The organism is Vibrio fluminensis (assembly GCF_015278125.1).
In the GTDB taxonomy this organism is placed as follows: Bacteria; Pseudomonadota; Gammaproteobacteria; order Enterobacterales; family Vibrionaceae; genus Vibrio; species Vibrio fluminensis.
In genome coordinates, this window is sequence record NZ_JADILO010000005.1 from 115,344 (window position 1) to 173,014 (window position 57,671).

Consider the following 57,671-nt stretch of genomic DNA (forward strand, 5'->3'; position numbering starts at 1 on the left):
AAGAGACCGCCATCACCATTTTGGCGCCGTGTTTGGCAATCCCTTCGGCTTCATACTTTTGTCCCACCATAAAGCCAGTGATGTTCTGCAAAAACAGCAAAGGTATTTTTCGTTGCGCGCAAAGCTCAATAAAGTGAGCCCCTTTTTGTGCGGATTCGGAAAATAGAATGCCATTGTTGGCGACAATGCCAATAGGCATGCCGTGGATATGTGCAAAACCACAGACCAGCGTTTCACCAAATTGGGCTTTAAACTCATCGAATTGAGAGTCATCGACGATACGAGCAATCACTTCTTTGACGTCAAACGGCTTTTTGAGATCGCTACCCACAATGCCGTAAAGCTCTTCGGCGGGGTAACGTGGAGAGAGTACGGGCTTGTGTTTAAGCTGAGTGGGTTTGAGGACGTTGAGTTGCCCAACGGCCCGACGCGCCAGCTCCAAGGCGTGATGATCGTTATCTGCGCTGTAGTCCGCGACCCCTGAGGTTTTGCAGTGGACATCGGCGCCGCCAAGCTCTTCGGCGCTCACTTCTTCACCGGTCGCCGCTTTAACCAAAGGAGGCCCCGCGAGGAATATGGTGCCTTGCTGTTTAACAATGATTGAAACGTCACACATCGCGGGAACATACGCACCGCCCGCAGTACATAGCCCCATAACAACAGCGATTTGCCCAATACCTTGCGCAGACATGCGAGCTTGGTTATAGAAAATACGACCAAAGTGCTCTTTGTCGGGGAAGACTTCATCTTGCCTTGGTAGGTTAGCGCCGCCAGAGTCGACTAAGTAGACGCAAGGCAATCGACATTTAAGCGCGATTTCTTGTGCTCTAAGGTGTTTTTTAACGGTTAGCGGGTAGTAACTGCCACCTTTTACTGTGACGTCATTGGCGACGATCATGCATTCGGTACCATTGATCACGCCTATGCCTGCCACGACACCGCCACAGGGTACATAGTCTGGGTAGACATCCCAGGCGGCAAATTGACCTATTTCGAGGAAAGATGAGCCCGAGTCGAGGAGGGCAAGAATACGCTCGCGAACTGCAATTTTGCCTTTTTTACGTTGATGTTCGCGCGCCGTTTCACCACCGCCATCTTCAATTTGGTTGACTACGGTGTAGAGCTCATCGACTAAGTGTGCCATTGAATGGTAGTTTTGCTGATATTGCTCGGATTGCGGATTTATTTTGCTAATAATCTGTGCCATGAACTGCTTCTCCATTAAGTGAACAAGCTTTTCTGCACTGGTTGATGCAGAAAAGCTGCGTATTAAAGGTGTGCACTAGGCACTTTCGTTAAACAATTCTCGGCCGATAAGCATGCGGCGTATTTCCGAGGTGCCTGCGCCAATTTCATACAGCTTGGCATCACGGAGTAGGCGACCGGTATCAAACTCGTTGATATAGCCGTTGCCGCCAAGTAACTGAATCGCATCTAGTGCCATTTTTGTAGCAAGTTCTGCGCTAAATAGGATCGCGCCTGCGGCATCTTTTCGGCTGGTTTCGCCACGATCACAGGCAGAAGCTACCGCATAAACATAGGCTTTGGCTGCATTCATTTGAGTATACATATCGGCGACTTTGGCTTGAACCAGTTGGAATTCACCAATGGATTTGCCAAATTGCTTACGGTCATGGATATATGGCACCACAATATCCATACACGCCTGCATGATACCAAGTGGACCACCTGCGAGTACGACACGTTCATAATCCAAACCGCTCATCAACACTTTGACGCCGTGGTTTTCTTCTCCGAGGATGTTATCTACCGGTACTTCGCAATTCTCAAACACCAGTTCGCAAGTGTTCGAGCCGCGCATGCCTAATTTGTCGAGCTTCTGGGCTTGAGAAAAACCGGGGAAGCCACGCTCAATAATGAATGCGGTGATGCCTTTAGCGCCCGCTGTAAGATCGGTCTTTGCATAAACTACATAAGTGTGGGCATCAGGACCATTGGTGATCCACATTTTATTGCCATTGAGAATGAAATGATCGCCTTTGCGCTCAGCTTTGAGTTGCATCGCGACAACGTCTGAACCTGCGCCCGGCTCACTCATGGCGAGTGCACCAACATGCTCACCAGAAACCAGCTTTGGTAGATACTTCTCTTTTTGTGCTTGTGTGCCGTTGCGGTGGATTTGATTGACACAGAGGTTTGAGTGGGCACCATAACTTAAGCCCACAGAGGCAGATGCTCGGCTAATTTCTTCCATGGCGATGACGTGCGCTAGGTAGCCCATGCCTGCACCACCGAACTGTTCGTCGATGGTCACGCCTAGTAAGCCCATATCACCCAGCTTAGACCAAAGATGGCTAGGGAATTCGTTAGATTGGTCTATAGATTGTGCAAGCGGTGCGATTTCGCTGGCTGCAAAGCTATTAATCTGCTCGCGGAGCAAATTCGTATTTTCGTCGTAGACGAAATTTAGGGAAGAGTAGGTCGATTTCATTGCTTATCCTTGCCAATTGCGCCACCTACATCCCCAAGTTCTGTGGTTAGATGACGCTATCACCTTTCATCGATTTAAGTGTGTTTTCACATCGCAACTTCGCCGCATTGAGCTCCATCATTACCGCGTTGATGTCATTTGCTTGTTGTTGCAATGTCGCCTTTTTCTCTTCGATAAGCCTGATCATGTAAGTTAACTGCTCAGTACTTTGATCGGTATCGTAGAGTTCAAATAACTCTTTGATGTCCGCGAGTGAAAAGCCTAAGCGTTTTCCACGCAGAATCAGTTTTAGTCTGATTCGGTCGCGACCATTGTAGATTCGCGTACTGCCTTTACGTTGAGGAGTAATCAAACCCAAATCTTCGTAAAAACGAATACTGCGGGTTGTAATATCAAACTCTTTAGCAAGCTCACTGATCTTAAATGTATTCATCCCTTAACCCTTGCGACTTTCGTATAACCTTTCATAAGAATATACAACTCGTTAACGTTAAAGTAAATAAATTGCAGTATCTCGGGAGCCTTGAAATTACAGCCTTTTATTGAAATCTACATCGTCAAACGAATAGACAATTACCTCATAACTTGACGTTAACGTAAATGTTAGTATAGTTATTACGTGAACGTCAACAAAAGGTTAATGAAATGAATCATCAAACATGGATTGTTGGAGCGAAGAGAACGCCAATCGGCGCATTCCAAGGTCAGTTTGCTCATACTGATGTTACCGAGCTAGGCGCTAACGCCATCCGTGCTGCTCTGGTGCAAAGTCGAGTTCCAGCCGATGCTATCGATGAAGTTTATATGGGGTGCGTACTGCCAGCTGGAGTAGGACAAGCGCCGGCGCGTCAAGCGAGTTTGAAAGCTGAGATACCGCAAAGTGTGGGATGTACAACGTTAAACAAGGTCTGTGGTTCAGGGATGAAAACCGTCATGTTGGCGCATGATTTGATTCAAGCGGGCAGTGCTAATGCTGTCGTGGCTGGCGGTATGGAGAATATGTCGGCTTCTCCTTATTTATTACCAAATGCACGAGATGGCTTTCGTCTCGGGCATGATCAGGTTATCGATCATATGTTTTACGATGGATTACAAGATGCTTATCAAGGGGAGTTGATGGGTGTCTTTGCTGAGCAAACAGCGCAGCGTTATCAATTTAGCCGTGAAAGTATGGATGCGTGGGCAACGCAGTCGTTACATCGAGCTAAGCAAGCGATCGAACAAGGCTTATTTAAAGCAGAAATTACACCCGTCACCATCAAACAAAAACGAACAAACGTGACTTGTGAAGATGACCAGCAACCCCATCAGTTAGATGAGACAAAAATTCCTACCTTAAGACCCGCGTTTGCCAAAGACGGGTCGGTCACCGCGGCGAATTCCAGTTCCATTTCCGATGGTGCATCGGCAATGGTTTTGGTGAGCAGTGAATATGGGAAACAGCACAATCTGCAACCATTAGCTAGAGTTTTAGCCCACGCGACTCATGCAAGAGTGCCAGAAGAATTCACGATTGCCCCTGTATTTGCGATTGAAAAGCTACTAGATAAGCTTAATTGGACTAAATCAGATGTGGATCTTTGGGAGATTAACGAGGCATTTGCCGTGGTTACTCAATACGCCGTGAAAACGCTTGAGCTTGACGATGCGAAAGTAAACATTCGCGGTGGTGCGTGTGCGTTGGGGCACCCTATTGGTGCAAGTGGCAACCGAATTTTGGTCAGCTTAATACATGCTCTCAAGCAGACCGGTGGTAAGCGAGGCATCGCTTCTTTATGTATTGGTGGCGGTGAAGCAACGGCAATTGCCATTGAGATCTGCTAATCGGCTTTTACTAAACAGGAAAACTGCACGTGTAAGCCACGATGTTTATGCCTTTGTGCAAAAGCCAATAGGTATAAGCCATAGTGTGCAAGCAGGTCAGTTTCCAGTGATAACTTGAAAGATACAAGGACGTCAGCATGACAGAAAAAGTGAAACAGTATATCGGCGGTGAGTTTGCAAACTCGCAAACAGAGCAGTGGGTTGATGTAACCAACCCTGCTAACAATGAAGTGATTGCTCAAGTGCCGTGTGCAACGGAAGCTGAGATGAATGCCGCGATTGCCAGTGCTGAGGAAGTATTTAGAACGTGGAAAGAAGTTGCAGCACCTGAGCGCGCACGCTTGATGCTGCGCTATCAGCATATCCTTAAGGAGAATCATGACAATATCGCGATTCTGTTATCCAGTGAAACGGGTAAAACATTACCTGACGCGAAAGGGGATGTGTGGCGCGGAATTGAAGTTGTTGAACAAGCGGCGAATATCTGCAGCTCTATGATGGGAGAAACGGTCGAAAATGTGGCAACGGGTATTGATGGTTACTCTTATGTGCAACCACTTGGGGTTTGTGCTGGGATTACACCATTTAACTTTCCGGCCATGATACCGTTATGGATGTTCCCAATGGCGATTGCCTGCGGTAACACCTTTGTTTTGAAACCTTCAGAGCAGGTGCCTTTAACCGCAATGTTGCTGGCTGAACTATTTGAAAAAGCGGGCGCGCCTAAAGGTGTGTTGCAAATTGTTCATGGCAAGAAAGAGCAAGTTGATCATATTCTTACTGACCCTCGAGTTCGTACGATTTCATTTGTTGGCTCGGTTGCTGTTGGTGAGTACATCTATAAAACCGGCACTGACAATCTCAAGCGCGTTCAGTCATTTGCTGGGGCAAAAAATCATATGGTGATCATGCCTGATGCCAACAAGCAGCAAGTGATTAATAATTTGGTCGGAGCCTCTGTTGGCGCTGCGGGTCAACGTTGTATGGCGATCTCTGTGGCGGTGTTTGTTGGTGAAACGAAAGAGTGGATTCCAGATCTTAAGGAGGCGTTAGCGCAAGTGCAGCCGGGCGCGTGGGATGATGAACTCGCCGGCTACGGACCACTTATCAGTCCACAAGCGAAGCAACGAGTCGTTAATTTGATTAATGAGGGTAAAGCAGCCGGAGCCAACTGTGTGCTGGATGGTTCAAACTGCCAGGTCGCTGGACATCCTAATGGCAACTGGGTAGGCCCGACTCTGTTCACCAATGTGACCACCGATATGTCTATTTACACGGAAGAGATTTTTGGTCCGGTACTACTGACGATGGAAGTGGAAGATCTTGATGAGGCAATCAGCCTGATTAATGCCAGCCCATTTGGTAACGGTACATCAATCTTTACTGCCAATGGTGCAGCCGCGCGTAAGTATCAACATAATATCGAAGTGGGCAATGTTGGGATTAACGTTCCTATTCCAGTACCGCTACCATTCTTTTCATTTACTGGCTGGAAAGGCAGTTTCTACGGCGACCTCCATGCCTATGGTAAACAGGCGGTACGCTTCTTTACCGAAACCAAAACTGTCACGGCACGCTGGTTTGATGATGACATCCCAAGCGGTCCAAACATGACGATTCAACTTAAATAGTGTTCTTAAGGTAAGTCAGGCGAGCAGAGAAATGTCTGGCTTACCATGCAATAGCGACAACTAAGTCGAGGTTTCAAGATGGATTTTGAGTTAAACGAAGACCAGGTGGCATTTGCCGAAGCGGCGAAGCAGTTCGCAGAGCAAATGCTGGCGCCAAACGCAGCTGAGTGGGATGAGACCGCCTATTTTCCTAAAGAAATTCTGCGCCAAGCTGGAGAGTTAGGTTTTCTTAGTATTTATACCGCGGAAGAACACGGTGGTTTAGGCCTTTCTCGATTAGACGCTGCGATTATTTTTGAGCAACTTGCGATGGGGTGCACCGCGACGACGGCCTTTATGACCATACACAACATGGCGACTTGGATGATTACCTCATTTGCTAAGCCGGACGTTGCCGCGAAGTTTAGCGAGCAGCTTGTGACGGGCGAGCAGTTGGCATCGTATTGCCTAACTGAGCCAAACGCAGGTTCTGATGCCGCTTCATTAACCACGAGTGCCGTTCGAGAGGGTGATGAGTTTGTTTTAAACGGCTCGAAAGTGTTCATCTCTGGTGCAGGGGATACCGACGTGCTGGTAGTGATGGCGCGCTCATGTGGGGAAGGAGCGGGTGGCATTTCTGCGTTTATTGTTCCGGCCAATAGTGCTGGGGTTAGCTACGGTAAGAAAGAAGCTAAGATGGGTTGGAATTGCCAACCAACGCGCATGATCACGTTTGAAAATGTCCGTATTCCAGCGGATTACTTGTTAGGTGAAGAAGGTGAAGGCTTTAAATTTGCCATGCAAGGGTTAGATGGTGGGCGGATCAATATCGCGACCTGCTCGGTAGGTACAGCGCAGCAAGCGCTGAATGAAGCCAAACAATATATGAATGAACGCAAGCAATTTGGTCGAACTCTGGCTCAATTCCAAGCACTGCAATTTAAATTGGCGGATATGGCCACCGATTTGGTTGCGGCGCGTCAAATGGTGCGTTTGGCTGCGGCTAAACTGGATGCTGGGCATGCAGAAAAAGCGGCGTATTGTGCCATGGCGAAGCGTTTTGCCACTGATGTGGGTTTTCAGGTTTGTGACCAAGCATTGCAGATTCACGGCGGTTACGGCTACATCAAAGAGTATCCGGTTGAGAGGCATTTTCGAGATGTTCGCGTTCATCAGATCCTCGAAGGCACCAATGAAATCATGCGCTTAATAATAGCAAGGCGCCTGCTCGCAGAAGGGGTTGAGTTGCTATAAATCATCATAAGGATCCGATCATGACAGAACAGTTAAAGCTAGAAAGAGTCAACCATATTGCCAAGGTGACGATTTGTAATCCGCCGGCTAATACGTGGACATTGGACTCTCTTAAACAGTTAAAACAATTGGCCGTTGAGCTTAGCCTCGATCGGTCTATCTATGCGCTAGTGATCACCGGTGAAGGGGAGAAGTTTTTTTCTGCGGGCGCAGATTTAAACACCTTTGCTTCGGGAGACAAAGGCGAGGCATTAGATATGGCGTATGCATTTGGTGAAGCATTTGAAGCGCTGTCGGCGTTTGATGGTGTGACGATAGCCGCCATTAATGGTTATGCAATGGGCGGCGGTTTAGAAGTGGCCTTGGCGTGTGATATCCGCATCGCTGAGCAACAAGCGCAGATGGCCTTGCCGGAAGCATCCGTTGGTTTGCTGCCATGCGCAGGGGGGACACAAAATCTGACTGCGCTCGTCGGTGAAGGCTGGGCAAAACGTATGATTTTATGTGGTGAGCGAGTCAGTGCTGAAAGAGCGGAACGGATTGGTTTAGTTGAAGAAGTGGTGGAATCTGGAGAGGCGTTAAATAAAGCGATGACTTTAGCTGAGCGTGTTGCGGGGCAATCGCCAAGCTCTGTCTCTGCGAGCAAAACCCTGATTCAAAATCGCCGCACAGCAACTCACGCCGCAGGATTAGTGTTAGAGCGAGAGCTCTTTATGCAGCTGTTTAATACCAATGATCAGCGAGAGGGCGTCAACGCATTCTTGCAAAAACGCTCAGCAAATTGGACAAACAGTTAAAGGAGATACTATGACAGGTAAGGTCAACTTCTCTCATCAAACTTGTAGTGATGGTTCGATCATTGCGATCGCGGAGCTGGATAATCCCACTTCGCTGAATGCGCTCAATCATCATATGATAGAGCAGCTTTATCATCAATTGTTGTTATGGCAAGAGGACGACAATGTCGTGGCAGTAATGTTACACGGTCACGGTGAGAGGGCGTTTTGCGCTGGCGGTGATGTTCAGGCGATGTATCGGGTACTGGAAAATAAAGAAAATGATTTTGAGAGTGCATTTCAGACCACTGCTGATTTTTTTCGCCTAGAGTATCGTTGTGACTTTTTAATTCATACTTACCGTAAACCGATCATCGCATGGGGACATGGCTACCTAATGGGTGGTGGCGTTGGATTATTTATGGGGGCAAGCCATCGAGTCGTTGATGCAAATATCCGATTCGCCATGCCTGAGGTTAAGATTGGCTTGTATCCTGATGTTGGCGGAACCTATTTCCTTAGCCAAATTCCGCAGCATTACGCTCTATTTATTGCGCTTACTGCCTGCCAAGTGAATGCCACTGACATGCAAGGCTTAGGTCTGAGTGAATGGGTGGTTAATGCGAGTAATAAACAGGGTGTTCTTGATCAACTTGCGCAAATTGAGTGGCAGAATAACCAAGATGTGGATGTTGCTATCAACCAAGTCTTAAACGCTCATCATCAAAGCCCTAATGAACAAGGGTTGTTATTAGCTCACGCTGATTTAATTGAAACGACCTGCCAAGGATCGTTACCGCAAATTGTTGAGTCTATTGCGCAGTTAGACAGTGATGATAAATGGTTATTAAACGCTAAGAAAACCACCGCTTATGCCAGTCCATTGTCGCTCCATTTATGCTACCAGCAGTTAACGCAATATCACCAACTTACCCTCAAAGAATGTTTTGAAATGGAGTTCGGTCTTACTCTTCGTTGCGGGTTAGAAGGGGACTTCCGTGAAGGCGTTAGAGCACTATTGATCGATAAAACTCATCAACCGCAATGGATGCATAGCGATGTTTATCAAGTAACCACTCAAGAGCTGACACGTTTCTTCTCGCCTTTAGATTCGAGCGAATATCCTCTGGCAGAGGATTCATTGGTCGTCGCGAAAAGTGCTAGCGCAATTTTATAAGGAAATAACATGAGCAAGATTACATTTATCGGCTTAGGAAACATGGGCGCACCGATGGCCAAAAACCTGTTAAGCGCGGGTTTGAGCGTCGAAGTTTTTGATTTAAACCCCAATGCGGTTGCGGAACTGACGGCATTAGGTGCCACCAGCGCAGATTCTTTAACTCAAGCAGTATCGGGTGCCAGTGTTGTTGTTACCATGTTACCAGCAGGTACACATGTGCAAAGTGTCTACCTCGCTGAAGATGGGGTACTAAACAGCGTAAATCCGGGAACACTATTAATTGATTCATCCACGATTGATCCCGAGACTGCGCGTCAAGTCGCCGCTCAAGCCAACGCAAAAGGGTTATCTTTTGTTGATGCGCCCGTATCAGGTGGCGTTACTGGAGCAGCAGCGGGAACGCTAACCTTTATCGTTGGTGGGAGCGAGGAGAGTTTTGCCGAAGCTAAAAACATCTTGCAACACATGGGTAAGAATATCTTCCATGCGGGAGAAGCTGGTGCAGGCCAAGTGGCTAAAATCTGCAATAACATGATGTTAGGTATCTTAATGAGCGGTACGTGTGAAGCGCTCAACTTGGGTATCGATAATGGTTTAGATCCGAAAGTCTTATCTGACATTATGTTGCAAAGCTCAGGTCGTAACTGGGCGTTGGAGCTCTACAACCCTTGTCCGGGAGTGATGGAAAATGCTCCGGCGAGCAAAGGCTATCAAGGCGGCTTTATGAGTCAGCTGATGGCAAAAGATCTCGGCTTGGCGATGGAAGCCGCAGTGGCAAGTCAATCTTCTACCCCAATGGGCAGCGTGGCGCGCAATTTATTTAATCTCCACACCGCACATGGTAATGGACAAAAGGATTTCTCGAGTCTGTTTGAGTTTTATCAGAAGCAATCAAACCGCTAAGGGGCGCTTATGGAGTTAGATAATAAAGTTATCGCAATTACAGGTGCCGGGCAGGGGTTAGGAAGAGAGATCGCGATTTCCTTAGCGAGGAGTGGCGTCAATCTTGCGCTCATCGATTTAAATCAGGAACCGTTGGCTGAAACAAAACAAGAATGTCAGCAGCATGATGTGAAAGTGCATTGTTACCAAGCAAATGTAACAGATGAAGACCAAGTAGTCGGCGTGTTTACTCAAATCGAGACGGATTTTAATCAGCTCAATGGTGTGATCAACAACGCGGGTATTATGCGTGATGGTATGTTTGTGCGGTTAAAAGAGGGTGAGCTGAAGTCTATGTCCCTTGAGCAGTTTCAATCGGTCATGGACGTGAACGTGACGGGTACATTTCTTTGCGGTCGTGAAGCGGTCAAAGTGATGCTCAACACGGATAGTAAAGGTGTTGTGATCAATATATCCAGTGTTGCGCGAGCAGGTAATATGGGACAAACCAATTATTCTGCGTCTAAAGCCGCGGTGGCCACTATGGCAACTGTATGGGCAAAAGAGCTAGGGTGCTATGGTATTCGTTCGGTAGCGATAGCGCCTGGCGTTATTAAGACAGCGATGACCGACCAAATCAAACCGCAAGCGATGGAGCGCTTGGTCTCGATGATTCCCGTTGGGCGTTTGGGGCAAGCTCAAGAGATTGCCTCAACCATTCAATTCGTGCTGGAAAATGAATTTGTTACAGGTCGAGTAATAGAACTCGATGGCGGTATGCGAATGTGATGGTCTGCGCGCTAAACTTAGTTGATGAATTTCGGATAAAGCTACCAATGGTAGCTTTTTTGTTGAATCGCGTTTTATTTGCACGTCACTGGCGATGCAGCGCTCGCACTATCGCCTTATTTGACGTTAATTTGAGTAAGAATAAACCTTTTTACTAGGATCTTTTCACTGTAATAGCGTTTGAGTTAACTCAGACAAAAAGTCCAGATTAAGCGACAAGATGCAACATATTGCATTCGTTTTATACTGATAACTCAATATTTTCCTCTGCTTGACGGAAAGGAAATGCGAAAAGTCTTAGGTATTTTATTGAGATAATTATCACTTTTACAAGTACACCTAGTAAATGCAAGGTTGTCATTATGTGATGTTATTGTTATTTTTTAAAGGGGATTAAGTTTGATTTATAGTAATAAAGTATGAGTTTAATGATTTTATTGTCATTAATAAGGCGCATATTCTTACTGCAACAAAATGATAGGTGGGGCATGTAGGCCACTTATAAAGGTTGGGAAGATGAGAGCATTTTTTGAAGTTCATTTGCGATTAGTTATTACCGTCTGGGTGATACTGGTCTCTGTGCTTGGGCTTTTGTATCTCATGAACTACATGAAGTTTGACAGCTTAATGTCAGGCGTCGTTTCTTCCAAACTCGACGTAATTTCCTCTTCTTTGGATACTTCAATTCAGCGGGTTGAGCGCTTAGGTATCCCATATCATTCCGCTGAAAATCTTAAAGAGCAGTTTATACAAGCTAGACAGCGTGAGGAGAATGTGAGCTCCATTACTTTAATTGATGCTAAGGGCAATGCTTTGCTCCAAGTATCTAAAAATGAGCAACAGTTGCTAGCAATACCAGAGGACGTCATTCGCCGGGCATTAAGTTCTAACGAACCTCGTTGGTTATACAGCGATGACAACCAACTATTTTCTGGACTTCAGACATTTGGCGATTACGGTCGAATTTCCGGCAGTTTAATTATTCAATATGACAAGACGGCGCTATATGGCGTTTATGCAACAGTCCGACTACATCTACTTGAAGCAACAGTGGTTATTTTCTTGCTCACCGCGTTAATCGTTTTTCTGGTTGTGCGTATTGGCTTTAGTGATGTTGCAAATGTGATGACGCTGATTCAGCGTTACTCATCGGGAGATAAACATTTAGACTCACGAGTTGCGGTTGGTTCAATGAGCCAAAGTTTTGCTGAGCAGATTCGACAAAGTGAAGAGATGAAAGCTCAAGTTAATGAGGAGCTGGAGAGACTACAGGCACTGTCGAGACAAATGGATCGAAGTGACGACATAGCTAAACAGGACAATAAGACGGAGGTGATGAAGTGAATCAAGTCAAAACCATCGCTGGTCTGATCAATAAGCGTCTAGTCTACATTACTATTATCAGTGCATTCATTGCCTCTTTTCTCAGTGCGGCGTACACACTGGTCGAGTTCAATTTCTCAATCAAACCTGAACTACTTAAAAAGGCCAATGCAATTGCTCAGGTTATCCATGATGATGTCTCGTTAGCCGTGAGTGTAGGCGTACCCTATCAAGAACTACGCGGCATGGAGAGTTATTTGAGCGATACGCTGAGTAAGTATCCTGAATTAAATTTTGTAGCGTTAACACAAGATGACCAGGTGCTCTATAATGCGGGAGAGCTAGAATCTCTCTCTTCCAACGATGCTGTCAATTTTGAACAAAGCTCCAGTCAGTATCTCAACGCATCATTTTGGCAGCGTATCAGCGTGGTGACGCAAGAGCTGCCGCTATTAATGCCAACTTTATTTAGTGCAAGCTCTGCTCAAAGTGATCTATTCCAATTACCAATTGATGCTGCAAGTCCAGGAGAGGCGCGAGTGTATGTTGGGTTAAGCTCGACTTATGTTCAGTCGCAATTAACCGATATCTTTTTTGACATTGCGATCGTATTAATTGCCGTGCTGTTGGTGTGTTTTGAAGTGGTTATGGTGGTGGTAATGTTTTACATCTCCGGGCCACTGGAAGAGTCAGAGTCGATTCTAAACAGACAAGTCAAAGGGGATTTTTCGGTCAACGAGCGCACAGCATCGCATGGGGTTATTGGCAATTTTTCCAAGCGTTTAAACCAAGATTCTAAGGATTTACAGTCGAGGTTTAAGTCAATATTTACGCGCGTGATTCCTCAAAAACTGGCGGCTAATGACATTGATTCGAAGTTTAAATCTGTTTCTGAACGTTTTAGCTTACAAAGCCACTTAGGTATGCATAAAGGGGACATCGTCGATGCTCGGATCCCGTTATTTGTCTTCTCGTTTGCTGAAGAACTTTCTAAGTCATTTATGCCATTGTTTGTAAATGAGTTCTATCAACCGAACAGTTGGATCTCCAAAGATGTAATGTTGGGGTTACCTATTTCTGTGTTTATGTTGGTTATTGCAGTTTGCACACCATTTGCGGCCAAATGGGTCGATCGCTGGGGGCAAAAGCAACTGTTTATAGTCGGTTTAATTCCGGCCATCGCGGGCTACTTTGGCTGTGCGTTTGCGAGTGATAGCCTCGATATCGTGATTGCACGAGGTGTAACCGCGTTCGGCTATGCGATCATCACCATCAGTTGTCAGAGTTACATTGCTGCTGTGGTAACCGCAGAAAATCGAGCCAAAGGTATGGCGATATTCGTTGGCGTGTTAATGACCGCGACGATGTGTGGTACCGCTTTAGGCGCAATAATCGCAGATCGAATTGGCTATCAACCGGTATTTTTACTCTCGGCATTGCTTGCTGCATTGGCTGGTCTCTTGGCATGGAGAATGTTTATTGGTGAACTCGATGTAGGTAAGCAAACGGCTAAACAGACCGGAAAAGGTAGCGTACTTTTGCTATTGAAAAATGTTCGCTTTATGGCCGTCATTCTATTTTGTGCGATTCCTGCCAAGGTAGTCTTAACGGGCTTTCTCTATTTCTTAGTGCCGCTTTATTTGGTTTCTTTGGATGCTAGCCAATCAGAAATTGGCCGTATCATGATGATCTATTCATTGGTCATTATCCCACTAAGCCCAATTGCTTCGGGTATAGCCGATCGCACGCAAAAGACCAAGCAGCTAGTGGTGTTAGGTACGATTTTGTCTGGCGCTATTTTGATTTCACTTTATGGTGATGATTCCATCTTCAAGCTGCTTTTAGCGGTTACGCTGATGGGAATCGCTCACTCTATCTTAAAAGCGCCGCTGATTGCTTGTGCGCTGGAAGCTTCTGAGGAGACGCCGGATGTTGGTCGAACTGAAACTCTCGGTTTTTTGCGTACTGCCGAGCGCATCGGTAGCGTAATTGGTCCTATCTTAGTCGCGACACTATTAACCATTTACAGCTTTGGTCAAGCAATGAGTATTGTTGGCATTGGCATTATATTGGCCGGTATTGCCATATTGTTGATCCTCAGAAAACCCGCTGCCGTGAAGTGTTCGGAGGAAATATGAGAAAAGTTTTATTATTTCCTTTGCTGATGATGCTTAGCCAACCTATGCAGGCCCAAGAAACCAAAACCGTCTATATGACAGTTTGGAGAGGCTGTGAGGAAGCGTGCCAAGGTTTTCAAGACTATATTGCAATGAACAAGTTACCCGTTGAAGTGGTACTGCGTGATGCTGGTAGAGATCGTTCTAAACTGAATCACTTTCTGCTGGAGGCTAAGCAATTAAAGCCTGACTTGGTTGTCACTTGGGGAACCAGCGTCAGCAAAGCGCTAATCGGTACACGAGAAGAGTATGGTGCAGAAACCAAACTCGGTGATATTCCGGTGCTATTTATGATTGTCGCCGACCCAGTGGGAGCGGGGATCGTAAATAGCACGGAAACTTCAGGGCGTCCGACGGTGACAGGGATTCGCAATCGTATTGAAGAAGAAGTCCAGATCCGAGCGATGCGTGAATATCTCCCGGTAAACAAGATTGGCTTGGTCTACTCTCCTGCAGAACTTAATTCTGCACTTAACACCGAAAAAATTCAGTCGCTTGAAGACAAAATGGACTTTACTACGGTGATCGAAACTTATCAGTTAGGCGCTGATGGTCAGCCACTGCCGAATCAATTTGAAGAAAAAATGCGCCGCTTAGCTGAACAAGAGGTGGATGTTGTCTATGTAGGTTCGAGCTCATATAACTTGTCAAATCGAGAACAATTCACCGCGGCTGCGCTTAAATATCGGCTCCCAGTTGCCTCTGCTTATGACTCGATGGTCACTGAATCAAAGGCGCTGATTTCTGTTTCAAATAAGTACTACCGAGTTGGGCAACTGGCAGCTAATCAGGCGGAAAAGGTTTTGTTTGATAACGCCATACCCGGAGAGCTAGATATTGCAGAACTGGAAAGCTACTCGATAACCATCAATATGGGCGTCGCGAAGCAGATGGCGTTGTATCCACCTATTCAACTACTTCGGTTTGCCGAGTTAGTGAATGTTGAATCCAAGTAAGGAGTTGTAATGCGAGTATGCCAGATAACAACTTGTGAACGGGAGGCGTCGTGAGAGAAATCAATGAACCTCAAGGAAGCCTATTGGTTGTCAGTGATGCAAACAACAAAGAATATGTTGCTACCGATCTGTCGGGTGTCGAAGTAGTAAGCAAAGACTACCAATGGCAAGTGTCCGTCTTGACTAAAACCGCCGTCGCTGCCGACTGGGTGGGCGAGAAAGTCTGCTGCAAGTTGTACCAAGAAACAGGGAGCAGTCGTAACGAGCAAAGGACACTGCAAGGCTACGTGGTCAAAGCTCAATCTCAGTCAGCTCGTATTGATTCTACCTATTCGAGTCTTAAACTAACGATTAAGCCGTGGTTATATCTATTGCAGCATTCGGCGAAATGCCGCGTATTTCAAGAAGCCAGCGTGCAAACTATCGTGAGTACGATTTTCGATGAACTCGGTTTTAAAGGATCTTATGTCGTAAAAAGTATGCCCTCAACGAAACGAGAGTATTGTGTCCAGTTTAATGAAAACGACTTTGATTTTGTGACTCGTTTATTAGCCGAAGAAGGCGTGCATTTCTATTTTGGTAAAGATAAAGAAGCTGACAAGCTTTTCTTACAGCAGGCAAGTAAACCATTCTCTAGCGACCAAATGGTATCACTTGATTACGCTGCGACACCTTCAGGCAGTGAAGAGGTCGTCAATTCATGGCAAAGGGAAAGTCAATTTCACAGTGCCTCGCTCGAGATAACCGGTTTTGATTATAACCAGTCTAAACTCATCACGAGTAAGGTGAAAAAATCCAGCTATCCACTGGCTAATCATTCTAAGCTAACTCAATACCGTTACCCATCAGCCAGTCATGTAGGGAGTTATTCCGATCTTTCGAGGGAGATGATTGAAACTCAAAGAGCCGAGCTTGATTCAGATTACGATAGCGCGTTAGCGACGACGCAAAGCAAAAGCCTTTGTGCTGGCTACTTTTTAAAACTCACAGCCCATCCAGATAGTAACCAACTTGGTCGATACCTTGTGGCAGAAAATCGTTACCAATTTGATGATGAGACTGGCGAACTGCACGTTCAGATTAAAGCGATACCAGAAGATCAAACTTTTTACCCTACGCAACTCGCAAAGCCTGTTTTGCATGGTTTTCAGTCGGCGACTGTTACGGGCACCAAAGAAGGTGAGCCCGCTAATGATACGTTAGGTCGCGTTAGAATTAAATTTCATTGGGATGCAGAAAGTGGTGACAAGACCAGCTGCTGGGTTCGTGTTGCGCAGCCGATGGCTGGCAAGGGTTACGGGGCTCAGTTTTTACCTCGAGCAGGACAAGAGGTATTGGTCAGTTTCATTAATGGCGACCCGGATCAGCCCGTTGTTGTTTCAAGCCTCTATAACAGTACCAATAAGCCTCCTTATCCAACGGCAAATACGACTCAGTCAGGTGTAATGACAAAACTGACAGGGCAAAGTAATGAGCTTCGTTTTGATGACAAAAAAGACAACGAACTATTGTCTCTCCATGCGGCTAAGGACATGAGTTGTGACGTGCTTAACGATTACAGCGAAACGGTTAAAGGTGAGTTGAGATCGACGGTGACGAAAAACGTTACTCAGACGATTGAACAAAAAAATATCCTCAGTGCTAAACAGGGTATTGAGTTAACGACTGACAAAACTTACGGCCTATCCGCGAAAGAGTCGATTTCGCAAACCGCAAAGGAGATAACCATTACGGCCGAGGATACTCTTACTCTGAAAGTGGGTAGCAGCAAAATCGTGGTTACAAGCGACAAGATAGAAATAGCGAGTGGGACAGTTAGTGTTAGCGGAAGCTCTAAAGTCGCTATCGATGGTGGCAGCCTTTCACAATCTGGCAGTTCAGTGAGTATTTCTTCTGACGGTTCATTAAGTGCAAAAGCAGGCACTTCAATGGCTTTAAGTGCCTCTACTAGCTTTGCCGCCAAAGGAAGCACAGGAGCAAAATTACAAGGGTTGAATGCGGAAGTGAAAGGGGATGTGAGCGCTAAGTTATCTGGCGCCGCAAGTTCGGAAGTCAGTTCGTCGGGGCAGACGGCGATTAAAGGCACAATTTTGATGGTGAACTAATGAAAAAAATACCGTATCAAAATTCTCAAAAGATCCTCAGTCGTTTCGAGTTGTCAGACGACGCTAAACCGCTTATTGAGACCAACAGCTCACCAGCAGCGGTGATAGCTACTCTTGAAAAACGCGCTTTGTACATCGATCTAGCCAATTTTTTCGCTCATGCCTTACCTATGCGTGAATCTATCTGGTGGGCAACGCAGTCAGTAGGACTGAGAAAACAGGATTTGTCGTCGCTAGAGAACCAAGTGATTAGCGAGAGCGCAAATTGGGTTAAGCAACCAAATGAGGCGATGCGTAGGACACTGGAAATAAAGATCGAACCGTTACCCAACGAGAGCTGTGCAAAGTGGGTCGGCCGGGCCGTGTTTTGGAGTGGTCATGGAAGCATTGCACCGATTGATAATCCGGTGGTCATGCCTGCTGATCATCTCTATGCCAAAGCGGTTGGTGGTGCGGTGAATACCGCTGCGGCACTGCCAGAATGGTCTGGATACAAAGCGTATTACAAGCGGGTATTTGAAATGGCTATCGACATTGCCAACGGTGGCTCGGGAATGAAGACTCTGGAGGAAAGCGAATGCCTTGTGCCGCGCGATTAACAGACATGCATACGTGCCCGATGCAGACGCCGGGGACGCCACCTATTCCTCACGTTGGTGGGCCAATCGTTGGGCCGGGAGCAGTTAACGTACTTATCTGCGGTTTACCTGCTGCAAAAATGGGCGACTCACTCGTTTGTGTTGGACCGCCAGATACCATCGTTAAAGGCAGTTCAACCGTGTTGATTAATAGTACTCCAGCTGCGCGCATGGGAGACACAACGGCACATGGCGGTAGTATCGTTGTCGGCGCTCCTACAGTGCAGATTGGCGGATAAACGGACTTACATAGTTAGAGTTGATGGGAGGGAACGATGCCAACTTACACTATTGAAAACAAAATATCTCAAACCACGTTTCATGATAACGACCATAAACGTGAGCAAATCGAAGAGTTGGTCGAACAGGCAAAGTTGGCAAACAAGAAACTTCACGACTTTATGAAGCAGTTATCACGGAAAGTAAATAACGAGAGTGGTAAGGCAATTTCTTATAATCGTGGTCCACTCAAAACGCGTGAGCGTATTGCCGCCAAGTGTGGGATCAGTGATTGGGATAACCCACAAAGTGATAAAACCTCAGGTGTTAAAAAACCTTTGGAAGTTAAAGATATTGCGCGCGCTACGATTGTGTTTAGCACCATCGCGCAGATGCTTGCATTTCGAAATTATATATTTACTACGCAAGAGTATTTAGCACTCGACGGCAAAGAGAATGATGCCGTGAAAGACTTGTGGGCGCTGGGTATTGAAGATGAATATAAGGATGTGAAGTTTTTCCTCCAAGTCGAGATTGATTTTTCGACAAAGGTAAACAATACCCAGACGGCTAAGCAGAAAATTCCCCATATTGTTGAGTTGCAGCTAAACGTTAGCCAGATGGCTTGGGGTAAAACTTATGGTCATGCTTTCTATAACTTGTCGAGACTTGCTCGCTTGGATGGTGAAAACACCTTTAAATGGAATGACCCAAAGTGTGTGATTACCGTTCCTGGTGCTATCAAGGGTAAGGTTGGCAATAAGCTCAGAACAGCGGTTACCCATTGCCGAAGCATTGCCTGTGGCGATCAAGAAATTTTGTTGGCAACCAACATCATTTCCAAGCTCATTTCAAGCAAACTCAAACTTCCTACCGCAAAAGAGTGTGAGAAACTCCCCAGTTCGGAGCATTACAACTACAAAAATGGGGTAAAGCCACTAGTTATACAATGTGGCGCATACGATTTTAAGAAACAAGGTAATCAGGACTCTGGGCCTGCACAAGCTTGGGCAATCCACCGTTTAGCCGGGTTTATTTGGGAAAACTTTACCAAATCACAAAACAAACCTGGAGTAACAGGCACCGCTGCCAATTGGCATGGTGAAAAGCATTTTAGGAGAGGACAAGATGTTTAATGACTTGCTCTCACCTATCTCTGAAGTGTCTCCGAGTGGTGAGTATCTAAAAGATAACCGTTCTTTGTTTCGGGGTTATCGTAATGAGTTCAATATGGCGCAATCTTCCTTTCGTCAATTAGTGGAAGTTCCGGATGCATTAGAAGATGCCGAGTTAGTGAATGCAAATAGCCTAAATTGGAACAAACTATCGGAATCTTGCCATTTATGTTTGGCAACCACGTCTAAAGATCTGGAGATTTTTAGTTGGTTTACCGTGTCTCAGCTATTTACAACGCAACCCTTAACTAATCTCGCCTCTGCTCTGGCGACAATGGAAGCGGTGGTTGATAGATTTTGGGATACGTTGCATCCAACGCTACCTGAGAAAAAGCGCAAAGGTGAGAGTGAACACGCACAGGCAGTTGAGATCATTGAACATCGCGTTAAGCCGTTATTGCAATTGGTTGGCGATACAGCGGAAAGTGGTTTGCTTTATATGCCGCTACAAATGTTGCCGCTGGTGGGTGATATCGATTTTGGACGATTTTATAAAGCGGAAAAAGAAGGAACCCTGAGCAAGCTAAAGGATGAAGCTCTAATTGCGTATGGTCATGAGAAAGAGCAAGTAGAACAACGAATTGTTGCCTTAGGAAGTGCTCGGAATTCGTTAGAAAATCTCGACAATATACTCTCTACAAAGTGCAGAGAAGCGGGTGCCAACACCATTACATTTCGTTTTGTAAAAGAATCATTAGATAGGTTGATCGCCGCGCTACGATATTTAGTTGGAGAGCAGTTTAGTCAGTGGCCATTGGATGCAAAAACAGAAACAGCGTCTTTAGAATCGCAGGACGTGGTGTCCACGAGTGAGCCTCCCCCCGAGGCGAAAATTGAACAACATGTTCAGACCCAGAGCAACGCTATTCCATCTTTATCTGTGGCGGCGAGTTCCAACCATGCGACGGTTTCGCTGGCTTCGACCATTGAAAGCAGAGATCAAGCTCTCGCTAATTTACAGCTCATTGCAGATTACTTTTTACAACATGAACCACATAGCCCGATCTACTTACTGCTGAAACGGGCGATACGTTGGGGAGGGATGTCATTACCAGAGTTACTTGAAGAGTTGGTTGGCGACAATAGCGCTGTCCACCAAAGAATTGAACATCTAGCAGGGCTAGAGAGTGCGGAGCATAAAGCAAATCACGCCAATGTTGTCGCTACTCAAGCTGTAACGCCTTTAGATTTAGTTCAGGAAGAAGTAAAGCAACAGGAAGATACCACAACAAAGGATAGCAATACCGATCCCGGACTATCCAATATTGAGTGGTAATCGTTACAAACAGTCACATATGACTACTGATATAAAAGGGAAAAATCATGGCTTCTATTTTTATGCGAATTGATGGTCTTAACGACATTAAGGGTGCTGCAACGATTGGTGATATTGGCGGTAAGAAAGGCTTTTTCGCGATTGACAATATGAGTTGGGGCGCGAACCGAGGTGTCGCGGTAGATGTTGGTAATGCAAATAATGCAGATAAAGGTATGGTCTCTTTGGATGCAATTACTATTAATCGCACTTCTGATGGCGCATCTCCGCACTTGACGACGTTCCTATTTGCTCCGGGAGCAGAAGGCAAAACTGTCGAGATTCTGCTAACGAAGCCATCACGTGATGGTGCCGGTGCCGATCCTTACCTCGTACTGACTTTAGATAAAGCCCGAATCGCGAGCTACAACATTTCAGGCAGCGATGGCCAATTACCAACTGAGGATTTTTCACTGACCTACACCACGCTAACTAAGGTTTATTACCAAGAGGGTGATGGCGGCAAAATTGAAAAAGGCGACACCGTTAAGTTTGATTGCACAACAGGCAAGCTTGAGTCTAAAGCGGCTTAATGTGATTAACAGGGAGAAGTGACGTGGCTTTAAATTCGCAACACAAACGTGTAAGTAAAAATAGGGTAAGCATTACCTATGACGTAGAGACCAATGGTGCAGTTGAAAACAAAGAACTGCCATTTGTTGTTGGCGTTATCGGTGATTTTTCCGCTCATAAGGAAGATCGTGAAGATCTTGAAGAAAGAACGTTTTATCAAATCGACAAAGACAACTTTGATACGGTTTTAAAGCGTGTAGGTCCAGAGCTGAAATTGAAAGTAGATAATACTTTGCAAGATGACGATAGCCAATTTGAAGCGGCGTTATCTTTTTCTTCAATGAAAGACTTTGAACCTGACTCGCTGGTTGAGCAAATAGAACCATTGAAAAAGTTAGCAGAGACGCGCCAGCAATTGAAAACATTGCTCTCTAAAGCGGATCGTTCTCGTGATTTGGAGAAACTGCTCAAAGAAGTACTGCAGAGTGCTGACCAAATTAACGCTCTATCGAGCGAGCTTGGTGTTGATAGCAAGGGAGGTGAGTAATGAGTTCTGAATTAGAAAGCCAAGTCGGCGCAACCGCTGAAGCTTCTTCAGGTAGCGTCCTTGACCGAGCAATTGCGGCGACGTCTCAAACTCCGGCCGATACGACAAAAGAGCTGTTTTCTGTGTTAGCAGAGCAAGCATTGACCGGAACGGTAACTTGGGACAAGAACGTTTCAAAAACGATCGAGAATGCGATAGCTCAAATCGATCAGCAAATGTCGAAGCAGCTTTCCAAAGTAATGCAAAATGATGAGTTCCAGCGTCTTGAAGGCTCATGGAGAGGGCTGAATAAATTGGTTCGCGAGAGTGAAACCGGACGCTCGCTCAAAATCAAACTGGTTGATTTCAGCAAAGATGAACTAATTGAACAATTTGAGGATGCGCCAGCGGTAGATCGTAGTCCACTTTTTGATGCATTGTATCAAAAAGAATTTGGCACCGCGGGTGGTGAGCCCTACGGCGCATTAATTGGTGACTATTCTTTCTCTCATCGTGATGAAGATGTCGCTCTGCTGCGTTACATGGGCGAAACAGCCGCCGCTAGCCATGCCCCTTTTGTGGCTGCAGCGAGCCCGCAGATGTTTGAATTTGATTCGTTTGAGACCTTTGATGAAGGTAAACCTGTTGCTGCGGGCTTTGATTCTCCGGCATATGCTTCGTGGAATGCTTTCCGTGAGAGTGATGACGCTCGTTACGTCGTTCTGACGATGCCACAAACTCTTGCTCGTTTACCTTATGGAGCAAATGGTCTATCGACCAATGCGTTTAACTATGAAGAGTTAAATACCGACGCAGACGGTAATCCTAAACCAGCAGATAACTCAGAGTTAGTGTGGTCAAATGCCGCGTTTGAGTTTGGCCTGAAGATGACTCAAGCTCATACGGCATTTGGTTGGTGTACGGCCGTTCGCGGTTTAGACAATGGCGGTAAAGTTGAGAACTTACCGAACCTAACATACAAGTCTGAAGCGGGCGATATTCAGCAGCAGTGTCCAATCGAAGTCAATCTGACTGATGAGCGTGAGAAAGAGCTGAGTGATCTTGGGTTCTTGCCGTTGGTGCACTATAAAAACACCAACTATGGCGTGTTTATCGGCAGCCAAACTACGCAAAAGCCGAAGATATACACGGATCCTGACGCTACTAGCAATGCTGCAATCTCTGCGCGTCTACCTTACATCATGGCGAGTAGCCGCATTGCTCATTACTTAAAAGTGATGGGCCGTGACATGCTAGGTTCTAACCTTGAAGCGAATGATGTGCAAAAGCAGTTGCAAACGTGGATTGATCAGTACACAAACTCAGGCGCAGTTGGTAATGCTGAACGCTCGAAGACACCGCTTTGTGAGTCGCAAATTCAGGTTGTTGAGCAACCAGGAAAACCAGGAGCGTACTCCGCAGTTGCGCACTTAAGACCGTGGCTACAACTTGAAGAACTGACTACTTCAGTACGTATGGTGACTAAAATCCCTGGCTAGTAATACTAACGTCAGAGAAAACTGAAATGGGATAATGGATGTTTGACCAGAAGCTGCAAAAGGAATTTTGCCAATTAAACAGCGCAGATGAATCGTTTATTAAAGACGCTTTATCTTTACTGGTACAGTTTGATGAGAATTTGCTTAAAGATGAGGCGCTTCTTATTGCTGGATTGACTCGGTTGATCGTAGAGATCGACCGAAGAATTTCTTCGCAGCTCTCTAATATCATCCATCATCCCAGTTTTAGTCAGCTAGAGTCGACTTGGAGAGGCGTCGAAACTCTGACTAAACTCCCGGTCAACTATCAAAAAGTAAAAGTGAAACTATTGGATGTCTCGTGGGATGATCTTTCTCATGAGCTTAATACCGCGGTATCGTTAAAACGCACCGCACTCTATAACGTAATTGCCAACCGAGAGTTGAATACGTCAGGAGGGCAGCCATTTGGCATGATAGTGGTCGATCATGCTATCTCGATGAGCCTCGATTCTGACTATGATGATTTGTATACGGCGGAACTGTTAGCCAGTTTGGGTGAGCTGTGCTTATGTCCATTTATACTTTCGCCAGATGAGACTTTTTTTGGTGAAACTGGTGCCGATTGGTTGTCCGACATTCGCAGGATTGAAAAAATTCTCAATGGCCCGGATTATACGGACTGGCAAAGATTACGCAGATTAAGCCAAGCAAGATTCATTGGCTTAGCGATGCCTCGCATCCGTTTACGTGATGCCTACGATATTCACTCTTCTCGTTACATAATGTTTTCCGAATCGCCTATCAAACCTAGGGGGCTTTGGGGAAGCGCCGCTACTTTATTTGCGTCTACCGCTATCCGCGAATTTAACCGAATCAATTGGTTTGGTTTTATGAAATCACGCTGGCAAGACAAGTTAATGGGCGCTTTGGTTAATGTGCCCCTCAATGGCGCGGGTACTGCCGCTACCTTCCATCCAGTATGCGAGCTTCATTTGTATACGGAAATGGGAAATTTCTACGCTGAGCAAGGCTTTATTCCTCTGTGTTACAGCGCAACAACGGACAAGTACTTCTTCCGTGGCAACCGTTCAGTGTGGGATAAAGCAAAAAATGATCAAGAGTTGGTTGCCGGACAAGTGCAAACCACATTGATGATTTGTCGCATCGCCCATTTTATTAAGGTGCAGATTAGAAGCATGATTGGCAACTTTCAAAGTGCCGACGAGTGTGAACGGTATCTAAACGATTGGTTACAGAAGTATACCAGCAATCTGTTCAACGCAGACGAAGCAACAATGGCTAAATATCCGCTGAGTAAAAGCCGAGTGGAAGTTAAACAGGTTCAAGGTGAAAACGATCGATATGTCTGCAATGTATTAATTCAACCACAGTATCAATTTGACAACGTGTGTGGGGAAGTCTTGCTTTCAACAGACCTTGGAACGGAAGAATCATTGTTTTCATCGAGGGCGTACGCGTGATGTTTTGGAAGACGTTCATTAACAAACAAACCATTTCTGGAGATGGTGATGACTTGTTGGAGTCGATTCACTATCAACTTACGACATTACTTAACTCAGAAGCACCAATGCGTGCAGTTCCGAATGCGTTCCCAGAAGTACAAAATTCATTGTACTGTTTTGGACTAGATAATTCTCAAAGCTTGAGCAGCCAAATAGACCAAGACCAATTTTCTCGCTCTTTAGAGCGAATGATCAAAGCATTTGAACCACGTCTATCGGATGTCAGCGTGTTTGTTCAAGAGGGTGATTCAACTAAAAATGCTATTTGCTTCTCTATCATGGCCAAAGTGGAAACAAAAAAGGGCGAACATGTTTTCCTTTTTGACTCAAATCTTAATTTGTCTAATCAGTTAGCGACGATGGAGGGACAGGAAGTTGTCTGATCAACTGTTAAGCTATTTCGAGCGTGAGTTAGCCAGTCTTCGAGGTGCGCTAAGCGAGTTTAGCCGCGAATATCCTGAGCATGCGGCTTCTATGCGTTTGAATCAAAATGAGCAAGAAGACCCAAATATTCGCCGCTTTATTGAGGCTGCGGCGTTGTTAAATGCCAAGACAGAAAAGCGCTTGGATGAACAGTTTCCTGAGATTTTGCAAGATCTGATTAATATCGTTTATCCGGGCTATCTGCAGATCATTCCTAGCTATACGCCCTTTAGCCTTGAGCTCGATCTTGAAGCCGCAACCAGTTCAATAGAACTGAAAAAGGGGGCTGAACTGGCCGTTACTCACGACGACGTGGAGTCAATGTTCACCTTTGCCGATGATCTAAATGTAGAGCCTTTCCACATTGCGGATATCTCGGCTTCGACTGCCCCGTTTAACTTTCCTACACCGAGTACATTGCGTCGCTCGGAGTCTGCCATTCAAGTGCGGCTTAAGTGCAATGATCCAGATATCTCTTTTAGTGAGATGGACATTGATCATTTTGATTTTTATGTGCGTGGTTTTGAAAGTAGCTCGAGAGGTCTTATTGATCTGTTGTTGCTGAATACTGATGCGATCGCTCTTGGTAGTGGTGAACAGCAACTGTCTATTTCGCCTAAGCGTTTAAGAAGTCGGATTGCTGATGCTGACTTCAATTGGTTACCTACTTATGACGGTCACCTAACGGGCTTTGATATTTTGAGAGATTATTTCGCGTATTCGGACAAGGCCGCATTTATGCGTATTGATGGATTGGGTGAGGAGCTGAAACAGTTTGACTGTAACGAAGTAACGCTAACACTGTTTGTATACCAGCTTCCGGTAGAGTACCTAAGCCTATTTGATCCTAGTGTACTGTTACTCAACACGGTACCAGCTTTGAACTTATTTCGCCGTCGTGGAGAACCACTCCGTTACGATTTTACCAAGTTATCTATCCCAGTGATTGCTGACGCTCAGGATCATGATTTGTACACGGTGGTATCTGTAGAAACGGTCAGTGAAGTACTATCGACAGGTGAAGTACCATTAACGCCGATATATGAAAGTGGCTACTGGTCTGACAGTGATGCACCGCAATGGCAAAGCAGTCAGCATTGGGATCATAAAGGTCGTCGATGTCTGAGTTTATCGGTGAGTTACCCTCAGTTAACCAATGAACAAGAAGCGGTGGTGTTATCAACGCAATTATTACTTTGCAATGGTCGAAACCCTTGTTTGATACCAACCTCTAGTGAGGCTGAATCAATGGCTTCTGTGGCGTTACCTGGCAAATTTAAGGTGATTAAGACACCAACTGCACCACTATATCCTGCTTTAGATAATCAATTGACTTGGCGTTTTCTCGCAATTCTAAATGCTAATTTTGCCACGTTAGTACAAACAGATGAACCAACACTCGCTTTACAAGATGTGTTGCGTTTAAGTTGTAATGCTATCCAGTGTCCTCAAGCCTATGCGATTAAAACTGTCTCATATCGTCACTTAGTCGCACCTATTACCATCTCTGGTCAAAGTATTTTTGCGTCAGGTACTGAAATAGAAGTGATCATTGATGATGAAGTACTAGGCGTTGATTTTGCTGTGTTTGCCCAAGTTCTGAATGCAGTTTTTACTCAATATTGTAGCTTCGATCGTTTTGTACAACTTTCGGTACAGAGGTTTGGTAGCGATAGTCCAGGCATTGAGTTTGAGAAGGTGCACGGGAGTCAATTATGTATATGATCGACGAGACCGTTCAAAATAGGTTAGTTAATCAACCTAATGCGTTTGATTTTGTTCAGGTAATTAGGTTGTTACAGGCGATGAACATCGTCAATGGTAAGCGAATCTCGCTAACACCAGAAATAATGCCAGAAGGTAGCCCTGCGGATGTGACCAGTGTTCGGTTAGAAGATGACCGAGTGCGCATAAAGCTTGGTCTCGAGGCTCTGGTTGGGGCGAAAGGGGTTATCCCTGACTATTTGTATGCAGAGCTTCTGAATAGCCTTCACCAAGATGACAATGCGCTGCAAAAGTTCATAGATGTGTTTAATCATCGCTATTTTGAACTAAGGGCATTTGTCGAAACGAACCGCAGCTTGATGTTGAAACAAGAACGAGATGAAAACACGAATCAAGCACTAGGGCGATTATCACAACAAGCCGCTATTGCTTGTATGTTCGCTTTGCCGGGTGCCAATAGAGATAAAATAGAGCCATCTATGCTAAGGCATGGGTTGGCTTTAGGAAATAAAAGTCGCAGTTTAAACGGTTTAAAGCGGCTTTTAAGCGATTACTTCTCTCTCGTAGTCACCCCCGTGGTGTCAGCCGCATCTTTTTATCGAATTAACAGCCAGTATCAATCCAAGCTTGGTGAGTTTAAAGGACAGAATCAGCGGCTTGGTCAAGGTTTTTGGCTCGGTTCAACAGGCGTACAAAGATTCAAAGCATTAGAAATCAATATTACACCGCAAACACGTTCTGAATATCTCGGGTTATTAAACAACCCCCATTTCGCACAATCGATGAAGTCATTAGTTCAAGCCTATTTACGCGAGAGTCTAGATATAAAACTCTATATGTACGTGAAGCGAGACTTTATTGATGAACCTAAAATTTCAAATTCTAAAAGCGGCTTAAGACTAGGAGAAGCAAACTGCCTAGCGCCGAAAAAGCGGAAATCGGAATTTCGCAAGATACTCATTCAACAGGAGAAAGTTTGATGTCACAAGTAAAGCTAGGCAATCTAGTTTCCAAGCTAGATGAACCGGTCAGAGCTGCACTAGAGGAAGCCGCTGGAGCAGCAATGGCTCAAACCGTTGTTGCGATAGAAATTGAACATTGGTTTGTACAGTTATTGTCGAGTAATGAAAGTTATCTAAAAGGTTTTATCGACAGCCAGAATGTTGATAGCAACCTTCTATTAAAAGAACTGACGGAGCGAATCACTAGGCTCAGAAATGGTTCAAATGCACAACCGACAATTAGTCGAGCATTGAGCGAACTTATGGAAAGGGCTTGGATGCAAGCTTCAGTCAATTTCGGGCATCAGGAAATTACCAGTCTTCACCTGCTGCTGGCGCTGATTCAATCTGATAACTTGGGAATGAAAGCGTTGTCGCTAGCATCACTCGAACACGTTTCAATTGAAGCGCTGGTCTCGCATATATCAGCAATAAAACAGAGCGTCAAAACGTCAAATGGCGCACAAAATTCAGGGTCTAACGCTCAAATTACCGGTGGTGCATTAGAGAAATACACGATTAATTTAACTCAACAAGCACGCGATGGTGAATTAGACCCGGTACTAGGACGTAGCACCGAAGTCAGAATGGCGATCGATATACTCTGCCGCAAACGCCAAAACAACCCGATTCTAGTTGGTGAACCAGGAGTCGGAAAAACCGCAGTTGTAGAGGGTTTGGCGCATAGCATAGTGTCAGGACAGGTACCTCCTTCAATTCAGGGGGTAGAAATTCATACGTTGGATCTGGGTCTACTTCAAGCAGGTGCGAGTATCAAAGGTGAGTTTGAAAATCGCCTAAAAGACGTGATCAACGAAGTAAAAAATGCTCAGACGCCGATTATAGTGTTTATTGATGAGGCTCATACACTGATTGGTGCTGGTGGCACTGCAGGGCAAAATGACGCGGCGAACTTACTTAAGCCGGCGTTGGCTCGTGGCGAGTTTCGCACCATTGCGGCGACGACTTGGGCGGAATACAAGAAATATTTTGAGAAAGATCCCGCGTTAACCCGTCGTTTTCAAGTGATTAGTGTCGAAGAGCCAAATGCAGAAGACGCCAAACAGATTCTGCGTGGTGTTGGTGAAGCGTTACGCGGTCACCATGGCGTGTTTATTCTCGAGGATGCGATAGACGCGGCCGTTAACTTATCGATTCGTTATTTGCCATCGCGCCAACTTCCCGATAAGGCGATTAGCTTGTTGGATACCGCATGTGCGCGTATCGCCTTAACTCAAGGAGCGAAACCTGAGTCCATAGAGTCTTTGGAGCAGAGTATTGGTTATCTGCAAAACGAATTAAACGCAGTTGACGCGGAAGGCGCGGTATTTGTCGATAAGGCTCAAGATCAAGATAGCTTAAAGCAGAAAATTGAACAGCGACAAAAAGAATTGGCTGCGCTCAATATTCAGTGGGAGCAAGAGCGTGAGCTTGTCAGCGTTGTGACTAACTTGTGTGACGTGATTGAACAGGCACGGCAAGAGAATGCAATAGATACAGAGAGTCAACAGAAGCTGACTCATGCTATGAGTGAGCTGAGAAGTATCCAGGGTGAATCTCCGCTAGTATTCCCCGTTGTGGATGAGCAAGTGATTGCGACTGTCATTGAAAACTGGACCGGTATACCGGCAGGTAACATGGTTCAAGAAGAGGTTGCGAAGCTTCTCTCTCTCGAAGATGCGCTCCATAAGAGGGTTATAGGGCAAGACGTCGCAATCCGCGAGTTGGTAAAAAGTATTCAGATATCCCGCGCTGGTTTAACTGACAGTCGTAAGCCTGTTGGCGTCTTCTTGATGTGTGGTCCTAGCGGTGTGGGGAAAACTGAAACAGCCATGGCATTGGCCGATGAAGTGTTCGGTGGTGGTGACAACCTTACGGTGATCAACATGACAGAATTTAAGGAAGAGCACAAAATTTCAATGCTTTTGGGCTCGCCTGCGGGTTATGTCGGTTTCGGTGAGGGTGGTGTGCTAACAGAAGCCATTCGTCGCAATCCCTATTCAGTATTGTTATTGGACGAGATGGAAAAGGCGCATCAAGGTGTTCATGACCTCTTCTACCAAATCTTTGACAAAGGGCATATCAAAGACAGTGAAGGGCGTACCGTAGACTTTAAAAATACCATCATCATTATGACATCAAACGCAGCCGATCAAGCGATAGTGGATATTTGTGGTGACAATGATCAGCGACTAGAAAACGACACCCTACTGGAGCAGATTAGACCAGCACTGCAGCAATATTTTAAACCTGCGTTTTTAGGAAGAACCACCATCGTGCCTTATTACCCTTTAAATCGCGAAGAGTTGAGTCAGATTGCTGAAATCAGCTTAAACCGTATCGCGAAAAAATTGGCAGAGAAATACAAGGCAGAGTTTGAGTGGGACGAGCAGTTCATCGATTTTGTTGTGAGCCGCAATACCGATCCTACGACGGGCGGACGAGCCATTGAACAAATAATTAATCGTTCGTTAATGCCTAAGCTGGCCGTGAATTGCATACATCGACTCAGTCAAGGTTTAAGTGTCAGTCGAGTGTCCGTGACCACGAATCCGGCTAGCGGTGAGTTGGTCGTAGATATAACTTGATGAGCGAATACGTTGAGGTGTCGGTATGAGTGTGGTGTTCCAAAAATTCAGAGGCAAGGTAAAACAAAGCGTTCGGCATGGTGTGTATGGGGGCGCAATCATGCTGTTTTCTTTGAGCTCGTTTGCTGATGACCGAGTGACGTTAGCCACTCAAATTTGGACGCCATATCAGACCGTCGACAGCAATGGGTCGATTGGCGGCGTTGCTGTTGAACGCGTTAAGTGTGCGTTGAAAAATATCTCACAGCCATACGAAATCAGGGTAATGAGATGGGATAAGGCACAACTCATGGTTGAGACTGGAGAGATGGATGGTTTCTTTTCTGGCTCAGCGAATGGACGTCGAGCTTCGTATGCGACGGCTTCTTATCCAGTGGTGTCAGAAAACCTAGCTTGGTTTATCGCCCCTAACGTCTACGCTGACGTGAATGATGAAACCACAAAGTACAGCCTAAGGTATGGTGCCAAGTTTAATACCAATAAGTGGTTATCTCTAAAGCGAGATGGCTTTAATGTCATTAGAAAACCAAGAGATGCGGATTCTCTACTGCAGATGCTGTGGAAAGGGGATCTCGACGTCGCATACGAATATGAATTGGTATTCGAAGAGTCAATGAAAAAAGCCGATATACCCATGGATTATTTCCAGCGTATTCGGGTGAAAAAGCAAGATTTGATGGTTCACTTTTCCAATGAGTTTTTACGTGAATCACCGGGTTTCCTAGATAAATTTAACGCTTCCTTGCGTAAGTGTTATTGAAGTAAAGGTAAGGGAATACCATGAATATAAGCCTGCAGTTAATTGAATTACCCGACAACGAACAAGTAGTGAGTCGACAGATCACCTTGCCAAATAGTGGCGGCACGATTGGTCGCTCTTATGAATGTACAGTGCAACTGCCTGATCACAGTTGTACTTTATCGCGTGTACACATTGAAATTACGCCTTTAAAAGTAGGCGGTTTTCAAGTGACTGATCGCAGTGTGAATGGCTGTCAGGTTAATGGCGTAGACTTAGGACAGGGTCAATCAGTCAAACTGAATGATGGCGACAATATACGCATTGGTGGTTATCTGATGTTAGTCAGTAACATGGATGAATTATTCAGTTCCGGTTCTAATCACCAGGACAGTTCAAGTCGTTCAACTAACCTAAGAGATAGCTCACAGTCGTTTGATTTCGAAAGTGTAATGGAAGAGCCCACTGAAGCATTTTTTAGCGTGAATGAAATATCAGCGGCAGAGCATGAAAGTGAGCCCGAGGATTTTGCCTTTTCACACGCCAATGCGATGGGAGAGGATCTCTACGCTTATGACCCGTTTGATGATGGTGATGTGCTATCGATGGTCGAGGATGAGCCTACGCCTCAAGGTGATGTCATTATGTTCAGTGAGCGTACAGAGAAAGAGAATGAAAAATCTGATGAGAACGCACTGACATTGGCTAATCGCTCACAAGTCCAGAAACTTGATACGAGTATTGCGAGGTTGACTCAGTTAGTCGAGCATCAGCAAACCGCTTTAGGCGCCGCAATTGATCGTGAAAGACTGTTTTCCTGTATTGAGGTCACGCTCGATAAGTTCTTAGATGAGTTTAATCCTCAAGCACTCGAAGATGAATTCAATGACTATATCTCGGGTTGGGGAAATAAGGACAAAAAATATTGGTCGCTCTATAAGAAACAATTCATGCGTAAGCAGAAGAAAAAGGAGTTTAAACGACAGTTTACGGCTCTGCTAATGGATGAACTGAGGGAGAAGTAGCGATGAAAAACATTGCTTTGCGTGGTTTTTGCTCGGCGTTTTTAGCGGCAGGTTTAATGGCATGTAGCTCTAGCGATGATGTGGTCTTCCAACCTTCGATCCCGGTTACTGTAAATTTATTAGCTCAAGATGAAATCAATAAGTTTGAAGATGAGCTTGCTCGTCCTGTTATTGTTCGGCTCTATCAATTACGAGATGTTGGCACATTTGAACAAGCTGATTTTGTCACTATTTATGAATCGGGTGATAGCGTGTTAGCAAGCTCGATGGTGGACAGCAAAATATTGTCGCCAGTACTACCGGGAGAGAGGCGGTCCTTCACGATAGAAGTGCAGCAAGAGACAAAGTTTCTCGCTGTCTTTGCAGAGTTTGCCAATTATGAAGTTGCGACAACTAAGGCGTCAGTAGCGTTAGTCGAGGAACCGGAAGATAGCCCTGTCGTCATTACCGTTTCTCAAGCAAAGATTGAGATTTCTCAGCCAGTTGATAGTTCATGGTGGTAAGGAGACCCGTATGAAACATCAGAGAAAAGTAGTTTGGAAGGAGGGGATGTTTGTTGCTCCTCAACACTTCCAACAAGCAGAAAGATACACAACCCAATACATCCAAAAGTTTATCGATTTAACCGCTAACGGTGCGAGTTACGGTGTTGCTCAATTAGAGACCGAGTTGACTTATCTGAAATTGGGCAAGTTTAGTGTCGTGCATTGTAGCGGTGTGTTTCAAGATGGGACACTGTTTGATTGCTCGCGAGAATTGATTATCGAAGTGCCGGAAAACACGATTAACAAAGTACTCTATTTAGCACTGCCTTTATCGATGGAAGGTGAGAATGAATACGGAACTCGAGAAGAGTTAAAACGTTACGCACTAGCAGAACATAATTTGTTTGATGCAACTGATGCTGAGCAAAGTGGGATTAAGGCTACTTTAGCTGAGGCCAATGTACGACTGTTGCTTGAAGGAGAAGATTGTAACGGTTTGGTTGTTTTACCTATCGCCAAGGTACTGGAGCGACGAGATGATGGCGAGGTTGTATTGGACAAAGGGTTTATTCCTGCATGTCTGCAATATGGCGCATCTTCACTTTTAAAAGACCGCTTAAAGGAACTTTTGATACTCGTCGAAGCGAGAGCTAAGACTGTTATCGAACGCATTGGTATCGGTGAGCAGACAAAAAGTGATTTGAGTTTAATGCGAGAATTTTTATGGCTGCAAACTCTAAACCGCTGGTTACCACAGCTCATATTGCTCGCTGAGCAACCCTATACAAATGTTGAAGTTTTTTATGAAAAGCTGGTCTGTTTTTCTTCAGAGCTTGATAGTTTCACTCCTGCGTTAGGACGCCTAGAACACGCTGTGTTAAATAAAGATAAATTACATCTAGCATTTGCGCCTTTATTTGCAAGCCTTCGCGATAAGTTGTCCATGGTGCAAAGTGATAAAGTGACGGAGTTTTCTTGGGACACCAATCTGTTTGAAAAACGTCGTTTATTACGCTTGTCGATCCCTGAGTTGAGCCAAATGGAAGATCGACGCCTCGTCTTGTCCGTTAAGTCGTCAATTGGCGCTTCGACGTCAGCAAATATATTCCCAAGCGCTTGTACCTTAGCTGGTATTAGCTTGATTGCCGATCTAGTTCGCAATGGTCAGTCTGGAGTAACAATCAATGCCTTACCTGTTGCGCCGTCAGAACTTAAGGCGCAAGCAGAACTGTCATATTTTGAAATCGATATTGCACATGACTATTGGCAACAGCTAAAAGCGAAACGAGAGCCGATTGCGCTTCATGTTGATAGTCGTATTCCAGATTTGGCACTTAAGCTTTACGCGCTAGGGTAATGCTATGAATGATTTACTTGATGAAGTCACTGTTCCTATCCAAGTTAAAACGCGGTCTGAAGAGGCGCAAGTATCGGGAACGCTGCGTTTAAATAGCCTCAATGCAATAAAAAACCAAGCACGCTATGACCTTGCTCAGCGTGACAACATGTTGTTTGACAACCCTTTGTTACGCGTGAGTTCTGAGTTGCTCTCTCTGGTTATCTCAGTTAAACGCCTAGAGTCCCCCAGCGATATGTTTGCCTTTCGAACCGGGCTTAAAGGACGGCTAACTGACCTAAAATTCAAAGTGACCAAATTAGATTATCCACCTTCTGTTGCCGATAAAGCGTGTTTTCTTTTCGCGGTAATGCTCGACGAACAGATTCTTCACTCAAGTTGGGGGGAAGATGCAGGGTGGCAACATCAAACTTTGGTCAGTGAACTTTTTGGGGTTAAAAATGGTGGAGAACAATTTTATTTAGTCGCTGAGCGTGCGTTGTTGCAACCGGTGTTATTAAAGGATTTGATAGAACTCATTTATTTAATGATCAAGTTGGGCTTCCGTGGTCGATACCGAGTTGATGGTAAAGAATTGTTAGGCGTATTAGTACAACGCTTGGAAGAAGCCATTTTTATAGATAATGATAGCGCTGAGAGCGGTCCTTTGAGTAAGGACAAAAAATTAGTCATAGAGCGCCTGATAGCGGCAGCAACCACCCGTTCTGTTAAGCCACAAAAGCCAATCAAACTGCAGCGTAGCGCGATGTTCTTCGCTGCATTAATCACGGTTTGTTGGGGAGCTGTTGCTTATTGGTATAGCGCTATTGTTCCGCAAAACGCCCAAGCGTTTTCTCAATTACCAGCGTTTACGGAGCAGTATTATCGACAAGCTAACGTACAGGAACAAGAATACGTCTATACCAGCAACGACGATGACTTAAAGCCGGTTAGTAGCAAGGGTATTGGTGCAATTGCAAGCTCGAATTCACAAGGGAACTGGCGAGTTCAACTTGCGACGCTGTCATCTAAATCGTCGGCGCAGCAATTTTTACTTGATAATGGCGGATTATTACCTAATGCAGAGGTTCGACGTCTTGGTAATTTTTACATAGTGACGACTTATGTTTCTAGTTCACGAGAGGCGCAAGAAGTTCTCAATACTGCAAAAAAAGCAGGGATAGATGATGCGTTTGTCATCAAAGCAAAGCAGTAGGTTGTGTTCATGATGAAGAATAAGAAAAAGAGTATATTTTCAGGGCTTTTTGCAGTGCTAGTTTGCTGTTTAATAGCGTTCGGATTTTGGGTATTGGGTTGGTATAGAGTTGAGCCAGCATGGTTAGTGGTTTTGCAAACTTTGGCGATACTATTACTTCTCACAGTATCTTGGTATTTCTGTTTTCGCTTTTTATCTCGTGAAAAAGTGAACGATGAGCAAAAGAAGTTCGACATTTGGCGTCTAGACGAAATAAAGAGAACGTTCAATGTTGTTTGGCGCAAAAGCAGTAAGCTAACGCGTAATCCTTATGCACTGCCTTGGTACGTGCACTTAACAGAAAACCGCGAGTCTGATTTAGCTTTATTACAGCAAATGGGCTTTGAACGCGTTGAACCATCTGATGAGATACCTGACGAGCTCGTAGCGGTTGAATTTTGGACCTCTGAAACGGCAGTGATTGCGACGATTAATGTTTCACTGGCAAAAGAGAGTGTTACGAAAAGTACGCAAATTTTGTTTGAGCAAATGCATAAAAAGCGTGCCAGACAAGTATTTAATGGTGCGATCTGTACCATAGCAATTGGCAGTCTAATTAATCGCACGGAGATATCAGTAGGAGAATTAAGTCAGAAATATCGCTCGATGTTGGAGGAGATCAATAGAGCGACAGGTATGGTGTTACCAATTTATTGTCTCTTTTCGGGCATGTCACAAGTCAAGGACTTGTGTGAGTTGTTTTCACCGCTAGAGGAAAGTGAACGTGATTTGCCATTTGGCGCGCTAAGAGATGTTGATGAGAGTCGTCATTATGAAAAAGTATGGTTTGATCAATCTTACCAACGGCTGGTTAAGGGGCTTGCCAATTCTTTAGGCTCGTCACTAAAACATCAACTAAATAGCGAGTATCGTGATTCGGTGGTCGCGGGGATCTTCCAATTATCCGCACTTCGTTATGATATTGAAGACTTTTTATCGCTTACTTTTAACCAGCATCAGCTCGATGACGTTGAACTATTTTTTCGAGGGTATTTTCTGGTAAATACCGGTGGTGAAGGTAGCTCATTTGATATTGTTTCTGCCATGCATGCTGCGGATTTCGGCTACGAATCTGTGTCTAATTTGGAATGTCAGACCAAGAGTTTGAGTTTGTTTTGTAAGGGATTGTTCTCTCAGTGTATTTCTAAAGAAGCGGCTTTGGTTGGCGTGAATAAGAAGCGTGAATTCAGCTATCGCACTTCTAGGTGGGGGACGGCGGTCTGTCTAGTTGCGTTGCTGCTGGGGTTCCTCGCAACGATGAGAGCAGGCTATCTATACCAACAGCAACTTGATCAAAAAGCACTATTAATGCTTGAGCATTTTAAAGAGAACTTGAGGGTAAACAAAATTCAGCCTGATGATCTCGCATCCCCTGTATTCAGTCTTTTCGAGCTAAGAGAAATTAATCAACTTTACGTTGCAGATAACCATCCATGGTATGCGTCAAGTTGGCTACCTAGTTCGAGTATCAAAAAGGAGGTTGGTCAAGCCTACTACCGAGAACTGAAATCTGAATTACTGACTCTGATGAGAGACTACATCATGAAAGATATGTTCGTTTACAACTCACTGGACGATAAAGTTAAGACACTTGAACTGCTTAACTTACAGCAAATTCTATATAATCCGAATCGTCATTCAACAGAGCCTCTCATAGACTACTATATTAGCGCGTTGAATGAGGAAGGCAGTGGCTATGCGGATCTTATCGATAGATTTAAGTTACTTGCGCAAGATGTGTTAAGCACAAACGCGATTCCACCAGAATTTGACCCTCAGTTACTTGAGCTCGTGAGATCTTCATTATCGACTAACGATGTCAGTGAGTTGCTTTATCAACATATTTTACAACATGACCAGTTTTCGAAACGCGTGGATATTCGCGATAAGCTTAACCCTCGTTTTGAACAACTATTCCAGTTTAGTGATGGTTTCAGTGGTTATTTGATCCCGTTTGCTTTTACGAGTGATGGTTTTGCTGCATTGAGCAACGAAACTGGATTTCAATTAGCATCACAAGCGATTAAAGCTTACGAAGGCGTTATGGGACGAATCAATGGCGATGCGGAAATGAACCGTATCAATCGTCAACTGCGTGAGCGCTATATAAAGGACTATATTCGCTACTGGGATGATGTGACGACAAATATTTCTTTAACTGAAGTGAATAGTTGGGGCGGCAGTGAGTTGCAACTATCATTGGCAACTGATGCGAATTTCTCACCTTTGCTCGAGTTTTATCAACTCGTTTCTGACAATACCAATTTGGTCGGAAAGATAAAACATCACCAAGATCAAAGCAGCAGTGATGCCGATAGTTCTGAGACTCCAGCTGCCAAAACTGACAAGGTCAATAGCAGTGGTGCTATGGACCAAGTCGCTCAATCTATTACTTATCCATTTCGTCATATTCATGCGGTAATTAAAGCAAATGACACTGGAAAAAGTCGTTACGACATTGCGACAAGTTATTTAATGGCTTTGCGAGACTGGGTTGCGAAGTCAAAAGAAATCCAATTTAAAGGGCACTATTTCTTGGAGCAATTGCAAAACGCGGATGTGAGCAATCCTATCGCCCAACTCAATAGTGCAGCAGATGATTACAACGTGCCAGTGCTACCTGAGTTAATGCAACACCAAGCAAGTCTCGTAAACGGATTGGCATTAGATGCCGTAAGAGAAGTGATCAACCATGACTGGGCTAAAGTGAATCAATTTTATCGTAGTCGTTTGGTCGATCATTACCCATTTGATCCATTGTCAACGACAGATGCGGCTCTCACGGATGTGGAGGCATTCTTTAAGCCTAATGGTGAGTTTGATAGCTTTGCAAAAAAGTACGCCAACCAGCTCGATATTACCATTGACAGAGAACTGTTTATCAATGGGTTTATTCCACATCAGTATTTGTCATTATCATGGCAGTATCAGCCCTTTAATGACGCTGTTGCACGCATTCAACAACAACTTTTTAGAGGCGATAAACTCGGTTTTCAGTTTGCGATTAAAGCGGTAAAAATGTCACCGGTAGTGACTCGTTTTTCTTTGATGAGTAGTGAGAAATTATTTGAGTATCGAAACGGACCAAAGCTTTGGCGCCAGCAATCTTGGCCAATTCCGAGCAATCAGGTTCAAGACATCGCAATTTTGCTCGAGGATAGTTCAGGTTCAATCGAAAGAGACAAGCAACAAGGGGTATGGAGTTGGTTCCGTGTCGCTGACCAAATGCACGGCTCGGATCAAGTCGGAAGGTCAGAGATGATCTGGCGTTATCAGGTCGGTGATAATGAGGTAAATCTTGTTGTTAAATCGGATGGTGTGGGTCAGCCGTTTGATAGTAGTTTCTTTAATAAGTTAAGAATTCCAGAATGGCTGTAGATAATCGCGCTCCCGATTGGCTTAATGACTTTGTTGATACGCAAGGCTTGGAACCAATCGCTGATAGGTATGTGCTGAAAAATGATGCTTTGGGTACTCGGGTCAAATATTCAGACAGATTAGTTGATTCAGTATTGCTGCAAAGGGAAGCGCTGTGGCTGTCAAAAGTCGCTCTGTTAGATATTGATACCCATCGCTGTATCCGTTTCGAAAAAGATGGCAATCGAGCTGCACTTGTCACTGACTACATTTCTGGACAGTCGCTTTCCGAGATAATTCGTAGCTTTAAAGGTGGACTCTCATCGAACAGTCGGTTTGAACATCTGGTATTACTTCTAATCGAGCAAGTAGCGGCTATTCATCGTGTTGGTATTATTCATGGAGACATTAAGCCGAGTAACGTATTAATGAAGCGAGATGGCGGGGTTTGCTTAATCGATTTTTCTAATGCGAGAAAGGTGGGAGAGCCTTGGGTTGAACGCGAAGTGTCGCAAAGTACTCAGAGCTTTATGTATCCCCGACACAGAGAACAAGCGAGTCAGTTACATGACTACTACGCATTAATGATGACAATGTCATTAATGATTGGAGACCTTACTCCATGTCATTTCGACAGTTGTAATGAGTGGATGCAACAGCTAGTTAGCCGTTGCGATCAACTTAACTTCGGGCTCAATTTACAACATCAGTTGCGCAATATTATCGCGCAACTGAGTGAAGATATACTTTAGCGAACTGGAACATCAATTAAGAAAAAACAGTGAGATGCCCGCAATCGCCATAAGTGTGCCTAGTACACTTTTTACTGTTGGCTTCTCACCTTTGACGGCACTTATCACCAGCATAAATAGGGGGCTGGTGGCGATAATGGTTTGCGCTATCGCTGGGTTTGCATATTTCAACGCAGCTTGTTGCAGCCAGAGCGCTAGGAAGGTGCCAACGAAGATGGCTAAAAGTAGCGTTAAGAAGGCTTTTTGAGTCAGTTGCTTGAAGTTCTCTTTAATTTTGGCGAACGGACGCTTCTCGACAAAAATGATGATGGACGTTACCGCAAGTACACCGACCGTTAAGCGAATAAGTGCACCGAGTAGTGGTGGTAAGTCACCAGCGACTAACGCATAGTGAGATATCACCACACCGGAAGCCTGACAGGTACTGGCTAGTAAACCAAATCCGATGCCAGACCAATTGATCGCTTTGTCTTCACTTCCACTTGGCTGCATGATCACAAAGGTTACGGCTACGGTTGTAATGATAACGCCAAGCCAACTTTGCATCGGCAATATGCTTCCCAATAGTACAAGCGCCAATATGCCCGAAAGTGGTGGTGCAAGTGATTCAAGCAATAAGGTTTTGTTCGCGCCAATTCGCTTAAGTGAAGCGAAATAGGCACTGTCGCCAATCGCAATTCCAATCACACCGGAAATGGCGAGAATAAATAGGTGGGTGTTATCGATGCTATCCGGAAAAGTAACCGCAACAGGCATCACTAAAACCATCATCACTGAGGCAATGACACCTTTAACAATGTTGAGCTGAAGCGCTGAGAAATGGTGGCTAAACTGTCCGTAAATCCAAGTAGCAATAGCCCATACCGCTGCCGCAGATAATGCGGAAATTTCGCCAATGTATAGCAATGTTTTTACTCCAAGATTATTTGGGTTATACCCAAGCACCTTGAGGTTACTTTGGTATAGGTGTGCGCTGGGCAATTTGCGCACTATATTCCAATTAATATCAGAGCATAGTGTTTATAGTGAGTTTTGTGATTAGCGTTACTTAAGTAGGTTAGCAGGCAACGAATGACAGTAGCGCTGCAGTGATGATGCAATCGAAAAAGGATCTGGCGTTGTTTTAGCGACATCCACCTATGCCGGAAATATAGGTGACTAAAACAAAGCCAGATCAAAGACTTGCTATATTATGAAAAAGACTTCACTCATCTGGCTGGTAGCCAGCAGTAAAGCAGCCTAACTTGACGTTGTACGCAAAATTTATGTACCAAACGTCGGCTATGCAGCGACGGCCTGTTTGGTGAGGCAATGATTGTTCAAATGGTGTTTTTTTGCGACTTATATCGCATTACATATGGTGTAATTAGGGCTTACATTGTTTTAATCCTGCAAGGTGTCATTTTTATAAATCCGATTAAGCAGTAATTTTGTGTGTTAATAAGCTTATGAAAAGCAAAACGTTTTCACGAAAAGTAACTATAAAAAGTGGACCGTACTGATCAGCCGATAAGGCCAAACAAAAAAATAATCTAGGAAAGGGAAATTCAATTATAATCTCGCCCACATTTTCAGATGATGTAGGCACATAAATGGATAAAATCATTGATAAACTCGCTTGGATTACTATCCGCGATGGAAAGTTTCTTGGTGTACGCTCAAAAGGAAAGGAACTTTTTTACCTTCCAGGCGGTAAACGCGAGCAAGGTGAAAGTGATGAACAAGCTTTAGTTCGTGAAATCAAAGAAGAGCTATCGGTTGACTTAGAGTTAGACTCTATCAAGTATGCGGGCACATATAGTGCTCAAGCAGATGGCAAAGCAAGTGGTGTAACTGTTCAATTGACTTGTTACTTTGCTGATTTTAGTGGTGAGTTAGCCGCCGATGCCGAAATTGAAGAGCTTCGCTTTATTGATAGCCAAGACAAGGCTGTATGTTCTTTAGCGGCACTGGTTGTTTTAGATTCTCTTGTTGAACAGCAACTGGTTAACTAGCCAATTTTATTACGATAATGCCTCGTCGTTTAACTAGTGTCCAAACAGATTGTGATGACAGCATTGCAGTTAGACAGGGCTTGAGTTGATGATAAAATAGTGGCAAGAATTGTTAATCGTATTCAAAGGTATTTAGATGAACCCTATTATCGCGTTACTTAAAGAAAACAATATCAGTGACGAGCAAATCAGCGCAATTTTTGAAACGCTGACACAAAATCCATTAGCGGCGATGGCGACAATCGCACAGCTTGGTTTGCCACAAGACAAACTACAAATGCTGATGGCGCAAGTAATGCAAAATCCAGCATTAATCAAAGAAGCAGTTGATGAGCTTGGTCTTGATTTCGCAAAAGTAGAAGCGGCTAAAGAGCAACTACAAAAATAAGCTATCAGATTTAACTAGTAAAAGGTCGTTGCATGAGGCTCTAGAGTTTCATACAACGGCCTTTTTGTATCGTCTAGAACCAAATCACATCCAATTCGCGCTAAGCGGACGAAATTAGATTGTTCTGACAAAACGAACCATAAGTTCAGCGTATAATGCGCATATTATTCGATATAGGCGAAGGAGTAGGAAGTCATAATGTCGAGCAAATTCAGTCAAGCAGTGACTAAGTTTCGAGCGTTACCACGTGCGGTTCGTTGGGCAACGTATTCCGCTGGTGGTTATCTAACGTATGCGGCTCTCGTTGGTGCTTTAGTTCCTTACGTTGCGCAGCAGCAGGTACCTAAACAGCTTTCAAACTTAATTGAGCGACCAGTTCAATTGGGTAAAGTGACGATTAACCCTTTTACATTGCAAGTGAGTCTCGATCAGTTTGCGATCTTGGAAGGGGATAAGCCTTTTGTTAAATTCAATCAAGCAGCCTTGCAAGTTAACTTTTGGCAGTCGATTCTAAACGGACACCTTGAGTTAGAGTACATTAAGCTCGACCAGCCTTTTGTTAATATTGAAAGGCTAACTGATTCTCCGCAAACCACTTTTAATTTTAGCGACATTCTTGCTGCGGTAGAAAAAAACAGTTCTGCGGTTGAAGAAAGTGAGCCGCAGAGTGAAGAGGTCGTCGACCGAAATGCGCCGCTTTTCCCTGTATATATCAAGCAAACTGCGCTAACTGGTGGTGAAGTCTATTTTCGCGATGCAGTAACCGATACAGAACTGGCGTATCCAGACATTAATGTCACTTTAAGTGAGTTCGCAACTCAAAATCTATTAGATGCGGACAGTAAAGTGAACCACTATAGCGTGGCGATTACTGATAGCGATTCCGCGCGCTTAGCACTTAGCGGTCAAGTTCAGTTAAAGCCACTACGAGTATCGGGTGATGTTGAGATTGAACACATTCAATTACCAAGGCTTTGGCGCTTTGCCGAACATGAGCTTGCGGCAAAACTGACCTCTGGTGAGTTTAACTTTGCATCGCAATATGTTGTGAATCAAACCATTGGTGATACTCCTGAGCAAGATACGCTAACGGTGTCGACGCATTCTGGTGAACTGGCAGTCAATCAAGTGAACTTTGATGCTAATGGTAAATCAGTGGTGTCACTGAAAAGCTTTGTCGTTGCGGGAATTGCTGCGGATACAGAAAGCCAACAGGTTAAGATTGATGCTGTACGTTCACAAGGTCTAGCTGTCTCTGCGAAAGTAGATGCTAAAGGTGCCGATCTTGCGACAATATTTACGCCAAAATCTTTAGCTCAATCTACATCTAGCGACAAAGAAACGGCTGAAAAGCAAGCAGCGGCAAGTGACAAGTCCAATAGTGAAGCGCAGGCGAGTGCGACTAAGCCTTGGTTGGTGACATTAGGCGGGATTGAGCTTAAAGAGTACGCGCTAAATATTGAAGAAAGCCTGCTAACCAAAAAGCCGAATAAGTGGCAAGTTGCACCAATCAACTTATCGACTAAACAGATCATTAGCGATTTATCACAACCAATTGATTTTGCATTGTCTGCATCGATCAACGGCAAAGGTGACCTGAATGTTGAAGGACAGGCTGACGCGATTGCGCAGAGTGTTAACGCTGATATTGCCGTTAAGCAACTAAAACTGGCTCAGTTCCAACCTTATATAGCGACTGCGCTTAACGCGACATTAACCAGTGGTGAGTTTACCGCGAATACGAAGCTAAGTGCCGATGCTACTGGCAAAGTTGTTGCGAGTGGTAGTGCTGCAGTTAATCATCTTTCGGTACGCGATAACAAGTTGAAGAAGCCATTTGTTAAATGGCAATCTTTAGCGGTAAATAAGTTCGACTTCGATTTGAACAAATCAAAGTTGGATATCGATACACTGAGCTTGAGTCAACCTTATGCGCGTGTGGTCATTAATAAAGATCGCTCGACGAATATCGGTGATTTAGTTGTCGAGCAGCCAAAATCGGCTAAGTCGAAGACTCAATCCAATAAAGCGAATAAAGCAAGCGACAGCAAACCATTCGCGTTAAAAGTGCGCAAGGTTTCGTTTAAAGACGGTTCGGCTTTCTTTGCTGATAACTCACTCACGCCAAACTTTTCGTCTGGTATTGAACAGTTACGCGGTAGCATTGGCGATATATCGAGCATTCCGGGAACGAAAGCTTCAGTTGATATCAGTGGCAGCATTGATCGCTACGCACCTGTGAAGGTGAAAGGTGAGATTAACCCACTTATCGCAAAACCATATCTAGATTTGGACGTATTGTTCAAGAGCATTGAACTCACAACGGTTAACCCTTATTCCGGTACTTACGCAGGTCACTACATTGATAAAGGCCAGTTGACGTTGGCGCTAAACTACAAATTGGAGAACAACCAGCTTAAAGGTTCAAACCATGTCGTCGTTGATCAGCTCCAACTAGGCAAAGCAAGTGAAAGCGATTTAGCGACCGATCTTCCAATCAAGTTGGCTATTGCACTGCTTCAAGATAGCGATGGCGTGATTGATTTAGGTATGGATGTGTCAGGTGATGTCAATGACCCTGAGTTCAGTGTCGGTGCGGTAATCTGGCAGACCTTGTCGAACATCATTACCAAAGCTGTCACAGCACCGTTCTCGTTTATTGCAGGCCTTGCTGATGCAGATGATGAGCTGAATGAAGTGAGTTTCGATTTTGGTGTCGATCAACTGAATACAGAGCAACAAGAGAAGTTAGCGCAGCTGGGCGAAGCACTGGAAACTCGTCCGATGCTAACGCTATCTGTTGATGGCTCGGTTGATGCAGTTGAAGACAGTAAGGCATTGGCGCTGGCTAAGTTTGATCAGCTATTAGCTTCACAAGCGAACATGACCATTGAGCAATTGCCACAGGACCTAAGTGCCAGCAGCATCCCAGTTCAGGGACCATTGTCTGAAGCTCTTATTGCCACTTATCAGCAGGAGTTTGGTGTTGAGGCCGATACGGTGCGAGATACAATCGAACAAGAGCTTGATAATAAAGACCAGGATTACACTGACGAAGAGCTCGATCGCCGCTGGCATATTGCATTGTACAACTTGGTGCTCAACAAACAGGAAGTTACGCCTGCTGAGTTAGGACAACTTGCACAAAGACGCGCACAAGCGGTTAAAGCGTATCTTGTGGATGTAACCCAAGTCGATGCATCAAGAGTGTTCTTACTCGATAGCCGTTTCGATGTCGATCAAGATGCAAGCATGGTGACGTTGTCACTCGAGGTGAACTAGTTTATTAACACTTGTTTCATTAATGCAAAAGAGAAGTACTTAGTACTTCTCTTTTTACTTTCCACTACAACACTAATTTCGTTGCTTCTTTCAATCATCTCTCACTGATCAAAAGTCCCAATCTTCATCTTCCGTTGCGACGGCTTTGCCAATGACATAAGAAGAACCAGAGCCGGAGAAAAAATCATGGTTTTCGTCCGCGTTTGGCGATAGCGCCGCCATAATCGCTGGGCTAACCTGACAAAGTTCATCTGGAAATAGTGGCTCAAAACCTAAATTCATCAATGCTTTGTTAGCATTGTAGTGTAGGAAGTGTTTTACGTCTTCTGTTAAACCGACTTCATCATAAAGCGTCTCGGTGTATTCGCATTCAATTTCGTAGAGGGAAAACATCAATGCAAATGCTTCATCTTTGATGAGTGTCTGCTCCTCATTTGAGAGCTCTTTGTATGCCTGCTGAAATTTATAGCCTATGTAGTAACCATGAATGGCTTCATCACGAATGATCAAACGGATTAGATCAGCAGTATTGGTCAGTTTTGCGCGACTTGACCAATGCATAGGCAGATAAAAACCAGAATAGAACAAGAAACTTTCAAGAAATACACTCGCGACTTTTTTCTTTAACGGGTTATGTTCAGCCTGATAGTCTTGCAGTATCAATTTGGCTTTTTGTTGCAAATAGGGGTTTTCTTCAGCCCAACGAAACGCTTCATCGATTTGGGGAGTGGTGCATAACGTAGAAAAGACAGATGAATAACTTCGCGCATGCACCGCTTCCATAAAAGCAATGTTTGTTAGTACCGCTTCTTCATGTGGGGTTCTTGCATCAGGCATTAAACTCGGCGCACCAACCGTGTTTTGAATGGTGTCTAACAATGTTAAGCCAGTAAACACACGTATTGTTAGAGTTTGCTCGTGTTCAGTAAGCTGTTTCCAAGTTTGGATATCATTCGACAATGGCACTTTTTCTGGTAACCAGAAGTTCACTGTTAAACGATTCCAGATCTCCAAGTCTTTCTCATCTTGAAGCTTATTCCAGTTGATGGCTTGAACGGGTTTTTCAATCGATGGTTCAATCATAATCATTTGTCCATAGTATTAAAGTGTGCAAGATACGCAGCCATCGACTTGCGTGCCTTCTAGGGCTTTTTGTCGCATGCGAATGTAATAGAGGGTCTTGATATCTTTTTTCCAGGCGTAAATTTGTGCTTTGTTGATATCTCTAGTGGTGACGTTGTCACCAAAGAACAGAGTGAGTGACAGGCCTTGGTCGACGTGCTGTGTTGCCGCTGAATAGACATCAATAATTGCATGCGGGCCTATCTCATAGGCATCGCGGTAGTATTTGAGGTTGTCATTGTTCAAATAAGGGGCAGGGAAATATACACGGCCAATTTTCCCTTCTTTGCGAATTTCAACTTTAGACGTTACTGGATGGATTGAAGCGGTCGCATCGTTGATATAGCTAATAGAACCTGTAGGAGGAATAGCCTGTAGATTACGGTTATAAAGACCATCTTGCATTACAAGTTGCTTGAGCGTCGCCCAATCGTCTTGTGTCGGGAGCGTTAGCCCCAGTTTTTCTATCAATTGTTGGACACGCTCTGTTGTTGGTAGAAAAGCATTGTCGAGATATTTTTGGAAAAACTCGCCAGTTGCATAGGTAGATTTATCAAAGTCGCGAAATGTTGCTTGTTTCTCTTTCGCTATGCGGTTTGAGGTAACCAAACAGTGGAAAAGGACTGCTGCAAAATAGACGTTAGTAAAATCTATCGCCTCAGCACTGTCATAATGGATTTGTTCTCGAGCGAGTAATCCATGCAGGTTCATTTGGCCAAGACCAATGGCATGGCTTTCATCGTTTCCTTTTCTGATTGATGGAACACTTTCGATTGCGCTCATTTCAGATACAGCATTCAATGCTCGGATTGAAATATCGACAGTATGAGCAAGATCACCACCATCGAGCGCTTTGGCGATATTTATTGAGCCAAGATTACATGAAATGTCGCGACCTAAATGAGCGTAGCTTAAGTCGTCATTAAAATGGCTCGCGTCATTTACTTGCAATATTTCAGAGCAAAGATTAGACATGTTAACTCGCCCTGAGATAGGGTTTGCTCGGTTAACTGTATCTTCAAACATGATGTAGGGGTATCCCGATTCAAACTGGATCTCTGCAAGGGTTTGAAATAGTCCGCGAGCACTTATTTTACTTTTGCGAATGCGTGGATCATCGACCATCTCGTGGTACTTATCAGTAACACTTATTTCTGAAAATGGTCGGTCATACACTTTTTCAACATCATGAGGTGAAAACAGGTACATGTCTTTATTTTGCTTCGCGAGCTCAAGCGTGATATCCGGAATTACAACGCCTAAACTCAGCGTTTTTATGCGGATTTTTTCATCTGCGTTTTCACGTTTGGTGTCTAGGAACTGCATGATGTCAGGGTGGTGAACGTTGAGATAAACCGCGCCTGCTCCTTGCCTTGCACCCAACTGGTTGGCGTAAGAAAAACTATCTTCAAGCAACTTCATTACGGGTACGACCCCTGAGCTCTGATTTAGAATCCCTTTGATTGGCGCACCTTGTTCACGCAGGTTAGTGAGTAGCAGAGCAACCCCACCACCACGTCGCGATAGCTGTAAAGAGGAATTTATTGCTCGACCAATGCTTTCCATATTGTCTTCAATGCGTAATAGAAAACATGAAATTAACTCACCACGGCTTTTTTTACCGGAGTTGATAAATGTCGGTGTGGCAGGCTGGAAGCGTTGGTGAATGATTTCCAACATTAATTGCATCGCAAGGTCTTCGTCACCTTGCGCTAGAGTCAATGCAGTCATCACGACTCGGTCTTCAAAGCGCTCTAAGTAACGTTTCCCATCTCTTGTTTTTAATGCATAGGAAGTGAAGAATTTGTAGGCGCCAAGAAAGGTCCTAAAACGGAATTTTACCTTATAGGTTTGGTGCCAAATTTTGCTGATGAATGCATCGCTGTACTGCTCAAGCACTTGCGGTTCGTAATAGCCTTCTTTAACCAAATAATCGAGTTTTTCACTTAAATTGTGGAAGAATACGGTGTTTTGGTTAACGTGTTGTAGAAAGAACTGCCTTGCTGCTTGTTTGTCTGAATCGAACTGAATGGAGCCGTTTTCATCGAGTAGGTTCAGCATGGCGTTAAGCTCATGATAGTTCAGTGACTCATTCGGAAATTGATTGTCCATGGTAATTCCATAACTTTGATAGTCCTTGACGTACCGTAAGTACGTCATTTCTTGTACCCGCAAGCTCAAATCGATAGAGCAGTGGTACGCCGCACTTGTGGGCGATCAATTTGCCGGCATGGGCAAATAATTCACCAAAGTTCCTATTTCCCGAGGCAATGACTCCGATTAGCAAAGAACGAGTTTGCTTATCGTTAAGTGCTTTTCTAACGGGCTCTGGAATGGCTCCTTTGCCTTCACCGTCAGCGTAAGTAGGGCAAACCAATACAAAAGGCTGTTCGATTTTCGGTGTCGGTGCTGCTGTATCGATCGGTAGGCGGATAGCGGGCAAACCTAATTGCTGAATAAAGCGTTGTGTGTTGCCCGACGCACTGGAGTAGTAGACTAACATCAGCGGATTTGGCTGATCATGTCAGGACGAAATCCTGACCAATGTTGACTACCTGCAACCACAACAGGGGCTTGTCTGTATCCCATAGATTGAACCGTATTCATTGCGCTTTCATCCTGAGTTAGATCGACGACCTTATGGGGTATACCTTTGGTGCTCAACGCCTTTACAGTTGCTGTGCACTGAACGCACTGAGGCTTTGAATAAACAATGATATCCATGACTTCTCCTTTATCGTAATGATAATTATTATCGAGTAATTACTATATATAGTATTACGAAAATTCATTTCGTCAACATGTGGTGCGTCACAATAATTACCTTAGAAATATAATGGTTGATAATAAAACGAGAATGAATATCATTCAGTTAATTTATTCTATTTTAGGGGATGCTATGAGCACGCGTAGTACAGAAGCTGAGCAAATTTCTCTGCTAGATATGGAGTGGCAAGGCGTGACTTTGACCGGAGATGCGGCGCGTAGGATTCGTCAGTTGTGTTCCGAAGGGAGCTGTTTTCATTTAAGTGTTAGATCCTCTGGTTGTACGGGCTTTGCCTATCAGGTGCAACTTATTGAGTCTCCTTGTGATGACGATGTTAGGTTCCTGAGTCACGACGTCGAGTTTTATGTTGGATTAAATGCAATGCCGATGATTGATGGAACAGAAATTGATTACGTGAGACAGGGGTTAAATAGCAGCTTTGTTTACAACAACCCTAATGTGAAAAACATGTGTGGATGTGGTGAAAGCTTCGGAGTCTAGGATGTCAGCAGTAGAAAATCAGCCGGAAGTTCAAGAATTACTCGAAGACATTTCTTATGAGCAAGGTTTTTATACAGAACTACTCTCGGATACGCTATCAGTTGGGCTTAATGAAGATGTGGTGAAAGCAATTTCGGCCAAGCGCAATGAGCCTGATTGGATGTTAGAGTTTCGTTTAGACGCTTTCCGACAATGGCAAAAAATGGAGGAACCGCACTGGCTTAAAGCCAAGTATCCTGCGCTTGACTACCAAAGTTATAGCTACTATTCAGCGCCTTCCTGTGGCCAGTGTGAGTCGAATAGTGTGGATGATGGTTCGAATGAATACTTAACTCAAGAAGTTGAACAAGCTTTCGATAAACTGGGCGTTCCGGTTCGAGAAGGGAGTGAAATAGCCGTTGACGCGATTTTCGATTCAGTCTCGGTTACGACCACTTATCAAAGTGAATTGAAAGAGCAAGGAATTATCTTCTGTTCGTTCAGTGAAGCAATTCATCAATATCCGGATCTGGTTCGTAAATACCTTGGCAGTGTCGTACCAGCTAAAGATAACTTTTTCGCGGCGCTTAATGCTGCCGTCGCATCTGACGGTACGTTTGTCTACATACCTAGAGGAGTTCGCTGTCCTCGTGAACTTTCTACGTATTTTAGAATTAACCAAGCAAAAACAGGTCAATTTGAGCGAACTATTTTGGTGGCCGATGAAGGCTCTTATGTCAGTTATATAGAAGGGTGCTCAGCGCCAATGCGTGATAGCTACCAGCTTCATGCCGCGGTTGTGGAAGTGGTTGTATTAAAAAACGCTGAGGTAAAGTATTCGACTGTACAAAATTGGTTCTCTGGTGAAGAGGAATCAAAGGGCGGAATTTTAAACTTCGTCACCAAACGAGCGGTGTGTGAAGGTGATTACAGCAAGATGTCTTGGACGCAGTCAGAGACGGGCTCAGCGATAACATGGAAGTATCCCAGTGTGATTCTAAAAGGGGATTATTCAATCGGTGAATTTTTCTCTGTTGCATTAACCAGCGGTATTCAGCAAGCAGATACTGGGACTAAGATGATCCACATTGGTAGGCATACACGCTCCACCATTATTTCTAAAGGTATATCAGCAGGTAAAAGTGAAAATAGTTATCGCGGTCTGGTCAAAATTTTACCGAGCGCTGAGGGCGCGCGTAATTTTACTCAATGCGATTCTATGTTGATTGGCTCTGAATGTGGCGCTCATACTTTTCCGTATGTCGAGGCGAAAAACTCAAGTGCACAGGTAGAGCACGAAGCGACCACTTCACGTATCGGTGAAGATCAACTGTTCTATTGTGTACAGCGCGGCATTAGTGAAGACGATGCGATTTCAATGATCGTCAATGGTTTCTGTAAAGATGTATTTTCAGAGTTGCCGCTGGAGTTTGCAGTCGAAGCACAAAAACTTCTATCTATCAGTCTTGAACATAGCGTGGGGTAAAAATGCTAGAGATTAATAATTTGCACGTCAGTGTTGAAGATATGCCGATTCTAAAAGGCATTAATCTATCGATTAAACCAGGTGAAGTGCACGCGATAATGGGTCCTAATGGCTCAGGCAAAAGTACATTGTCTTCGACATTAGCTGGTAAGGACGATTACCAAGTTGAGCAGGGAAGTATTTTGTTTAATGGTAAGGATTTAATTGAGTTAGAGGCGGATGAGAGAGCGGGTGAAGGTATTTTCTTAGCGTTTCAATACCCAGTAGAGATTCCGGGTGTCAGTAACAAATTGTTCTTAAAATCAGCACTCAATGGTATTCGAAGTTACCGTGGCGAAGAGGACATTGATCGTTTTGATTTTGAGGATTTATTAGAAGAAAAAGCGGCATTGTTAGATATGCCTGCTCATCTGCTTCACCGTTCAGTCAATGAAGGCTTTTCCGGTGGCGAAAAGAAGCGCAATGACATATTACAAATGGCAGTTTTATCGCCCCGTATGTGTATTCTTGATGAAACCGATTCAGGGTTAGATATCGATGCTTTAAAGGCGGTAGCGAATGGCGTTAATGCGCTGAGAGATGGGCAACGTTCGTTCATCATGGTCACGCACTATCAACGAATTCTTGACTATATCAAACCTGATTTTGTGCATGTTCTGTACAAAGGAAAAATCATTAAGTCGGGGGATCATACTCTTGCTAAAGAATTAGAGGAAAAAGGTTATGGATGGCTCACCTCTGATGAATGATATCCGTATAATTGACAGTCTAGGTAACATGGCTCAAGAGACGACTTGGCAGAAGTCGCAGTGGGATAAACTCGCTTCTATGGGGCTACCCGATGCTAAAGATGAGTCATGGCGTTATACCTCGTTATCATCCTTTAAACAGTTACCCTTGCACCACGCTCAGTTTCAGCCTGCGGAGAATATTTCTTATGACAGTCTGAGCTTGGGACTTGATTGCTATCGATTGGTGTTTTTTGATGGAAGATTCTCATTTCGTTGTTCAGATTGGATCCCTCACGCCACGATTACGCCCCTCTATGGGGTAACAGGAGTGGAAGGGTTTGAGATGCAAAAATCAATAAAACCCGATGCGTTTGTCTACCTAACAGACGCAACCGCGACAGGTGGGGTGCTGATCGATGTTGCAGCCAATCGTGTGATTGATAAGCCAATTTATCTTTTACACATTTCTAGTGGTTTTAAAGGTGATGTTTGCAGCTATCGTCACCACTTAGAGCTTGGAAGTAGCTCACAATGTGAGCTCATTGAACATCATATTTCTTTATCTCAAGGTGGCGGAGTTACGTTGTCGCGTTTAACTGGTGTGGTCGGTGGAAATGCAACACTAAAGCATACCAAGTTAATTGAAGAATCAAATCAACAACATCATTTCGGACATAATGACCTGAGTTTACAACGGGACTCTCAGGCACAGACAAATACTGTGACTCTGTCAGGGTTGTTGGTGAGAAATCAGAGTAGCAGTGAGCTATTGGCTGAGAACGCCAACGTGGAGATGAATAGTTTGTCACTACCAAAAGCAACACAAACGTTCGATAACAGAACTTATCTTCATCACAAAGCGCCACATTGTAATAGTAATCAACTACACAAAGTCATCGCTAGTGGTGAGTCCAATGGTGTATTTGAGGGCATGATATATGTATCACCTCAAGCACTGAAGACGGACGGGCAAATGGACAGCCATAACTTAATCTTGAGTGATGCTGCTAGGGTCAACATTAAGCCTCAGCTGGAAATCTATGCAGACGATGTAAAGTGCAGCCATGGTGCGACAACAGGCCAACTCGACCCGAATCAAATCGAATATATGCGCGCGAGAGGAATAACGAAAAATGAGGCGAAGAATATGCTTCTCAAAGCATTCGCCGGTGAAGTGGCGTTGAAATTGTCTAATCAAGATGTGAAGACCTATGTGCTGTCAAAGATTGATGGGTTGATCAACCAATCATATGGTGAATATGATGAGTAGCGAGTTTGAAATCTTAAGTCCTTGGCGTGCAGATTTTCCGACATTAACGCAAAAGGTATATGACAAGAGACTTGTTTATCTAGATACAGCGGCAACCGCTCAAACGCCCGATACGGTGATCGAACGAATGACGCGCTTTTATCGTGATGAATACGCATCTGTTCATCGAGGTGTGCACTACTTGAGTAGCAAGGCGACCGAGGAGATGGAAAGTGTACGCTATCAGGTGGCGGATTTTATCGGCGCTGAGTCGGCAAGTAATATCATTTTCACCAAAGGCAGCACTGAAGCGATTAATCTCGTTGCGTACAGTTATTTAAAGCCTCTATTGACACCGGGTGATGAGATAATTATCAGCGAAATGGAACACCATGCCAATATTGTTCCGTGGCAACTGATTGCTGATATGTGTGGTGCTCAAATTAAAGTATGGCACCTAAATAGAGACGATGAACTTTGTATCGAAAATTTGCGTCGTCTTATATCCGCCAATACGCGCTTATTGGCCATTACTCACGTGTCTAATGTTTTGGGCACAGTAAATCCGATAAAAGAGGTTGTGAAACTCGCACACAAAAACAAAATCGCGGTTATGGTTGATGGCGCTCAAGCGGTCACGCATCAGGCTATTGATGTGCAGGATCTCAATTGCGATTTCTACGTCTTTTCAGCCCACAAACTGTATGGGCCGACGGGAACCGGAGTTCTCTATGCTAAAAGTAAACATTTAGACGTGATGTTACCTTGGGAAGGAGGCGGAGCGATGATCGACCAAGTGACGTTACCAAGGGGAACGTCTTATGGTAAAGCTCCTTGGCGTTTCGAGGCTGGCACACCAAATATTGCCAGTATTCTCGGGTTAGGTACGGCCATCGAATATATCGAAAGTATTGGTTTGGAGAATATCGCGGCGCATGAAAACAAAGTGATGCAATATTTGCTCGATGGACTAAGTACATTAAGTGGAATCGAAACCTATGGCAGTAGTAGTGGTCGAGTCGGCGTTGTTTCGTTCAATTTGGCTGGCCAACATGCCTTTGATACTGGGGCATTTCTTGATCGTTATGGCGTAGCAATCCGCACAGGACATCATTGTGCAATGCCGTTAATTAAACATCTTGGTCAAAGTTCGGTTTGTCGTGCCTCACTTGGGCTATACAGCCAGTCAGATGATATTGATGCACTAGTGCAAGGACTACACCGAATCGGGAAATTATTGAGGTAACAATGACTACAGAGAAGATATTACGCAACTTTAATCGCTGTGTTAATTGGGAAGAGCGATATCTCTACCTCATGGAACTGGGTGAGCGATTAAAGCCTTTCCCCAGTGACAAAATGAATGAGCGTTTCCTCGTTCGTGGCTGTCAAAGTCAAGTATGGTTAGAGCAGTATTACGATAACCAAGAATTGGTTATTGTGGCAACAAGTGATACGGGATTAGTAAGGGGGCTGATTGCTCTAGTCACTATCGCGTACGAGGGGAAGACGCCAAAACAAGTATTGGAGTTTGGTATCACTGATTGGTTTAGACAATTAGAGCTTGATAGTCATTTAACCGCGAGTCGAACACAAGGCCTTGAAGCAATTGTAGCGTCCGTTGTGAAGCTGGCGAGTAGTGAATTAGCTGGCGCCAAACAATAGAGCGGTTTAGAGCAAGAAAGCAAAGAGCAATACCATCTACTTTGCTTTCTATGTTTCAACTTTTTAATTGTTATCGCATTGCTTATCTAAACTATTTGATGGCTTATTTTCTCGAGTTATATACCAACTGATTAAGGACCCGAGAGTGACCATAGCAACGCCATACCAAAAATTTTGAGTTAGGGTTACACCTAAAATGAACGATGAAAAAACCGCCGATAACACGGGGGTAAAATAGGATAATGTCGCCAGAAAAACCATATTCCCTCCTATGATAGCGATATTCCAAAGACCATAACCTCCCGCCATTAAAAATGCAGTGATCAGTAAGTTAAAGCTCGATTGCCATGTAAAGGATAATGTTGGCTCATTTGAGATCGCATATTTTATCCATAAGGAAATGGCCGTAGCGATAAAAAATAGTGTGATCGCGTTGTGCTTTGACACCTGACGGCGAGTAAGATTGCAATAGATAGCCCAAAGAACTGCGCCCGTGAAAGACATGACATAGACTAAAGGATTGGTGCTTATATTGGCAACAAGCTGTCTAATAGAGAATCCTTGATCGCCACTTACCGTAATCGCAACTCCGGTGAATGCCAGCAAAATCGCCGGATAGAGTAACTTGTTAGGTCGCTGGCTACTCCCCAGCACTGAAAATAGCACCGTTAAAGCAGGCCATAGGTAGTTGACGATAGATACCTCAATCGCCTGTGAACGATTGTTCGCATAGCCAAGGGACAACGCTAAGAATATTTCATAACAAACAAATAAAGCGCCGCCAATAAAAAGATATCGCAGCGAAAACAAAGATGGCCTGGGTATGCCGACACATATCATTAGTAGTAACGCAGCAAGGCTATAGAGCATAGCGCTTCCACCCACAGGACCAAGTTGCTCCGTTACTACGCGAGCACTCGCCAATAGGCAGCTCCAAAAAAGTATCGCGATACACCCGTAGAGAGTGAATCTTAGTTGGCTGTTATTCATTTGTTTTATATGACTGTTGCTGGGTTCATCAGGGCGCAAAGCTTACCTGAAGTGTGGTTCATTGGAAGAAAAAAATACTATCAATGTTGTTATTTACGAATTGCCAACTGAAGACTTCTTAACGTGATCATTGGGGAGTGATAAACAGGATGTTTATCGTATAGGTTATAGAAGTCTCTAAATTGAAACTAACCTTAAAGTTTAGTTGATATTCTGATTTGAGTAGTTCCAATACAAAGTGCATAAGTTGAAATATTCCAGATTTTTGACTGATGCCAACATTATCCAATGACAAAGGGCTGAAGTTAGGTGTTTATTTTTTACAAAAATTGATGATATTAATATCAAATTGTGACAAAGGTTGCGGTATTGCATGTTTGTAAATGGTTTGTAGTCCCAAAGGCTTAATCGTAGTTTCATATAGTGCTAAATTATTGACTGGGAAAATATATTAATAGTCAATGTTTTGGCTGAAAAGTGGAATTTTAAAGGTTAGGTGGCTTTATGGGTTTAGAAGCGTTCATCACAATTGGCAATTTAGCGTTTGGTCAATCTATGGTGATTGATGTTAACGGAAGCTTAAGAATACTTGCTCCCGGCGAACGCCCAAAAGAAGGTGAAGTTTTAGTTACAAATCATGCGGTAGCTGAAGTTGATGCTGAAAACCGTTTTGAAGTATCACTTTACGATGACGCAGAAACCCCAACCGACATTACTGATGATGTTGCTCAAATATTTGGAGCACTTGAAGCAGGCCAAGACCCAACCCAAATTGACGATGCATTTTCGACAGCTGCGGGTACTGAGGCAGGGTCGAGCATAGGCAATGCAGCTTCATTGGTTAGAACATCCAATGAAACTATGGCTGAAACATCGTTTTCTACAGAAGGCTTAGAGAGTTTAGGTTTATCACGAACTCAGAGTTTAAGCCTACTTGAACAGTTTCGAGCGGTAAATCAGGACAGCTCTACTATCAACAATTTGCCTGTTGGTGAAGATGTCATCGTTACTATTGATGAAGATAGTGAAGTTAGAGGCCAGCTTAACGCGACAGATGCGGATTCTGAAGATGTGCTTACTTATGAGCAAGAAACACTACCAGAAAACGGTAAAGTCGTGGTGAACCCCGATGGTTCATGGGTTTACACACCAAATGAATTTTTTAACGGTCAAGATAGTTTTACCGTCCAAGTGTCAGATGGAAAAGGTGGTACTGACACAATCACTATTACTGTTGACGTCACTCCAGTTCATGGGACTCCGATTATTTCAATCCCAGAAGCTGATGAAAATGGCTTCATAAACGCTGACGAATCAGCAGATGGTATTCAAGTTGTAGTCGATTTGCCACAAGGAACGGGGGTTGGCGATACCATTGAATTAAGTGATAAAGATGGAAATTTGGTGGGCACGCACATAGTTTCTAGAGATGACTTACTAAGTGACTCTGTGACAATAGATGTGCCAACTCCGGATGATGGTAGTTATACATATCATGCACAAATAACGGATCCTCAAGGAAACAAGGGCCCAGTGTCTAATGATGCGAGCTATACGCTTGATACTGTGGCACCGGGCGACGGTGAAGGTCCTCAAGGTAGCGACCTTGGCCCAGTGGTCGAAATCAAAGATGACACCAACAACGATGGTTTGATCAGTAAAGATGAACTGGGCAATGACCAAGTCCAAGTCGAAGTGTCCGTCAACCACGACGAACTAACCAACGGCGGCCACGTGACCTTGACGGTCAATGGTGGAGACGAAGTTCTGCTTAAACTGGTTGACGGCAAGCTAGTGACGTTGACTGACGAAGCGACGGACTACCAATACGACAACGGCACCATCTCTTGGACTGAGACGGCACCGGCAGAAGGTGGCAACATCACTGTTACCGCGACCCAAACCGACAAAGCAGGTAATGAGTCGGCGCAAGGAAGTGATTCAGCGCAACTTGATACGGTCGCACCGGGTGACGGCGACGGCGATCAAGGCAGCAATCTTGGTCCTATGGTTGAAATCAAAGACGACGGCAACAACGATGGCTTGATCAGCAAAGATGAACTGGGCAATGACCAAGTCCAAGTCGAAGTGTCCGTCAACCACGACGAATTAA

At 44.4% G+C, this 57,671-nt stretch carries 49 protein-coding genes (2 of these 49 cut by a window edge); 40 read left to right on the plus strand and 9 right to left on the minus strand.

Features of this window, described 5'->3' with window-relative positions:
- The 3 genes from IRQ95_RS06045 to IRQ95_RS06055 all read right to left on the minus strand — a co-directional run.
- Positions 1-1,207 carry the 5' portion of a carboxyl transferase domain-containing protein gene (locus IRQ95_RS06045; RefSeq protein ID WP_194436095.1) on the minus strand. 401 nt of this gene lie to the left of the window's left edge, so only the first 1,207 of its 1,608 coding nucleotides appear in the window; it begins with the start codon at positions 1,205-1,207; its stop codon lies beyond the left edge, outside the window.
- A gap of 75 nt (positions 1,208-1,282) precedes the next feature.
- Positions 1,283-2,452: an isovaleryl-CoA dehydrogenase gene (locus tag IRQ95_RS06050; RefSeq protein WP_194436096.1), complete on the minus strand. Its 1,170-nt coding sequence runs from the start codon at positions 2,450-2,452 to the stop codon at positions 1,283-1,285.
- Positions 2,453-2,498: 46 nt separating this feature from the next.
- A complete protein-coding gene (locus tag IRQ95_RS06055) occupies positions 2,499-2,885 on the minus strand; it encodes a MerR family transcriptional regulator (RefSeq protein WP_075651157.1) in 387 nt (128 codons plus the stop codon).
- A 212-nt stretch (positions 2,886-3,097) separates the two neighbouring features.
- Between IRQ95_RS06055 and IRQ95_RS06060 the strand changes: the two genes are divergently transcribed.
- The 30 genes from IRQ95_RS06060 to IRQ95_RS06205 all read left to right on the plus strand — a co-directional run bounded on the left by IRQ95_RS06060 (position 3,098) and on the right by IRQ95_RS06205 (position 39,404).
- Entirely contained in the window at positions 3,098-4,276 is a 1,179-nt protein-coding gene (locus tag IRQ95_RS06060) for a thiolase family protein (RefSeq protein WP_194436097.1), read from the plus strand.
- A 137-nt stretch (positions 4,277-4,413) separates the two neighbouring features.
- Positions 4,414-5,907, plus strand: coding sequence for a CoA-acylating methylmalonate-semialdehyde dehydrogenase (locus tag IRQ95_RS06065; protein ID WP_194436098.1), 1,494 nt, complete (start codon positions 4,414-4,416; stop codon positions 5,905-5,907).
- 78 nt (positions 5,908-5,985) lie between these two features.
- Entirely contained in the window at positions 5,986-7,140 is a 1,155-nt protein-coding gene (locus IRQ95_RS06070; RefSeq protein WP_194436099.1) for an acyl-CoA dehydrogenase family protein, read from the plus strand.
- A gap of 20 nt (positions 7,141-7,160) precedes the next feature.
- Complete coding sequence (locus tag IRQ95_RS06075) at positions 7,161-7,937, plus strand: enoyl-CoA hydratase (protein ID WP_194436100.1); 777 nt, start codon at positions 7,161-7,163, stop codon at positions 7,935-7,937.
- Positions 7,938-7,947: 10 nt separating this feature from the next.
- On the plus strand, positions 7,948-9,093 hold the full coding sequence (locus IRQ95_RS06080; protein ID WP_194436101.1) for an enoyl-CoA hydratase/isomerase family protein: 1,146 nt from the start codon (positions 7,948-7,950) through the stop codon (positions 9,091-9,093).
- 9 nt (positions 9,094-9,102) lie between these two features.
- Complete coding sequence (mmsB, locus tag IRQ95_RS06085) at positions 9,103-9,999, plus strand: 3-hydroxyisobutyrate dehydrogenase (protein WP_194436102.1); 897 nt, start codon at positions 9,103-9,105, stop codon at positions 9,997-9,999.
- Between the two features lie 9 nt (positions 10,000-10,008).
- Positions 10,009-10,767, plus strand: a complete 759-nt coding sequence (locus IRQ95_RS06090; RefSeq protein ID WP_194436103.1) for an SDR family oxidoreductase — start codon at positions 10,009-10,011, stop codon at positions 10,765-10,767.
- Between the two features lie 516 nt (positions 10,768-11,283).
- On the plus strand, positions 11,284-12,111 hold the full coding sequence (locus tag IRQ95_RS06095; protein ID WP_194436104.1) for a hypothetical protein: 828 nt from the start codon (positions 11,284-11,286) through the stop codon (positions 12,109-12,111).
- Positions 12,108-14,228: an MFS transporter gene (locus tag IRQ95_RS06100; RefSeq protein ID WP_194436105.1), complete on the plus strand. Its 2,121-nt coding sequence runs from the start codon at positions 12,108-12,110 to the stop codon at positions 14,226-14,228. The genes IRQ95_RS06095 and IRQ95_RS06100 overlap by 4 nt, the downstream gene beginning before the upstream one ends.
- A complete protein-coding gene (locus tag IRQ95_RS06105) occupies positions 14,225-15,223 on the plus strand; it encodes an ABC transporter substrate-binding protein (RefSeq protein WP_194436106.1) in 999 nt (332 codons plus the stop codon). Before IRQ95_RS06100 ends, IRQ95_RS06105 begins: the two co-directional genes overlap by 4 nt.
- A 50-nt stretch (positions 15,224-15,273) precedes the next feature.
- Positions 15,274-17,328: a type VI secretion system tip protein TssI/VgrG gene (locus tag IRQ95_RS06110; RefSeq protein ID WP_194436107.1), complete on the plus strand. Its 2,055-nt coding sequence runs from the start codon at positions 15,274-15,276 to the stop codon at positions 17,326-17,328.
- Positions 17,328-17,927 carry a DUF6931 family protein gene (locus IRQ95_RS06115; protein WP_194436108.1) on the plus strand — a complete coding sequence of 200 codons (600 nt, stop codon included), beginning with the start codon at positions 17,328-17,330 and terminating at the stop codon, positions 17,925-17,927. The genes IRQ95_RS06110 and IRQ95_RS06115 overlap by 1 nt, the downstream gene beginning before the upstream one ends.
- Complete coding sequence (locus tag IRQ95_RS06120; protein ID WP_194436109.1) at positions 17,906-18,205, plus strand: PAAR domain-containing protein; 300 nt, start codon at positions 17,906-17,908, stop codon at positions 18,203-18,205. The genes IRQ95_RS06115 and IRQ95_RS06120 overlap by 22 nt, the downstream gene beginning before the upstream one ends.
- Positions 18,206-18,241: 36 nt before the next feature.
- Positions 18,242-19,321 carry a hypothetical protein gene (locus tag IRQ95_RS06125; RefSeq protein ID WP_194436110.1) on the plus strand — a complete coding sequence of 360 codons (1,080 nt, stop codon included), beginning with the start codon at positions 18,242-18,244 and terminating at the stop codon, positions 19,319-19,321.
- Positions 19,314-20,636 (plus strand): type VI secretion system protein TssA, encoded by a 1,323-nt coding sequence (locus IRQ95_RS06130; RefSeq protein ID WP_194436111.1) that lies wholly within the window; start codon positions 19,314-19,316, stop codon positions 20,634-20,636. Before IRQ95_RS06125 ends, IRQ95_RS06130 begins: the two co-directional genes overlap by 8 nt.
- 47 nt (positions 20,637-20,683) lie before the next feature.
- On the plus strand, positions 20,684-21,208 hold the full coding sequence (locus IRQ95_RS06135) for an Hcp family type VI secretion system effector (RefSeq protein ID WP_194436112.1): 525 nt from the start codon (positions 20,684-20,686) through the stop codon (positions 21,206-21,208).
- 23 nt (positions 21,209-21,231) lie between these two features.
- Complete coding sequence (gene tssB, locus IRQ95_RS06140; RefSeq protein WP_194436113.1) at positions 21,232-21,735, plus strand: type VI secretion system contractile sheath small subunit; 504 nt, start codon at positions 21,232-21,234, stop codon at positions 21,733-21,735.
- Positions 21,735-23,213, plus strand: a complete 1,479-nt coding sequence (gene tssC / locus IRQ95_RS06145) for a type VI secretion system contractile sheath large subunit (protein ID WP_194436114.1) — start codon at positions 21,735-21,737, stop codon at positions 23,211-23,213. Before tssB ends, tssC begins: the two co-directional genes overlap by 1 nt.
- A gap of 38 nt (positions 23,214-23,251) precedes the next feature.
- On the plus strand, positions 23,252-24,676 hold the full coding sequence (locus IRQ95_RS06150) for a type VI secretion system contractile sheath domain-containing protein (protein ID WP_194436115.1): 1,425 nt from the start codon (positions 23,252-23,254) through the stop codon (positions 24,674-24,676).
- Complete coding sequence (tssE, locus tag IRQ95_RS06155) at positions 24,676-25,101, plus strand: type VI secretion system baseplate subunit TssE (RefSeq protein ID WP_228481309.1); 426 nt, start codon at positions 24,676-24,678, stop codon at positions 25,099-25,101. Before IRQ95_RS06150 ends, tssE begins: the two co-directional genes overlap by 1 nt.
- The gene (gene tssF, locus IRQ95_RS06160) at positions 25,094-26,866 is read left to right on the plus strand and encodes a type VI secretion system baseplate subunit TssF (RefSeq protein ID WP_194436117.1); all 1,773 of its coding nucleotides are present in this window, start codon (positions 25,094-25,096) and stop codon (positions 26,864-26,866) included. The genes tssE and tssF overlap by 8 nt, the downstream gene beginning before the upstream one ends.
- Complete coding sequence (locus IRQ95_RS06165; RefSeq protein WP_228481310.1) at positions 26,857-27,846, plus strand: type VI secretion system baseplate subunit TssG; 990 nt, start codon at positions 26,857-26,859, stop codon at positions 27,844-27,846. Before tssF ends, IRQ95_RS06165 begins: the two co-directional genes overlap by 10 nt.
- Positions 27,846-30,455, plus strand: coding sequence for a type VI secretion system ATPase TssH (tssH, locus tag IRQ95_RS06170; protein ID WP_194436118.1), 2,610 nt, complete (start codon positions 27,846-27,848; stop codon positions 30,453-30,455). Before IRQ95_RS06165 ends, tssH begins: the two co-directional genes overlap by 1 nt.
- A gap of 25 nt (positions 30,456-30,480) precedes the next feature.
- The gene (locus IRQ95_RS06175; RefSeq protein ID WP_228481311.1) at positions 30,481-31,215 is read left to right on the plus strand and encodes a hypothetical protein; all 735 of its coding nucleotides are present in this window, start codon (positions 30,481-30,483) and stop codon (positions 31,213-31,215) included.
- A 20-nt stretch (positions 31,216-31,235) separates the two neighbouring features.
- A complete protein-coding gene (locus IRQ95_RS06180; RefSeq protein WP_194436119.1) occupies positions 31,236-32,219 on the plus strand; it encodes a type VI secretion system-associated FHA domain protein in 984 nt (327 codons plus the stop codon).
- Positions 32,220-32,221: 2 nt separating this feature from the next.
- Positions 32,222-32,722 carry a type VI secretion system lipoprotein TssJ gene (tssJ, locus tag IRQ95_RS06185; RefSeq protein ID WP_194436120.1) on the plus strand — a complete coding sequence of 167 codons (501 nt, stop codon included), beginning with the start codon at positions 32,222-32,224 and terminating at the stop codon, positions 32,720-32,722.
- Positions 32,723-32,732: 10 nt separating this feature from the next.
- Entirely contained in the window at positions 32,733-34,061 is a 1,329-nt protein-coding gene (tssK, locus tag IRQ95_RS06190; protein WP_194436121.1) for a type VI secretion system baseplate subunit TssK, read from the plus strand.
- A gap of 4 nt (positions 34,062-34,065) precedes the next feature.
- On the plus strand, positions 34,066-35,256 hold the full coding sequence (gene icmH, locus IRQ95_RS06195; protein ID WP_194436122.1) for a type IVB secretion system protein IcmH/DotU: 1,191 nt from the start codon (positions 34,066-34,068) through the stop codon (positions 35,254-35,256).
- Positions 35,257-35,265: 9 nt separating this feature from the next.
- Complete coding sequence (locus IRQ95_RS06200) at positions 35,266-38,673, plus strand: type VI secretion protein IcmF/TssM N-terminal domain-containing protein (protein ID WP_194436123.1); 3,408 nt, start codon at positions 35,266-35,268, stop codon at positions 38,671-38,673.
- Positions 38,664-39,404, plus strand: coding sequence for a protein kinase domain-containing protein (locus IRQ95_RS06205; protein WP_194436124.1), 741 nt, complete (start codon positions 38,664-38,666; stop codon positions 39,402-39,404). Before IRQ95_RS06200 ends, IRQ95_RS06205 begins: the two co-directional genes overlap by 10 nt.
- 12 nt (positions 39,405-39,416) lie before the next feature.
- Here IRQ95_RS06205 and IRQ95_RS06210 read toward each other — a convergent pair whose 3' ends face one another.
- Entirely contained in the window at positions 39,417-40,310 is an 894-nt protein-coding gene (locus tag IRQ95_RS06210) for a DMT family transporter (protein WP_194436147.1), read from the minus strand.
- 686 nt (positions 40,311-40,996) lie between these two features.
- On the opposite strand from IRQ95_RS06210, the gene IRQ95_RS06215 reads away from it, so the two are divergent.
- From IRQ95_RS06215 to IRQ95_RS06225, 3 genes are all read left to right on the plus strand, one after another.
- A complete protein-coding gene (locus IRQ95_RS06215) occupies positions 40,997-41,398 on the plus strand; it encodes an NUDIX hydrolase (RefSeq protein WP_194436125.1) in 402 nt (133 codons plus the stop codon).
- Positions 41,399-41,534: 136 nt separating this feature from the next.
- A complete protein-coding gene (locus tag IRQ95_RS06220) occupies positions 41,535-41,786 on the plus strand; it encodes a DUF2999 family protein (protein WP_075651846.1) in 252 nt (83 codons plus the stop codon).
- A 198-nt stretch (positions 41,787-41,984) separates the two neighbouring features.
- A complete protein-coding gene (locus IRQ95_RS06225; RefSeq protein WP_194436126.1) occupies positions 41,985-45,068 on the plus strand; it encodes a DUF748 domain-containing protein in 3,084 nt (1,027 codons plus the stop codon).
- Positions 45,069-45,176: 108 nt separating this feature from the next.
- Here the strand turns inward: IRQ95_RS06225 and nrdF are convergent, their stop codons facing one another.
- The 4 genes from nrdF to nrdH are packed head-to-tail and all read right to left on the minus strand — an operon-like array spanning position 45,177 to position 48,914.
- A complete protein-coding gene (gene nrdF, locus IRQ95_RS06230; RefSeq protein WP_194436127.1) occupies positions 45,177-46,151 on the minus strand; it encodes a class 1b ribonucleoside-diphosphate reductase subunit beta in 975 nt (324 codons plus the stop codon).
- An 18-nt stretch (positions 46,152-46,169) separates the two neighbouring features.
- Positions 46,170-48,302 (minus strand): class 1b ribonucleoside-diphosphate reductase subunit alpha, encoded by a 2,133-nt coding sequence (nrdE, locus tag IRQ95_RS06235; RefSeq protein ID WP_194436128.1) that lies wholly within the window; start codon positions 48,300-48,302, stop codon positions 46,170-46,172.
- On the minus strand, positions 48,280-48,693 hold the full coding sequence (gene nrdI / locus IRQ95_RS06240) for a class Ib ribonucleoside-diphosphate reductase assembly flavoprotein NrdI (protein ID WP_194436129.1): 414 nt from the start codon (positions 48,691-48,693) through the stop codon (positions 48,280-48,282). The genes nrdE and nrdI overlap by 23 nt, the downstream gene beginning before the upstream one ends.
- The gene (gene nrdH / locus IRQ95_RS06245) at positions 48,693-48,914 is read right to left on the minus strand and encodes a glutaredoxin-like protein NrdH (protein ID WP_194436130.1); all 222 of its coding nucleotides are present in this window, start codon (positions 48,912-48,914) and stop codon (positions 48,693-48,695) included. The genes nrdI and nrdH overlap by 1 nt, the downstream gene beginning before the upstream one ends.
- A 175-nt stretch (positions 48,915-49,089) precedes the next feature.
- Here nrdH and IRQ95_RS06250 point away from each other — a divergent pair, with 175 nt between their 5' ends.
- From IRQ95_RS06250 to IRQ95_RS06275, 6 genes are read left to right on the plus strand one after another with little or no spacing between them, the layout of a single operon-like run.
- The gene (locus tag IRQ95_RS06250) at positions 49,090-49,458 is read left to right on the plus strand and encodes an iron-sulfur cluster assembly accessory protein (protein ID WP_194436131.1); all 369 of its coding nucleotides are present in this window, start codon (positions 49,090-49,092) and stop codon (positions 49,456-49,458) included.
- A gap of 1 nt (position 49,459) precedes the next feature.
- On the plus strand, positions 49,460-50,923 hold the full coding sequence (sufB, locus tag IRQ95_RS06255) for a Fe-S cluster assembly protein SufB (protein ID WP_194436132.1): 1,464 nt from the start codon (positions 49,460-49,462) through the stop codon (positions 50,921-50,923).
- Positions 50,924-50,925: 2 nt separating this feature from the next.
- Entirely contained in the window at positions 50,926-51,672 is a 747-nt protein-coding gene (sufC, locus tag IRQ95_RS06260; protein WP_194436133.1) for a Fe-S cluster assembly ATPase SufC, read from the plus strand.
- The gene (sufD, locus tag IRQ95_RS06265; RefSeq protein WP_194436134.1) at positions 51,647-52,924 is read left to right on the plus strand and encodes a Fe-S cluster assembly protein SufD; all 1,278 of its coding nucleotides are present in this window, start codon (positions 51,647-51,649) and stop codon (positions 52,922-52,924) included. Before sufC ends, sufD begins: the two co-directional genes overlap by 26 nt.
- Positions 52,917-54,149: a SufS family cysteine desulfurase gene (locus IRQ95_RS06270; RefSeq protein WP_194436135.1), complete on the plus strand. Its 1,233-nt coding sequence runs from the start codon at positions 52,917-52,919 to the stop codon at positions 54,147-54,149. The genes sufD and IRQ95_RS06270 overlap by 8 nt, the downstream gene beginning before the upstream one ends.
- Before the next feature lie 2 nt (positions 54,150-54,151).
- Complete coding sequence (locus IRQ95_RS06275; protein WP_194436136.1) at positions 54,152-54,568, plus strand: SufE family protein; 417 nt, start codon at positions 54,152-54,154, stop codon at positions 54,566-54,568.
- Between the two features lie 63 nt (positions 54,569-54,631).
- On the opposite strand, the gene yddG is transcribed toward IRQ95_RS06275, so the two are convergent.
- The gene (gene yddG / locus IRQ95_RS06280; protein WP_194436137.1) at positions 54,632-55,558 is read right to left on the minus strand and encodes an aromatic amino acid DMT transporter YddG; all 927 of its coding nucleotides are present in this window, start codon (positions 55,556-55,558) and stop codon (positions 54,632-54,634) included.
- A 504-nt stretch (positions 55,559-56,062) separates the two neighbouring features.
- Here yddG and IRQ95_RS06285 point away from each other — a divergent pair.
- Positions 56,063-57,671, plus strand: part of the annotated coding region (locus tag IRQ95_RS06285; protein WP_194436138.1) for an Ig-like domain-containing protein (this coding region is incomplete at its 3' end). The annotated region continues 63 nt past the right edge of the window; 1,609 of its 1,672 annotated nt are in view.

Coding starts and splice junctions, on each gene's coding strand:
- IRQ95_RS06175 (WP_228481311.1), top strand. CDS start 30,481: ATGAGTGTGGTGTTCCAAAAATTCAGAGGCAAGGTAAAACAAAGCGTT.
- IRQ95_RS06200 (WP_194436123.1), top strand. CDS start 35,266: ATGATGAAGAATAAGAAAAAGAGTATATTTTCAGGGCTTTTTGCAGTG.
- nrdI (WP_194436129.1), bottom strand. CDS start 48,693: ATGTTAGTCTACTACTCCAGTGCGTCGGGCAACACACAACGCTTTATT.
- IRQ95_RS06080 (WP_194436101.1), top strand. CDS start 7,948: ATGACAGGTAAGGTCAACTTCTCTCATCAAACTTGTAGTGATGGTTCG.
- IRQ95_RS06135 (WP_194436112.1), top strand. CDS start 20,684: ATGGCTTCTATTTTTATGCGAATTGATGGTCTTAACGACATTAAGGGT.
- IRQ95_RS06065 (WP_194436098.1), top strand. CDS start 4,414: ATGACAGAAAAAGTGAAACAGTATATCGGCGGTGAGTTTGCAAACTCG.
- IRQ95_RS06125 (WP_194436110.1), top strand. CDS start 18,242: ATGCCAACTTACACTATTGAAAACAAAATATCTCAAACCACGTTTCAT.
- sufD (WP_194436134.1), top strand. CDS start 51,647: ATGGATGGCTCACCTCTGATGAATGATATCCGTATAATTGACAGTCTA.
- tssE (WP_228481309.1), top strand. CDS start 24,676: ATGTTTTGGAAGACGTTCATTAACAAACAAACCATTTCTGGAGATGGT.
- IRQ95_RS06150 (WP_194436115.1), top strand. CDS start 23,252: ATGTTTGACCAGAAGCTGCAAAAGGAATTTTGCCAATTAAACAGCGCA.
- yddG (WP_194436137.1), bottom strand. CDS start 55,558: ATGAATAACAGCCAACTAAGATTCACTCTCTACGGGTGTATCGCGATA.
- IRQ95_RS06075 (WP_194436100.1), top strand. CDS start 7,161: ATGACAGAACAGTTAAAGCTAGAAAGAGTCAACCATATTGCCAAGGTG.
- IRQ95_RS06050 (WP_194436096.1), bottom strand. CDS start 2,452: ATGAAATCGACCTACTCTTCCCTAAATTTCGTCTACGACGAAAATACG.
- IRQ95_RS06215 (WP_194436125.1), top strand. CDS start 40,997: ATGGATAAAATCATTGATAAACTCGCTTGGATTACTATCCGCGATGGA.
- nrdH (WP_194436130.1), bottom strand. CDS start 48,914: ATGGATATCATTGTTTATTCAAAGCCTCAGTGCGTTCAGTGCACAGCA.
- IRQ95_RS06060 (WP_194436097.1), top strand. CDS start 3,098: ATGAATCATCAAACATGGATTGTTGGAGCGAAGAGAACGCCAATCGGC.
- tssK (WP_194436121.1), top strand. CDS start 32,733: ATGAAACATCAGAGAAAAGTAGTTTGGAAGGAGGGGATGTTTGTTGCT.
- IRQ95_RS06205 (WP_194436124.1), top strand. CDS start 38,664: ATGGCTGTAGATAATCGCGCTCCCGATTGGCTTAATGACTTTGTTGAT.
- IRQ95_RS06270 (WP_194436135.1), top strand. CDS start 52,917: ATGAGTAGCGAGTTTGAAATCTTAAGTCCTTGGCGTGCAGATTTTCCG.
- IRQ95_RS06115 (WP_194436108.1), top strand. CDS start 17,328: ATGAAAAAAATACCGTATCAAAATTCTCAAAAGATCCTCAGTCGTTTC.
- IRQ95_RS06055 (WP_075651157.1), bottom strand. CDS start 2,885: ATGAATACATTTAAGATCAGTGAGCTTGCTAAAGAGTTTGATATTACA.
- IRQ95_RS06275 (WP_194436136.1), top strand. CDS start 54,152: ATGACTACAGAGAAGATATTACGCAACTTTAATCGCTGTGTTAATTGG.
- IRQ95_RS06220 (WP_075651846.1), top strand. CDS start 41,535: ATGAACCCTATTATCGCGTTACTTAAAGAAAACAATATCAGTGACGAG.
- tssH (WP_194436118.1), top strand. CDS start 27,846: ATGTCACAAGTAAAGCTAGGCAATCTAGTTTCCAAGCTAGATGAACCG.
- IRQ95_RS06070 (WP_194436099.1), top strand. CDS start 5,986: ATGGATTTTGAGTTAAACGAAGACCAGGTGGCATTTGCCGAAGCGGCG.
- sufC (WP_194436133.1), top strand. CDS start 50,926: ATGCTAGAGATTAATAATTTGCACGTCAGTGTTGAAGATATGCCGATT.
- nrdE (WP_194436128.1), bottom strand. CDS start 48,302: ATGGACAATCAATTTCCGAATGAGTCACTGAACTATCATGAGCTTAAC.
- tssC (WP_194436114.1), top strand. CDS start 21,735: ATGAGTTCTGAATTAGAAAGCCAAGTCGGCGCAACCGCTGAAGCTTCT.
- IRQ95_RS06105 (WP_194436106.1), top strand. CDS start 14,225: ATGAGAAAAGTTTTATTATTTCCTTTGCTGATGATGCTTAGCCAACCT.
- icmH (WP_194436122.1), top strand. CDS start 34,066: ATGAATGATTTACTTGATGAAGTCACTGTTCCTATCCAAGTTAAAACG.
- sufB (WP_194436132.1), top strand. CDS start 49,460: ATGTCAGCAGTAGAAAATCAGCCGGAAGTTCAAGAATTACTCGAAGAC.
- IRQ95_RS06090 (WP_194436103.1), top strand. CDS start 10,009: ATGGAGTTAGATAATAAAGTTATCGCAATTACAGGTGCCGGGCAGGGG.
- IRQ95_RS06180 (WP_194436119.1), top strand. CDS start 31,236: ATGAATATAAGCCTGCAGTTAATTGAATTACCCGACAACGAACAAGTA.
- IRQ95_RS06225 (WP_194436126.1), top strand. CDS start 41,985: ATGTCGAGCAAATTCAGTCAAGCAGTGACTAAGTTTCGAGCGTTACCA.
- nrdF (WP_194436127.1), bottom strand. CDS start 46,151: ATGATTGAACCATCGATTGAAAAACCCGTTCAAGCCATCAACTGGAAT.
- IRQ95_RS06165 (WP_228481310.1), top strand. CDS start 26,857: ATGTATATGATCGACGAGACCGTTCAAAATAGGTTAGTTAATCAACCT.
- IRQ95_RS06130 (WP_194436111.1), top strand. CDS start 19,314: ATGTTTAATGACTTGCTCTCACCTATCTCTGAAGTGTCTCCGAGTGGT.
- IRQ95_RS06095 (WP_194436104.1), top strand. CDS start 11,284: ATGAGAGCATTTTTTGAAGTTCATTTGCGATTAGTTATTACCGTCTGG.
- IRQ95_RS06120 (WP_194436109.1), top strand. CDS start 17,906: ATGCCTTGTGCCGCGCGATTAACAGACATGCATACGTGCCCGATGCAG.
- IRQ95_RS06250 (WP_194436131.1), top strand. CDS start 49,090: ATGAGCACGCGTAGTACAGAAGCTGAGCAAATTTCTCTGCTAGATATG.
- tssJ (WP_194436120.1), top strand. CDS start 32,222: ATGAAAAACATTGCTTTGCGTGGTTTTTGCTCGGCGTTTTTAGCGGCA.
- mmsB (WP_194436102.1), top strand. CDS start 9,103: ATGAGCAAGATTACATTTATCGGCTTAGGAAACATGGGCGCACCGATG.